Here is a 55,867-nt window from a genome sequence, read left to right as displayed (position 1 = left end):
GCGGCAGATCTCCTCACTCAACCCCTCAAGCACTTCGCGCTGCACATAATCGCGCAACAATGACGTACCGGCTATCAACCGCTCCCGAACTGCCTGCTCATCAGCATTTAATAACAGCAGACTGACACCGGCCAACCACCCCTCGCTGCCCGCCAATAACTGCTTGAATGTGTCATCGGCGAGCTCCATACGGCGTGCCTTGAGCAACAACCGCAGCTCGCCAGGCGCCAGTGCCAGCGCCTCGGCTTCCAGCTCGAACAAGTCACCTTGCAGCAATAGCCTGGGTAGCTTCCAAGCGGGTTGCCGACGACTGCTTACCCACCAACTGACGGATTCGGGTCCCCTTTCGATCAGAAAGTCGAGGCAGGCGTCAAACGGTGCGATGACCTCCCTCGGATAATCGTCCAACATGATCCAGAGCGGCCGCGCAAAATCATTCAGCAGATTGATGAGGTCTTGCTGAACATCCCCGCTTAGCGCAGTTGTACCGTTTAATACTTGGCGCAGCTGCGAATACAGCGATTCAGCAGAGAACGCCCTGCCACCGAGATCAAGCCAGACGAGATGTGTATCGGCTGGCACCATCCGTGCACACTCATTCATGAGTACGCTCTTGCCAAACCCGGCGGGCGCACAGATCAAACGCAGTCGACAACGGGCCTCGAGCAGCGCAACGACGAGTCGTGGCCTTGGTATATGCAATGGTGGAAGACGTGGAATAGTCGCAACTTGAACCTGCGCTGCGGCTTCTGTGCTGAGCGCACCAGGGTTGAAGCGTACGGACATAGCGAGGTTTCTCTTATTCGTATCAGTCCACTGAGGAATGCGATGGGCGCTACCATCCGATCCACTCCGGGGTCGAAATCAAACTATCGCGGCGCCATGCGCCGTAATAACCTGCACGATTGCAGCGCTTTTGTCGAATCGCTGCATTCGTTGCGAGCGCTTCAACGCCTTACGCTTGCAATGGCCAAAAGTATCATTGCCGCTACGCCAGCATCGAGCAGGAGGCGGGATTGCTCCCGCCGTCCTCTCCCACCCCCGTTTGTACGGTTCCGTATACGGTGGTTCCTGCCTACCGACCAACAGCCTCAGCGAGCTTGGTTCCGTTGATGTGTCTCCTGTGGTAGCTAAGCGCCCGGACCGGCTCGCGGGGCTTGCGCCCCAACCCCCTGATGGTCTCGACCGCCGTTCTTCGCAGGGTTTCTGCTTGATTCTCCGACAGCGATCACACCCGACTGTCCGCTCATGGCAGGTTCAGCCCTTCGTCACTCCGCTTTCGAACAACTACTACGGCCTCGGCTGACTGCTGTTCAACCATCCCGTCAGCTCACGGCAGCGCTAGCAGATGGCAGATGGCAGGCTGAACAGATCTCCCCGGGGTAATTCGCGCGCTTCCTGGTTATGCCTGGCGGATCTAGGTCGTAGCGTTCCGTGCAACTATCGGGCTTTGTGATCGTTGCCACCTTACCCCGCTACGCCGCCTCTACCCGCTTCCTGTTCGGCTAGGCAACCCCGTCGAGCCAGCATTATGCCTTCGGCTTGCTGCAGATTCACAGTCACCCGCGACACCCTTGCCGTTCAGCTAGCGCTTCCCCTTGCCGGCTGTGTAGAGCACGTTCACCCGCAGATCACCAGCTTGACCACCACAGCCAAGCCAGTTGCGCCTACGCGCCATGCCTGGCGCACCAACAAATAAGGCGGCCAGTCGGCCGCCTTATTCACCTTGAAATACTAGCTGATCAACGTACACCGGCGTTACGCAGCGCAGCCGGAGTGAAATCCCGGGCCGATGCCTTGTAACCGAACTCGTGCGCTTTCTCTTCGTTGCTCATGCCGATCGCGATGTAACGACCAGAGATCACGTCGTAGAGCGCCTCAAAGGCATAGGCCGGTGCCTGATGCTGGTAATACTGAAGCAGGTGCGCCTCACCGACACGCCAGAGCTGCCCGCGGCCGTCATAAAGCTCGGACTGCACGATCTGCCAGGTATCTTCGTCCACGAAGAAACGGCGCTTGGCATAGATATTGCGCTCCCCATCTTTAAGGTTGGCTTCGATCTCCCAGACGCGGTGCAACTCATAACGTGCCAGGTCCTGGTTAACGTGTCCAGCCTTGATAATGTCGCTGTACTTCACATCGCTGGAGTTGATGTCAAAGCTGTTATAGGGGATATACAGCTCCTTCTTGCCGACCAGCTGCCAGTCATAACGGTCAGGCGCGCCACTGAACATGTCGAAGTTATCGGTGGTACGCATGCCATCTGCGGCAGTACCGGGGCCGTCATAGGCGACCTGCGGGGCACGACGTACGCGACGCTGACCGGCGTTGTAGATCCAGGCCTGGCGCGGCTCTTTCACCTGATCCAGCGAATCGTGCACCAGCAAGACGTTACCGGCGAGACGCGATGGAGCCGTCACCCGCTGCTTGAAGAACAACAGCGCGTTCTTCGCGCGCTCCGGGTCCAGATCCGTCATGTCGCTGGGAAACGCCACTTCGTCTTCGAAGTGCACCAGGGTGTAGCTGCCATTCGTTTGCGGAGTGGCTTGCACGATATCGCGGCGTACGTTGCCACCACGATACCGGGTGATATGGTTCCAAACGACTTCCAGACCGTTCTTCGGGATGGGGAAGGCGTAGTAGCGACTGTCGGAAAAATTGGCGATACCGTTACCGCCATCCACCAACTCGGTATTCAAAGCGCTTTTTTTGGCTGCTTCGTAGATGCGGTCCGGCACTGCTGCAGTGCGATGTGTCGGAAACACGCGAATCTTGTAGGTGTCTGGATAACGCTTGAACATCGCCTGCTGGCCTGCGGTCAGCTTGTCTTTGTACTGGTCGACGTTCTGCGCAGTGATGACGAACTCGGGCTGTTCGTTTTTGAAAGGATTGGTCAGATGCCCGTCATCCAGCGGTGCGGCATCGGTGGACAGACCACCTGTCCAGGCAGGAATAGTTCCTTCGGCATTACCCGCCTTCTCGGCACCGAGTGGGGTCAAGGTATTGTCGAGCTTTGCCGCTTCCTCTGGAGAAACTGCAGCCATCACGCTGCTTGCCAGCACCGAGAAGGCCAAGACACCGAATAATTTTTTTGTTGCTTTCATACGCTTCCAGTTCCTCTTAATTGTTTTGGCCGGAGGCCTTGCATAACGCTAGACGCGTGGCGGAGCACCCCGCAGATCGACAAATAAAGCGGCCTCTTTAGAAGTTCACGCCCACGCTGAATGCGAGGAAGTCACGATCGGTCAGCGTGTTGTAGTCGCCATCGAAGAAATCGGTGTAAGACAGGCTGGCCGTGTAGGTGTTCTGGTACTCGGCGTCGACACCGATGCTGACGGCCTTGGAGTCTTCGACGAACAGGTTGTTCGGGCCGTAGCCGTCGACGTCATGCGAGAACGACAGGTTTGGCGTCAGGTTCACACCGGCAAAGACGTTGCTGTAGTTGGCCAGGGCGCGCAGACGGTAACCCCAGGAGTCGGCAGTGACGAAGCCGTCGTCTCCGTATGCCGCAAGCTGAACAGGGTCGTCGACGCTGCCATAGATCGAATCGCGGCCATAACGCATTTCATCCTTGCTTTCCAACCCGCCCACATGGGCGTAACCGACTTCGCCTATGACAGTCACCCGATCCGCGCCGAGCACCTGATCGAAGAAGTGCGTGAAGGTCGTCTGGATCTGCGTGATTTCCTTGCGGTTGTAACCGCGATTGTCGGCACCGGGCGAGGTCTGCACCGGTGAAGCCACTCCGCCTGCGATGGGATTCAGCATGGCCCGGGTCAGGTCATAGGTGTTGATCTGCACCGGAGCGTTGGGCCGGTAGCTAATCTCCCCTGACCACGCGGTACCCGTGGGCAAGGTGGTCGAGAAGCTTGCGCCATACAGACGGATGTCTTCCGGGTACTCGAGGTAGTAACTGCCGTTGCCCAGGGCGGCGCTTTGCAAGATGCCACCGGCCAGGCTGGTCGGCATCCCTGCACCTGCCAGGACCCCACCGATCGCTGCTGCATCCGCCAGCGAGATGTTGCTGGTGGTGGTACTGACTACCGGCGTGCGGCTGTGGTAGTTCATGAAATAGACGCCATATTCGGCCGCGTCAGCCAGCCAACGAAACGCCACACCGAATTGACCGGAATCCCTGGCATCGCGGTCCCCACTGCGAGGCGTGATCACGCCCTCGGAGGTCACATCGAAACCCACCCCCGCGGCGGCTGCGAACGGCTCCAGCGGAAGGATTGCGGCATTACCAATAGCGTAGTTGTCATCACATCCATCAGCCACGACATCGTTTCCGAAGAACGTGCCGCAGTTGTCGACGATCGTCTGGTCCCATTCCAGCTGGTAGAAGGCTTCCATGCTGAGCTGGTCGGTCAGGCTCTGCGATAGGTAGAGCATATTGACCGGAATCAGGCCTTCCTTGATCTCAGCGCCGGGGCGACGGAACGCGGCCGCATCCAGCGGGTTGATCGAGTTGATCGAGTTACCGATAAAGGTACTTTCACCCCAGCTGACCACCTGCTTGCCAACCCGGACGGTGCCCGGCAGGTCAACCAAGTAGTAGTTGTGGTAGAGGAAAGCATCGAGAATCTGAGCGCCGGACGACTGAGCCGCTTCCTTGCGGTTGCTGTCGCTGATTTCCTTGAATAGACGATGCTCGTCCTTCAGTTCGAAGTCATACCAGTATTTGCCGCGAATAAAGGCACCGCTATCGCCATAGCGCAGTTCCAGGTCGTGAATACCTTTGAAAATCTTGGAGAAGGTCTCGCCCTTCTTGAAGTTCAGCCGATTGTCGTCGCCAGTCTGCGTGTATCCGGTACCGCCATTATTGATACCTACCAAATCCATATCGCGGTCCGTCATCGACCAGCTGGCGCCGATCGACATCGCCGAGTCAAACTGCCCCTCCACTTCCCCAATATTGAAGGTAACGGCATAAGCCGGTGATGCAATGCCCAACGCGACCGCGAGGGCCAGAATCTTGGGCTGGAAGATTCCGTGCCTTGTTGTTTTTGTCATGAGGCGCTCCTGGTTGGTTCGAAGTACGCACACCCTAACCACACGAAGGCAGTGGGTTAAGCGCACTAAGGTTTGATTTGCTTTGTCATACTTAAGTATGAATAGCCTTACCGGTACTGGCTTGCAACCGGATAGGCGCCAGCGTTGCGGAAGACCTTCGACGAAGCTATCGGAGAGCTTAGCCGCCAGTCAAAGAGACGCAACCCGCTGAATAGAGCAGTTGCGATGCTGTTCGCGAAAATTTAGGCGGCGCTGAGCGCAACTGGTCGTCGTTTACTCGAACAATTGAGCCCGGCACAGGCCCAGGCACCCTCCGCCGCGACGGGCAAACACGCAGCGATGCGCAAGAGCGTTACCGAAGCGCAACGCGTGGGGCGAAACGAAACAGCCGGAAGGGAATGGAACGCCAAGGCTGACAGAGACCAGAACCGCTGCCGAGGCGCGCTACGACAGGGCGAGACAGCCTGTCGGGAGGACAGCCTTCAGATCGGGCCGAGAAAGACCACCGTCCATTTATTTATCGCCATCCCGAAGCCGCGATCCGGACGTCTAGAGATACGCGACTTTGGTGCCAGCGGATAACTCGTTACATGCCGTTAACAGCAAAAATGCCAGGCGCGTTCCGCCAGTAACCCTTGTAGTCCATGCCATAGCCGAACACGTAGCGATCGACGCAGCTGAGCCCAACATAATCAGCCTTAAGGTCCGGTCGCGCCTTGCGCTGATGATCCTTATCGACCAGCACCGCAGTGTGCACAGCGGCAGCACCGGCATGCCGGCAAAAATCAATCATTGCGCCGAGCGTGTGCCCTTCGTCGAGGATGTCATCGATAATCAGCACATCACGGTCGATGAACGAGATTTCTGGCTTGGCTTTCCAGAACAGCTCGCCTCCGCTGGTTTCGTTGCGATAACGCGTCGCATGAAGGTAGGACAGCTCCAGCGGGAAATCCAGCTTGGTCACCAGCTTGCCGGAGAAAATCAGCCCCCCGTTCATCACGCAGAACACCACAGGGTTTCGGTCGGCCAGTTCAGCATTGATTTTCACGGCCACCGCGTCGATTGCCGCTTCGACCTCGGCGTCGGAATACAGGCAGTCGGCTTCAGCCATGATCTGGCGGACGTGTGCGAGATCGACGGACATGGCGATGCTCCAAGGCAGTTGAAAGATGAAGCAGCTCGATCGGCCACCTTCAAATCAAGGGGCGCGACGATACCGATGCAGCCAGGCACAGGGCAAGCCCTCTCGGACACATCAATAGCCGCCAACACCCTGATGCATTAATCTACGCCGGTTTATTCGACCGCCGGAGCCACGCATGACCACTCGAGAGATCCGCCACCCGCTTATTCGCCACAAACTTGGGTTGATGCGCCGCGCCGATATCAGTACCAAGAATTTTCGCGAACTGGCGCAGGAGGTTGGCTCGATCCTGACGTACGAAGCGACTCGCGACCTGCCGCTGGAAAACTACAGCATCGACGGCTGGTGCGGCCCGGTCCAGGTTGAAAAGATCTCCGGCAAGAAAATCACCGTTGTGCCGATTCTCCGAGCAGGTATCGGCATGCTCGACGGCGTACTCAGCCTGATACCAGGCGCCAAGGTCAGCGCGGTCGGCATTGCACGCAATGAGGAAACGCTGCAGGCGCACACTTACCTAGAGCGCCTCGTCGATGAGCTCGACCAGCGCCTGGCGATGATCATCGATCCGATGCTGGCAACCGGCGGATCGATGGTTGCAGCAATCGACATGCTGAAAAAGGCCGGGTGCAAGGAAATCCGCGCACTGGTTCTGGTGGCTGCACCGGAAGGCATAGAGGCCGTGGAAAAGGCCCATCCGGACGTCACCATCTACACCGCCTCCATTGATGACCGTCTGGACGAGAACGGCTACATCGTGCCCGGCCTGGGCGATGCCGGAGACAAGATATTCGGCACCAAGCAGAAGGACATCTGAGATGCCGCAACTCATGGAAGAACCGCTCGGACGCCAGGTGCTGGCCGGCGCGCAGATGCTGTTCGTGGCGTTCGGCGCGCTGGTGCTGATGCCGCTGATTACCGGGATGGACCCCAACGTCGCGCTGTTCACCGCCGGTATCGGCACCCTTCTGTTTCAACTGATCACCAAACGCCAGGTACCCGTATTCCTGGCGTCGAGTTTCGCTTTCATCGCGCCAATCATCGCCGCCAAGGGTGACTTCGGCCTGCCAGCGGTGCTTGGCGGCGTGGTCGCGGCCGGCATCGTGTACATGTTTCTCGGCGTTGCGGTGCGCCTGAAAGGCCCTGGATTCATCGACCGGCTACTACCTCCCGTAGTGATCGCACCGGTGATTATCTCCATCGGTCTCGCCCTGTCGCCCGTCGCGGTAAATATGGCCATGGGCAAAGCCGGTGACGGTAGCGCTCAGCTGGTGCCCTACGCCACGGCCATGATGATCTCAATGCCCGCTTTGCTGACCACCCTGCTGGTGGCTGTACTCGGCAAAGGGCTATTCCGGCTGGTGCCAATCCTGGCTGGCGTCGCTGTGGGCTATGGTCTGTCGTTCGCGTTTGGTGTCGTGGATACCAGCGGAATCGCGGCAGCACCTTGGTTGGCGGTGCCGAACTTCGTCACACCGGAATTCCACTGGGGCGCAATTTTGTTCATGGTCCCGGTCGCGCTGGCACCCGCTATCGAGCACATCGGCGGCGTGGTGGCGATTGGTGGCGTGACGGGTAACAACTTCATCAAGAAACCCGGCCTGCACCGCACGCTCCTGGGTGACGGCCTGGCGACTTCGGCAGCGGGTCTGTTCGGCGGCCCGCCTAACACCACGTATGCGGAAGTGACCGGCGCGGTGATGCTCACCAAGAACTACAACCCGAAAGTCATGACCTGGGCGGCGGGCTTCGCCATTGCCCTGGCTTTCATCGGGAAATTTGGAGCTGGGCTGCTGAGCATGCCGGTGCCAGTCATGGGCGGCATCCTCTGCCTGCTGTTCGGCTCGATCGCGGTGGTTGGCCTGAGCACACTGATTCGCCATCAGGTGGACCTGGCCGAAGCGCGCAACCTCATCATCGTCTCAGTGACGCTGGTGTTCGGCATCGGCGGTATGGCGTTCGGCTATGGGGAATTCAGCCTGTCCGGTATCTCGCTATGCGCCATCATCGCGCTGTTACTCAACCTGATGCTACCCGGCGGTGAAGGCTGGAAAAACAAGCAAATCGAAGAAAACAGCTAGCCTGTTGCGCCAGCACGACCGTGCTGGCTTTTACCTTCTCAGCGCCATTAGCGGCATGCAGCTATCCCGACGCAAGACGCGTAGACTGCCGCCATGACTCAATCTGCCATTCCCCACCGCCAGTTGCCCGACGATACGGTCAGTTGCAGCAGCTGCGCCGCGTGCTGTTGTCGCCTCGAAGTACTGCTGCTGACCGACACCGGCGTCCCGGAACGCTTCATCGATGAAGACGACTGGGGCGGCCAAGTGATGCGCCGCCTCGACGACGGGTGGTGCGTAGCGCTCGACCGGGACAGCATGCGCTGTACCATCTACGCACAGCGGCCGCTTATCTGTCGGGAGTACGAGCTGGGCTCGGATGACTGCCTGGACGAGCGCAAGGGCTCGGTAAACGTGTATATCGACGGCTGACGACAGCGCCATCAGCCTCCAAGCTCAGCGATCAGAACGAGACTCGGTAATGCACTGCATAGCTCTCGATACCATCGTTGGGATCCTTGATGCCGGCGTTGGAATAATGGATGGCTCGCACGCCAACCTCCTGTCCGCCGGCAAAGCGCAGGCCGGCCCCCAAGCGGTCCTCGAACTGAAAAGACGAGCCCAGGTCGTTGTTTTCCACTTCGGTATTCTCGAACGCTGCGATGCCGATACCCGCTTCGAGATAAGGCGTCACTGACCCTCCGTTGAATTCATAGACGAAGACCGGTGCGAGCGAAATGCTGTGATTGCTAGAGGTCTCGTCGCCTTCCCAGTAGGTGTAGCCTGCATCCCAGTAGCCCGTTAGCCGACCCACGCTGGTCTGGAACCAACTACGGTTGAAGTCGAATTGCGCGCCCAGCCGATAGGTCGTCGTCGACTCGCCGGTGCGGCCAACTGCAGCAGTCAGATCCAATGCATGGACGGCAGCCACCTGCCCCAGAGAAATAACCGTAACTGCGGCGAGGGAGATCAGTTTTTTCATACAGAATGTCCTTACTGGAACGTTGGTGTCGCTTGTCTTTGCTAAGTATCACATAGTTACAGAGGCCGGCCAGCACGGGGAGTCCCTAAACAGAACAGTATGAAACTGTACCGTTTTCACCCCAAAGTACCGGTAGAACGCGGGCCAATCGCCGGGGATCGCCACTGCTCCAGAAGCGCACGATGGCTTTACCGTCGCTTAGCTGGCCGCTGGCTGCCAGCAAGGTCTCGAGATGCCGCGCGACCGCGGCACCTGTATCGACCAGAGCGATCTCAGGGGGCAGCATCTCGCGCAGCAGCGGCTTTACGAAAGGATAGTGGGTACAGCCGAGAATCAGCGTATCGCAGCCCTGCTCGATCAATGGCTGAACCAGGCTCTCAAGCAGCGCTCGGGTGCCTGCCGTAGCAAGCTCCCCGGCTTCAATACGCTCGACAAGCCCAGGGCATGGCTGCGTGATGACGCGCACGTCGCTGGCGAAACGGTCGAGCAGCGCTGCAAATTTAGCGCTCGTCAAGGTGCCCGTCGTGGCCAGCACGCCCACCACCCCACTGCGGGTTGCCCGGGCGGCCGGTTTGACGGCGGGCTCCATCCCAATCAATGGCAGCTGCGGATACTGCTCACGCAAGTCCGCCACCCCTGCGGCCGTTGCGGTATTGCAGGCCAGCACCAGCGCTTTGGCGCCTTGCTCAAGCAAAAACCCAGCGATGGCCCGGCAGCGCTCGCGGATGAACGCCGGGCTTTTTTCGCCGTAGGGGACGTGACCGCTGTCCGCTACATACAGCAACGACTCATGAGGCAGGCGGGCACGAATCTCCCGGAGCACCGACAGCCCGCCCACACCAGAATCGAAAACGCCTATCGGCCCGTTATCAGACACGGCCGCGTCCGCAGACTGCGCAGGCGGGGTCGCGCTTGACCTTCAGCTCGCGGAAACGACTGGACAGTGCATCCACCAACAGCAGGCGGCCAATCAAAGGCTCACCGAAACCGACCAGCAACTTGATTGCCTCAAGTGCCTGCAGGCTACCTACCATGCCGACGACAGGCCCGAGCACGCCCGCCTCGCTGCACGTCAGCTCAGCCTCAGTGCCATGGCCATAGAGGCAGTGATAGCAGGGGCTGGACTCGACCCGAGGGTCAAACACCGATAGCTGCCCTTCGAGCCGAATGGCCGCGCCGCTCACCAGCGGTTTCACGGCCGCTACACACGCTGCGTTCACAGCCTCACGAACTGCAAAATTGTCCGTGCAATCGAGCACCAGGTCGACTCCTGCCACAGCGGCACCAAGCGTGTCGGCATCCATCGCGGCGCGGTGCGGCACCAGCCTGACCAATGGGTTGAGTGCAGACAGCCGAGCCATTGCCGAGTCCACCTTGTGCACCCCCACCGATGGCGTGTCGTGAGCAATCTGCCGTTGCAGATTGGTCAGATCGAGCCGATCGAAGTCTGCCAGATGCAGTTCGCCAATCCCGGCCGCGGCGAGATACAACGCGACCGGAGAGCCCAGCCCGCCAAGCCCGACGATCAGCACACGGCTCTGCTTAAGCTTGAGCTGGCCTTCGATATCAACCTGTCTCAGCAAGATCTGTCGGCTGTAACGCAGCAGCTCGTCATCGCTCAGCATGCACTACTCCTCATTGGGTTCACCGCAGCCGCCCGAAGCTGACACGCTCGTGGCCACCGAAATCCTTGCGGCTAGCGACATCGACGAAACCGCCATCGGACAACAGGGTCCGCACCGCCATCGCCTGATCGTAACCGTGCTCCAGTATCAACCAGCCGGATAAATGCAGATGAGCAGGCGCCTGCTTGACGATCAGCCGGATGTCATCCAGTCCATCTCCTCCCGCCACCAGCGCACTGCTCGGCTCGAAGCGCACGTCACCCTGCAGTAGATGCGGGTCACTGGCGGGAATGTAGGGTGGATTGGAGACGATCAATCCATAACGCTGGCCCGCGAGCGACGAGAACCAATGGCTCTCGATAAACCCCACATTGCCGAGCCCAAGTCGCTGAGCATTACGGGTGGCCAGCGTAACGGCTTCGCTGATGCGGTCCACGCCGGTAAGCCGCCAGGTCGCGCGCTCACAGGCAAGCGCCAGGGCAATCGCACCGGTCCCCGTGCCCAGATCGAGCACAGTCGTCGGACCAGCTGGCAGCATCTCCAACGCCGATTCAACCAGCAGTTCGGTGTCCGGCCGCGGAATCAAGGTATGGGGCGCCACTTCGAGATCGAGACTCCAGAAACCCTGGTGGCCCAGAATGTAAGCCACCGGCTCGCCAAGCCGACGACGCTCAAGGCAAGCCGCAAAGCGAGCCTCGACCTCGGGTAGCACCTCGCGATCAGGCCAGGTGCGCAGGTAGCTTGTCCCTTCGCCCAGCGCGGCCGCAAGCAGCCACTCGGCATCGAGCTTGGCGCTCGGCGAGTCGGGCAGCTGGGCGGCACGCAGCAGGTAATCGATTGTCGCCATGTTCGGGTTTCCAGAACTCAGTGGTACGCCGCCGCCATCGGCAATCGGGAGGATTCGCCGATGAGCGAGCGGTCAGTCGCCCAGCGCAGCAAGCTGATCGGCTTGATATTCCTGCAGCAGCGGTTCGATCACCTGCTCGACTGCGCCGCTGACCACTTCGTTGAGCGAATACAGCGTCAGGTTGATGCGGTGATCCGTAACGCGCCCCTGTGGGAAGTTGTAAGTCCGAATACGCTCGGAACGATCACCTGAGCCCACCAGCAACTTGCGCGTCTCGGAAATTTCCTTGTGCGCCGCACTGTCTTGCACATCCTGCAGCTTGGCGGCCAACCAGGCCATGGCCCGAGCACGATTCTTGTGCTGCGAGCGCTCTTCCTGGCATTCCACGACGATGCCGCTGGGCAAGTGGGTAATACGCACCGCCGAATCGGTCTTGTTGATGTGCTGACCACCGGCACCGGAGGCGCGGTAGGTGTCGACGCGCAGGTCAGCCGGGTTGATCTCGATGGCGATTTGCTCGTCCGGCTCCGGCAGGACCGCAACGGTGCAGGCCGAGGTATGGATACGTCCCTGGGATTCGGTTTCGGGGACGCGCTGAACCCGGTGTGCACCCGACTCGAACTTGAGCTTGGCGAATACATTATCGCCCTCGACCCGCGAGATCACTTCTTTATAGCCGCCGTGTTCGCCCGGGCTTTCGGACAGGATCTCGATGCGCCAGCCTTGCCGCTCGGCGTAGCGGGAATACATGCGAAACAGATCGCCAGCGAAGATCGCGGCCTCGTCGCCACCGGTGCCGGCTCGAATCTCGAGGAAGACGTTACGCCCATCCTTGGGATCCTTCGGCAGCAGCATGCGCTGCAGCCGAGCCTCGATCGCTTCGAGCGTTCCGCGTGCTTCGGCGACTTCTTCCTCCGCCATCTCGCGAACATCCGGATCGTTGTCCTTGAGCAACGCCTGAGCACCTTCGAGGTCGGACTGTATCTTGAGGAATTCGCGATAGGTGGAAATGACCGGTTCGACTTCGGCATACTCGCGCGAATAGGCGCGAAAACGGGTCTGATCGCTGATCACCTCAGCGTCACCCAGTAACGCTGTCAGCTCTTCGAAGCGGTCCTGCAGAGTATCGAGTTTGTTGAGCAGCGACGCTTTCATGGTTTGTCCGTGCTGTCTTGCAGGGCGAAGAGGTCCTGGACGATGCTCAGTGCCTCCACACGCCCTTCGGCAGAAAGTTTTTTCAACTGAACACTGGGCGCGTGCAGCAATTTGTTGGTCAGTCCCCGCGCCAGCTGCGCCAGCGCATCCTCGGGCGTGCCGCCATTGGCCAACAACCGCTGGGCTCGCAGCAGTTCCTCATCACGAAGGCGCTCGGCGTGCTGCCGATAAGCCTTGAGCACATCCACAGCCGCCAGCTCACGGAGCCGCGCCATGAAATCGTCAGCCCCGGCGTCAACCAGCTCTTCGGCGGCCTGGGCTGCGCCCTGGCGGCTCTTGAGATTCTCTGCCACCACTTCATGAAGATCATCAACGGTGTAGAGATAGACATCATCCAGATCGGCAACCTGCGCTTCTATATCGCGGGGCACGGCAATGTCCACCATGAACATCGGTTTGTGCTTGCGTTTCTTCAGCGCCTGCTCGACCGCCCCCTTGCCGAGAATCGGCAGCTGGCTGGCGGTCGAGCTGATGACGATATCGCTGTTGTAGAGCTCCTGCGGAATGTCAGCAAGCAAGATGGCGTGAGCACCGAACTGCTCGGCCAGCGCGCTTGCGCGTTCGAGGGTACGGTTGGCCACCACGATGCGCTTGACGCCCTGCTCATGCAGGTGCCGAGCGACCAGGGTGATGGTCTCGCCCGCGCCGATCAGCAACGCCTGGCTGCGATCGAGGTTGGCGAAGATCTGCTTGGCCAGGCTGACCGCAGCAAACGCGACCGAAACCGGGTTTTCCCCGATGGCGGTGTCGGTACGTACGGTCTTGGCGGTGCTGAAGGTGGCCTGAAACAGACGCCCCAGCAGCGGGCCGACGCTACCGGCCTCACGCGCAACGGCGTAGGCGGACTTCATCTGCCCGAGAATCTGCGGCTCGCCAAGCACCATGGAATCCAGCCCCGACGCGACGCGCATCATGTGCCGCACCGCCTGGTCGTCGGTATGAACATAGGCACACGCCTTGAGATCATCGAGACTCAGTCGGTGATAGTTTGCCAGCCAGGCCAGCACCGCATCGGCTTCGATCTGGTCCTGTTCGAGGTACAGTTCGCTGCGATTGCAGGTCGACAGGATCGCCGCCTCACGCGTCGGTGTGACACGGCACAGCTGCTGAAGCGCCTCGACCGTCTGTTCGGGCGTGAACGCCACACGCTCGCGCACATCCACCGATGCGGTCTTGTGATTGATGCCAAGCGCGATGAAGGCCATGCAGGTCGCTGATTCGAAAAACGGAGCGCGCGATTCTCCTACTTCGCCTGTCCTAGAACAACCGTTGCCTGTCATTGTCTGTACCTATCGAGCCGTCCACTCGCCTCGCAGGCCAGCCCGTGTGCTTGCCTGGCTGCTTGTGTCATCATGCCGCGACCGCAGACCAGCCCGATGTTCCCTATGAAAAAACTCCTCGCCCTCAGCGCCGTCCTGTTTCTCGGTGGCTGCCAAAGCTTCATGCAGAGCACTTCCGACAGCGGCCCGCCGATCGAGGAGGTCACGGCGGAGCCTGCGGCAAAAAGCCCAAACGAGTATGGCTCGTTCAGCGGCGATACCCTGTATGCATTGCTGGTGGCAGAACTGGCTGGCCAGCGTAATCGCTTCGATATCGCCTTGGGCACCTATGTCCAACAGGCCAACGCGACGCAGGATGCCGGCGTCGCGGAGCGCGGTTTCCGCATCGCCGAATACCTCGGCGCCGACCAAGCGGCGCTGGATACGGCCATCATCTGGGCGAACAATGCACCGAACAATCTCGACGCCCAGCGCGCTGCAGCCGTTCAGCTGGCGCGCGCGGGGCGTTACGAAGAGTCCCTCTTGTTCATGGAGAAGGTGCTCCAGGGTCAGGGCGACACGCATTTTGACTTCCTCGCGCTGTCCGCCGCTGAAACCGATCCGGATACGCGCACCGGGCTACTCAAGAGCTTCGACCAATTACTGGCCAAACACCCTGATAATCCCCAGCTGAAATTCGGCAAGGCCGTGCTGCTGCAACAGGACGGCCGTCCTGAAGAAGCACTCGCGCTGCTCGAGGAGCAACCAGCCAGCGAGCAGCAGATCCCGTCGATTCTGCTCCAGGCTCGTCTGCTGCAGGTTTTGAAGCGCAGCAACGAAGCCATACCGCTATTGCAAAAAAGCCTTCGCCAGCACCCCGAAGACAAGCGCTTGCGGTTGACCTACGCCCGCTTGCTGGTGGAACAGGATCGGCTCGACGAAGCCATGGGTGAATTCGCCACGCTGGTCCAGCAATACCCAAGCGACGATGACTTGCGCTTCTCGATGGCCCTGGTATGCCTCGAAGCGCAAGCCTGGCGCGAGGCGATCGTTTACCTGGAAGATCTGATCGAGCGCGGCAGCCACCTCGACGCCGCTCATTTCAATCTGGGCCGAGCCTACCGTGAGCTGGGCAAGCACGAGCAGGCACTGGCCGCGTTCGCCAAGGTCGGCCCCGGTAACGAATATTTGCCGGCGAAACTGATGCAGGCGGAGCTGCTGTTCGCTCTCGACCGCAACCAGGAAGCGTCCCAGCTGCTGGCAAGCGCTCGGGACGAGCAGCCCGATTACGCCATACAGCTGTACCTCATCGAATTGGAAGCGCTTTCCGGCCAGCAACAGATCGAAGCAGCATGGAAGCTGGCGGAACGGGCGCTGGTCGAGTTTCCGGACGACCTGAACCTGCTCTATACCCGAGCGATGATTGCCGAAAAGCGCGGCGACCTGGCTCAGCTGGAACGAGACCTTCGCTACATCATCGAGCGCGAGCCAGACAATGCCATGGCCATCAACGCTCTCGGCTATACGCTTGCTGACCGCACCGACCGATACGATGAAGCCCGAACCCTCATCGAGCAGGCCTACCGACTGAACCCTGATGACGCCGCCATCCTCGACAGCCTCGGCTGGGTCAATTACCGCCTGGGCAACCTCGAAGAAGCCGAAACACAGCTGCGCAAAGCCTATGAACGCTTTGCCGACCATGAAGTTGCCGCTCATCTCGGCGAGGTGCTCTGGGCTTCGGGTGATCAGCGAGAGGCGCGGGCCATCTGGGCGAAAGCCTTGAAGGCGCAGCCCGATAGCCAAGTCCTGCGTGACACCATCAAACGACTGACAGGCTCGGAGAAACCCTGACCCATGAAGCTGATGCGTAACCTGCTGCCCCCCACCCTCGCCTTGCTGCTGGCTGGCTGCGCCGGCCTCGGTCCGCAGGAGTCAGTTGAAGGCCCCGGCAATGCCGAAGGCTGGAAGACCCATAAAGCTCACATCAGTACGATCGATGGCTGGCAGATCAGCGGCAAGATAGGTATCCAGGCACCGCAGGATTCGGGCAGCGGCACCCTGTTCTGGCTGCAGCGCCAGGATTATTTCGACATTCGTCTCTCCGGCCCCCTGGGTCGGGGCGCTACGCGCCTGACAGGACGCCCCGATGCGGTGGCGCTGGAAGTCGCCGGCCAGGGACGCTTCGAGGCCGATTCGCCGGAAGCACTGGTTGAAAGCCAGCTGGGCTGGCAGCTACCCGTCTCCAACCTGCTCTGGTGGGTACGCGGCCTGCCGGCTCCGGACAGCCGCAGCCGCATCGCCCTCAACGCCAACGGGCGACTAGCCAGTCTGAAGCAAGATGGCTGGGATATTCAGTACCTGGGCTATACCGAGGCGGACGGTTATTCGCTGCCAAATCGCATCAAACTGGCCGGTCGTGACCTGAAAATCACACTAGTGGTCAAGGACTGGCAACCGCGCCAGCTCGGGCACTGATGCTCGCACTGACACTCCCTGCGCCAGCCAAGCTCAATCTCATGCTGCATATCCTCGGCCGTCGCGCCGACGGATACCACGCGCTTCAAACGCTGTTCCAGTTTCTCGACTATGGCGACGAGCTGACTTTCAGACCTCGAACCGATGGACAGATCCGATTACATACGGACCTCCCGGGCGTCGACCATGACAGCAACCTGATCGTGCGCGCTGCACGCCGGCTGCAAAGGCGCAGCGACTGCGCTCAAGGCGCTGACATCGAATTGAGCAAGCGCTTACCCATGGGCGGCGGTATCGGCGGTGGAAGCTCCGATGCGGCCACCACCCTGCTTGGCCTCGATCACCTCTGGCAGACCCACCTGGGCGAAGACACGCTGGCGGAGATCGGCTTGGCATTGGGCGCTGATGTTCCGGTATTCGTCAGAGGCCGCGCCGCCTTTGCCGAAGGGGTTGGTGAACGCCTGCAACCGGTCGAATTGAACGAACCCTGGTACCTCGTAATCGCCCCGCAAGTCTCTGTTAGTACAGCGGAAATATTTTCCGACCCGGAGTTGACACGCAATACCCCGGCCATTACAGTTCGCAGCCTTCTTGCAGGGGGCGGTCATAACGACTGTCAGCCGGTAGTCGAGAGGCGTTACCCAGAGGTTCGTAACGCTTTGAGCTTGTTGAACAAATTTGTTCCAGCAAGAATGACCGGCACTGGAGCTTGTGTATTTGGGAGCTTCCCAAACAAGGGCGAGGCTGATAGAGTTTGCCGCCAACTTCCAGCCGATTTACCAGCATTCGTCGCTCAAGGCCGCAATATTTCGATGTTGCACCGAAAGCTTGCGCAGCTGGCACAGGAAGCAAGTGGTTAGAGGTTGTAGGTTACAGGGGCGTCGCCAAGCGGTAAGGCACCAGGTTTTGATCCTGGCATGCGTTGGTTCGAATCCAGCCGCCCCTGCCATAACCTTTCGAGGTTAATACAGCCGGACAAGCACTTTCAGGGTTACATCTACAGGGGCGTCGCCAAGCGGTAAGGCACCAGGTTTTGATCCTGGCATGCGTTGGTTCGAATCCAGCCGCCCCTGCCAAACATCATGAGAGCTGTTCAAAACGCCTGGCCTTTTGAACCGCTTTTTGTTTCATCGGATCCACCCTCAGGCAGGTACTGCGCGTGTCCAAGATGATGGTCTTCACGGGGAACGCCAACCCCGACCTGGCCCGGCGTGTTGTACGTCAGCTGCATATCCCTCTCGGTGACGCCTACGTCGGGAAGTTCTCCGATGGCGAAATCAGTGTCGAGATCAACGAAAACGTTCGTGGCAAGGACGTCTTTCTGATTCAACCGACCTGCGCCCCCACCAATGACAATCTGATGGAACTGGTGGTGATGGCAGACGCCTTCCGCCGGTCCTCCGCCACTCGCATCACAGCCGTCATTCCCTACTTTGGCTATGCCCGCCAGGATCGCCGCCCGCGCTCCGCACGGGTGCCGATCAGCGCCAAAGTCGTGGCCGACATGCTCGATGTGGTTGGCGTCAACCGTGTCCTCACGGTTGACCTGCACGCCGACCAGATCCAGGGCTTCTTCGACATGCCGGTAGACAACATCTACGGTTCGCCGGTCCTGGTCGACGATATACAGGCTCAGCGCTTCGAGAACCTGATGATCGTCTCCCCCGATATCGGTGGAGTGGTACGCGCTCGTGCTGTCGCCAAATCGCTGGGTGTGGATCTGGCGATCATCGACAAGCGTCGTCCGAAGGCCAACCAGTCCGAAGTGATGCACATCATCGGTGATATCGAAGGCCGTACCTGCATCCTCGTCGATGACATGGTCGATACCGCCGGCACCCTGTGCCACGCCGCAACTGCTCTGAAAGAGCATGGCGCGGCCAAGGTCTTTGCGTATTGCACTCACCCGATTCTGTCCGGTCGCGCCATCGAGAACATCGACGGTTCGGTGCTCGACGAGCTGGTCGTGACCAATACCATCCCGCTGTCCGCAGCGGCGCAAGCCTGTACCCGTATTCGCCAGTTGGACATCGCGCCAATGGTGGCTGAAGCGGTTCGCCGCATCAGCAATGCTGAATCGATCAGCGCGATGTTCCGCTAAGCCAAACGCTTAGCCCTTTGCGCAGAACGAAAATGTGCCCCGTCTCGTGCGGGGCTTTTTGCCCAACCGCCCGGTAGCGCTGGTCGCGAGCGTTTCGGGTGCGTTGTTATCCTGGAGAAACACAAATGACTGATTTCACGCTGAATGCCCAAGTGCGTTCCGACCTGGGGAAAGGTGCGAGCCGCCGCCTGCGTCGTAACGCCAACCTCGTTCCAGCCGTAATCTACGGTGGTGACAAGGCTCCGCAATCCATCAGCCTGCTGCTGAAAGACGTAACCAAGCTGCTGGAAACCGAAGCCTCTTTCAGCCACGTGCTGACCCTGAACGTCGACGGCCAGAACGAATCCGTGCTGATCAAGGCGCTGCAGCGTCACCCGGCCAAAGGCTTCGTTCTGCACGCTGACTTCGTCCGCGTTGTTGCCGGTCACACGCTGACCGCTACCGTTCCGCTGCACTTCCTCAACCAGGAAACTTCGGTTGGCGTGAAGCAGCAGGGTGGCGAGATCCTGCACAACATCAACGAAGTGGAAGTCTCCTGCCTGCCGCAGGATCTGCCTGAGTTCATCGAGGTCGACATGGCCGACATCGAAGTCGGTCAGGTACTGCACATGACCGACCTCAAACTGCCGAAAGGCGTTGAGCTGGTCGCCCTGGCACACGGCAGCGATCTGCCGGTTGCCAACGTTCACGCGCCGCGCGTGAACAAGGAAGACACTCCGAAAGAAGAAGACGCTGCCGAGTAATCACTCGCAAGCATCCGAGGAAGGGCCTCTGTCGTGACTGCCGTCAAACTGATCGTCGGCCTGGGTAATCCAGGCCCTGAATACGACCAGACCCGGCATAACGCAGGGGCCCTTTTCGTTGAGCGTCTGGCTGCCCACAAGGGCGTCAACCTCAGCGTCGATCGTAAATATTTCGGCCTGGTCGGCAAGTTTCGCCACCAGGACGGAGACGTCCGCCTGTTGATCCCCACCACCTTCATGAACCGCAGCGGTCAGGCGGTGGCGGCGCTGGCCGGATTTTTCCGCATTCCCCCCGAGGCCATCCTGGTTGCCCATGATGAACTCGACATGCCTCCCGGCGTCGCCAAGCTCAAACAAGGCGGCGGCCATGGCGGGCACAACGGGCTTCGCGACATCATCGCCAAACTCGGCAATCAGAATAATTTCTACCGCCTGCGTCTGGGTATCGGTCACCCTGGTCACAGCAGCCTGGTGACCGACTATGTACTGGGCCGAGCGCCCCAGGCCGAGCGCGAGAAGCTCGACGCCAGCATCGACTTCACCTTCGACGTGCTACCCGAAATACTCGCCGGTGACTGGACGCGAGCGATGCAGCGTCTGCACAGCCAGAAGGCCTGATCGAACTCGGCGCAGGAACGCAAGACAAGGCAACGGCTGAGCGGAAGGCCTGCATTACAGCGCATCACGAAGCCGTTTAACGCAGTTTGGCAACGCCGGTAGCGCAGAGCTGCCAGCCAACACCGAGGCAAGACACCATGGGATTCAATTGCGGCATCGTCGGCCTGCCCAACGTCGGCAAGTCCACTCTGTTCAACGCGCTGACCAAATCCGGAATCGCTGCGGAAAACTTCCCCTTCTGCACCATCGAGCCGAACAGCGGCATCGTGCCGATGCCCGATCCTCGCCTGCAGGCGCTGGCTGACATCGTCAAGCCCGAGCGCATCCTGCCGACCACCATGGAGTTCGTCGACATCGCCGGCCTGGTCGAAGGCGCCTCCAAGGGTGAAGGCTTGGGCAACAAGTTCCTGGCCAACATCCGCGAGACCGATGCCATCGCCCACGTGGTGCGCTGCTTCGAAGACGAAAACGTCATTCATGTCTCCAACTCGGTCGATCCCAAGCGCGACATCGAGATCATCGAACTGGAACTGATCTTCGCCGACCTCGACAGCTGCGAGAAGCAACTGCAGCGCGTCACCCGCAACGCCAAGGGCGGCGACAAGGAAGCCGTGGCGCAGAAAGCGCTGCTGGAAAAACTGATCCCACACTTCACCGAAGCCAAACCGGCCCGCACCCTGCTGAAAAAGCTCGGCGATGACGAAATTCAACTGGCCAAGGGCTTCCACCTGCTGACCAGCAAGCCGGTGATGTACATCGCCAACGTCGCTGAAGACGGCTTCGAGAACAACCCGCACCTGGATGTGGTCAAGGCCATCGCCGCCGAAGAAGGCGCCCTCGTGGTACCGGTGTGCAACAAGATCGAAGCGGAAATCGCCGAGCTCGACGATGGCGAGGAAAAGGACATGTTCCTTGAATCCCTCGGCCTCGAAGAGCCCGGCTTGAATCGCGTCATCCGCGCCGGTTACGAGCTGCTCAACCTGCAAACCTACTTCACGGCAGGCGTGAAGGAAGTCCGCGCCTGGACCGTGAAAGTCGGCGCTACTGCCCCTCAAGGCGCAGGCGTAATCCACACCGATTTCGAGAAAGGCTTCATCCGCGCTGAAGTGGTCGCCTATAACGACTTCATTCAGTACAAAGGCGAAGCTGGCGCCAAGGAAGCCGGTAAATGGCGTCTGGAGGGCAAGGAATACATCATCAAGGATGGCGATGTGATGCACTTCCGCTTCAACGTCTAAGCTAGCATTTGGATTTTCTCGGATCTTGACGAAAACCAAACCCCTAGAAGAGAGCCGCTTCTAGGGGTTTTTAGTTTCCACCAACGTTCAATGGGTGACTTTGCGATCCACGCCTTTACCGGACACGCTTCGGGATACAGCGCTATCGTACCCGACCACGAAACCGGATATAGCCAGCAAGGCGCACCCATGCCTCTCACCGATACCCAATGCCCACACCGCGAAATCCAGGGAAAGTCCTATGAACTCACGGATGGAAACGGCCTTTACCTAGAGGTGAAGCCTAATGGCGTGAAAGCATGGCGGTTTCGGTTCGAGCTGGGCGGCGGCACAGCACGGAAGGAGAGCGTTTTCGCTATTGGGGAGTACGTGGTCGCCCCAGGTACCTTTGATAGGACTGGAAATGAATCGCGTCCCGAATGAAAACCAGCGCCGCCAACAAATCGACAAAAGGCCCCTCGAATGTCCGCCCATGCGGGTGGGGCCTCTCCGACTTCATGGTGCGCCTGGTGGAGTCCTGCCTCTGCCCGGACCTCAGCATCGATCGGGAGTCCAATATCGAGGAAGTGAAGAGGCCTGCCTGGCGATCAAGATCTTGCTGGGGGCTGGCCCTGACTTTTGGCGGCATCTTTACATGTTAGAGCGGTGCTGCGCCCCATCCACGGGAATGCAGGCACCGGTGACCCAACTGGCTGCGTCCGAGGCCAGAAACACGGCCACATTCGCCACCTCTTCCGGCTCGCCAAAACGGCCCCAGGGTATCCGCTGCAGGGTGCTGTGATAACGGGGTGAATTGGCCTTCTCCGCCTTGTCCCATACCCCACCAGGGAACTTGATGGAGCCCGGCGCGATGCTGTTGACCCGGATGCCATCGGGGCCATGATCCACCGCCAGCGACTTGGCATAACTGATTAGGGCCGCCTTGGTAGCCGCATAGGGCTGGGTGGTGCCCACTTCGATGCCTGAAATAGATGACAGAATAATAATATTGCCGTGGCCGGCATCCTTCATCCAGGGCAGCACCTTGTCCACGGCCCGTACGGTGGCCATCAGGTCCAGGGTGACATTGGCGTCCCAGGCTTTCAGATCGTTGCCCGCCCCCAGCGCGGAGACATTGCAGACCAGAATATCTACGCTACCCAGTTCTTGACGGGCGTTGTCCAGGAAGCCGTCGAGACTATCCTTGTCGCCCACATCACAGGCCTCGCGATAGCCTTTCACACCCAGTCCTTGGATCTCCCCGAAGGTCGTGTTCAGTGGCCCCTCACTTCGGGCGCAAATGGCCACGTTGGCGCCCTCGGCCGCCAGCGCCAGGGCGATAGAACGACCGATACCCCTGCTGCCGCCTGTGACTACCGCGTTCTTGCCTTGCAAACCCAGTTGCATGGGAGATCCTCCAAATCAAAAATAAGAGCCTGTTGGCGTTTCCGCGCGGACCGCGTTGCTGCGCCAAATGGCGCCAGGCAACGCGCGGGATGCAGGGAAGGGGGTTCCCTTGTCAAATCCCGCAACGCCGTATGGGCCATTTGCCGCGCAACCCGCAGGGCCGGGCCGGTTTTTGCACGGTGACGGCGTTATTCGTCGTTCATTTGAAACAATCACAAAAACGCCAGGAGCGGTTTTTGCGGGTCAGCCCCGAAGGGGTGAAGTACAAGGATATAAATAAACTACTCTCCTCATGCCTTGCCCCGCACAAAAAACGGGCTCCAGCGCGGCCGTGCAGGAAACGCCAACAGACCCCTAATGTCTTGCACCGCCCGAGTGAGTTCAAAGCCAGTTCAACCTTGGTTTTTCCATAGTCCACAAGCGATAGTAAGCGCAATTGTCACTACTCACCTGCCGATTGCAGGAATACATAACAGGTAGCTGAATGTCTGAACAGCAGGCCAACAACCTTAACGTCCTGTCGCAGGATGTCCTCACCACGCCCGATGCGCTCAAGCAGGATATCCCGCTGTCCGAAGCCCCCGAGAAAATGGTGATCAAAGGCCGCCATGCTATACAACAAATTCTTAATTAACCCAGGGAAATCCCCCGGCTCTGCCGGGGAGGCAGTAGAAGTTTGACCTTTCCGGGAGTCGCCCACGCGTGACACTCCCCTCCGTGAGCCGCCAAGCACACTGAAGGGAGTAATCACGATGGACGACTTCGAGAGTCCAAGTCACAGCCGCTGGGAGTGTAAATATCATGTGGTGTTCATACCGAAGTGCCGCAGGAAGACGCTGTACGTGCAACTGAGGAGCCACCTTGGCGAGGTGTTCCGGCGCCTCGCGCAGCAGAAGGAGAGCCGCGTTGCAGAAGGGCGTATCTAATGCCTGACCATGTGCATATGCTGCTGTCAATACCGCCGAAATACGCGGTGTCACAGGTAGTGGGCTTCATGAAAGGCAAGAGTGCCATTCACTTGGCGCGGGTCTACGGAGAGCGGAAGCAAAACTTCGTCGGCCAGCACTTCTGGGCCAGAGGCTACTTCGTATCGACGGTCGCTCGAGACGAGCAAGTGATTCGAGAGTACATCCGGAACCAGGAGCAAGAAGATGCACGACTGGATCAGCTTCGCCTCTGGTCATAGGCGCTTGCCACCTCATGGTGGCGCATTGGTCGGGGCGCGTTAGCGCCACCGTTAAGCCGCTTAGAGCGGCTCACACTATGAAAGCCCCCGGCTTTGCCGGGGGATCGTTGCTGGGGAAGATCCGTGGCTGCTGGTGGTCATTGGTCCTCGCTCGATCCACGACATCGCCACTGCGCGCGCAACGCCTGCGGCGCTTGGCCGCCGAGGTCAAGGGCGGTCTTTATCGTCATGCGTTTATATTTCGAGGAACCGCGCACCACCGTCGGCTGGAAGGGCACACGGTCACCCTGGGGATAGTCGGCCGCTCTGTACATGGCGTTGTTGCCGTTCATGGTCTTGGTATAGATGGCATGGACCGACAGCGCCTGAGTCCGAGAATGGAAGAGACCGATACTGACCTGGTCGACATCATTGTCGCTGCCGTTCTCGGTTTCGTTGGCATGCATCCACAGCAACCCCGCCGTGGTGCGCGGCGCGACACGGTAGGTCGCGAAGGCGTCGAAGCCGGCATCATCGCCGGGGTCGGCCTCTCCATCGCCCTGTATCTCTAGCGCGCCAGCCGGCCGCATAACGCCGTGGTCGTCTCCCGAAGATATTCGAGTGTCCTTTGGCTTATCGAGCGACGCCAGCGCCTACGGGCATACCGGTCCTGACGCAATAACGAGGCGGATGGATGGGCTGCAGTCTCTTGCATACCTATCGGAGGGGCGGAGGACGCCGCACGGAGGCTTATTATCCTCCGTGCCGCGCCTCAGAAGCGGGATCCATCGCGATGAGTGAGCCACTCAGTCGCGCGGCGAACTCTCGGCCAGCGTGAGCCTGTCCTCGGGCCGAGGCAACCGCCCCGACACCAGCTCCGCCGCCGCCATATGGTCCCCAAGCAGACGCGTCACCCTGACCTGGCCCACCACGGGGCCCGGATCCCAGCCGACCACCTGACCGTTGGGCGAAGAGATGGTTTGCCCACCCTCGTGAATATCCAGCCTGGCCCCGACATCGAGACCCGAACTGCGACCGGCACTGAGATAGACCATGTTCTGCTCGTCATCGACCGTAAAAGCATGCGTGAACCAGGGCGCTACAGCGGCGAGATGATCGGCCGTCGCCGTCAGCACCCGATTGCGCCATGCCACCAGGTAGGGACTCTGCTGCAGGAGATGGCCTTGCTGAACGCGCAGGCTCGTTCTTTGCCCCTGGTAGCCGATACCAAAGTCGGTGTCGATCAGACGAGTCGTCAAACCGACTATGTTGCTATCGGCAGCCAGACTCTCCGGCTCGACAATGAGCAGCCCGCGAATGCCCGGATGTATCGCCAGCACCCGGCCGCAGGACTGCGGCTGACTGATAGAACAATCGGAGCGGGCGATCTCTTCATTCAATACGTCGGGATTTACCATGACCAGACCATAATGATTGGCATTATCGCTCAGGGCCTTGACCAATTCGGTGGCAATGGCCGAGTTCCCGGGGTTATCGGCCTGGTCAACGAAAATACCCACCTTGTAGCGCAGTTTCTCGGGCACCTCTGCTGCCTGTGCTGCCTGCGCCGACCTGGCCTGATTGGCCCAGCGCTCCCAGAACGGCTGTTCCCAATTTGAGCTTTCATAGTCCAGGGCGCTCGCTGAATCAGCCAGAGGACGCTCCTCCTGTTGTGCCGGCTGACTCCAGCTACCGGCACATCCCGTCAGCGTCATCGCGCCCAGCACGCCCAGCACGCCAGCGAACCATCCCTTCATGAATCTATTCATGCCAATTTCTCCCAGAGTCGGTAACAAGGCCGACCCAAAAGTGTTGTTAGAAGCTGGCGCCGATATTGGGACTGCCGGCGATGACATCATCATCCTCAAAGAGGCCACCGCTGGGGGTAGCCCCGACCACCGAATTGCCGCTCAGGCGACCCGCATCGTTCTTCTCCAGCATGCCCAAGGTGACCCAGGTACGCAGGGTCTTGTTGATCTGGTAGCGAGCCTGTAAATCGTAGACCATGCTTGTGTCACTGCCTGCATTGGGGCTGTCGATATTCAACGAGCCGACGGCACCGAACAACTGAAGCTTGGGGGTCACCTCATAGCCTAGTCTGGCAATGAACAGGTTTTCATCGAAGTCATCGCGCCCGAGGCTGTTGCCCATGGTATACAAACTGGTGGGCTCGTTGGTCGACTCAGGGCTCGAGTTGATCATGCTTGAATAGGTATCGAAGCCGGACGAGATCAGACCGCCCTTCTGGCTGCCCACATATTGCAGGTTCACCTGGAGCGGCCCGAAGGCTTTGCCTATGCGCACATATTCCGACCAAGCATCATCCTTGAAATAGTTGCCCTCCTCGGCCCCCTCGACCTTGCCATTGGCGACCCAGTTAGCGCCGACCTCGAGATCGAACAGCCCGGCGACGGGGCCTTTGGCGTACGGCGAGAGTATATCCACGTCCTGAAGTGCATAGGCAGTACGAAAGCCGCCTGGTTCGTCTTGGTCCAGCACGATGCTGCCCGAATGGTTATCGAACCAGTGCACATACAGCAGACCTGCCTCCCAATTACCCGGCCGGACGACCCCCCCAGCGCCACCATATCGCCATTGTCTTCGTTGAGAAAGCTATCCGTATCGGCACGCCGGTCGTAGAGTGCCAGCGCGCTGACCGGCCCGAAGGTGTGCAGCGCCAGGATACGATCACGTCGGTCGTCACAGACGAGGAAACAGTTGTTCCAGCTGGCTTCCTGGCGGCCCACTCTGAACAGAGTTCCGCCTATGGGGAACTGGAGAAACCCCACGTCCAGGCGGACGTTATCGCCCGAGTTGGAGCTGTCGAAAGCTCGGTTGTCCGCTGTTCCCCGGCTGTCACCGGTCCAGCGATCACCGGCCAGGCGCAAGCGGGTATGCAACTCGACCCCCGTCTCTTCATCACGGAAGTTGGTGGTCACGCGCAGGTACTGCACAACTCCGTTGTCGTTATCATCGCTGTAGCCCCCCGTTTCGAAGGAATCCGACTGGACAGCAAATGCCGTGGCCCGGTAATCCACACTAAAATCCATTTCCAGGGCGTTAGCCGAGGTTGCAAAACCTCCCGTGGCCATGGCTGCCGTCGCTATAGCGATGGCCATGACGTTCCGCGGAGGATGGCCAGCATGACTCGAGCCCTTGCGCGGCATCTGGTTCTGGGTAGCACGGTTGATCTGAGAAACATGATGCATGGTTCTATCCCTCTTTTTTGTTTTTGTTTTGTTGCTGACGCACTTGTTATTCATCTCATTTTTCACGGCTGACCGAGGCCCATGCGAGTCAAACATCGCAGGGTTGCCCTCACATCACCTCGTTCAAAAAGATGAATGCTATTTCCTTCCACAATGGAAAATAGAATTTCAAGTTAACGAAAAGTAAAGTACTGCTTGGTGAGGCGTCAAGCAATAACCCCGCCGTCAAGTCCAAAGATATAGCCGGATCCGCAGCGCCGGGAGTCGCTTGTCGGACCACTGCTGGCCCAGGTCTGGCGCCGGTCCGCGAATACCACGGCTTCGTCATTGGGATATTCCCGTTGAGCTTTATAGAGAAACTGGGTCAAGTACATGGGCGATCTCTCTTGCTGTTGTTGTGAAGATTTTGAACTGAATCAGGCCGACTTCCACTTATCGGGCCCCAGATAACCGAACAGGAAACCGGCGGCTTTGCGCATCTGGATTTCCTCGGAGCCCTCGGTGATCCGGTACCGGCGGTGATGACGATAAATATGTTCGAAGGGCTTGTGGCGGGAGTAGCCAATACCACCGTGCACCTGCATGGCCCGGTCTGCCGCCTCGCAACACAGCCGGTTCGCCCAGTAATTGCACATGGCCACCTTGTCAGACAGCTGGTTAGCCACCTCGGGCTTGGACATCTGATCCATCTGCCAGGCGGTCTTGCGGATCAGTAAACGGAGCATTTCCACTTGGGTGGCCAGCTCCACCAAGGGGAACTGGATGCCCTGATTGCGGGCCAGCTCCTGACCGAAGGGCTTACGCTGACGAGCGTATTTCACGCTTTCCTGGATACAGTAGTGGGCGGCTCCGAGACTGGACGATGCCTGACGGATGCGGTTTTCATGAACGAAGTGCTGGGCGATGGCCAGGCCACCGTCCATGGGACCAAACACGGCGCTGTCCGGCACCCAGGCATTAGTGAAGCTGACCCGGGGGTGATCCGTGGGCATGTTGAAAGTCCACAGATATTCCTCGACCTTTACCCCAGGTGTCTCGGACGGGACGATCAGGGCAGTAATGCCCTTCGCATCCCCATCGTTGCCGCTGGTTCGTACGAACGTCACGCAGTGGCTGGCGGTGTGCATGCCCGTGGTCCACATCTTCTCACCGTTGATCAGCCAGCCGTTGACACCATCCCGCTGCTCCGGCACCGCGCGGGTCTCCATATGGGTGGCGTCGGATCCGTGATCCGGCTCGGTCAGGCCGAAGGCCAGCTGGAACTCTTCATTGAGCATCCGATCGACGAACTCCTCGTACTGATCCCGGGTACCAAAGTCCCGGAACAGCAAGACAAAAGGATTATTGGCCACAATGGAGTGCTCGTTCTGCAAATCATTGTGCAGGCCTAGCCCCCGGGCGGCCAGGTGTTCCCGAATGACGGTCATTGCAAGGTTGGAGCCATCTTTGCCGCCAAACTCCGACGGCAGGGAAAAACGCAGATGACCGGCCCGATCGGCAATTCCCCGCACCTCTTTCAGCAGCGCTTCCCACTCCTTCCGGGGCAGACCGTCGTTCTCGAAGTCGGTCCGGGCCCATTCCCGGCGGTGGTCGAAGAACCGGATGTTATCGTCCCGCTGCTCCAGGGGCCGGATCTCCCTCTCGATAAAAGCGTCCAGCTCGGCCAGATAGCCGGTCAGTTCCTGTGGCAGGTTGAAATCCATGGTCTATCTCCAGGTGTCGGATCAGAAGCGGTTTATCAACGGGCGTGTCCGGAGCGGGACCGGTCACTGAACGCAGCCCATTCCTCCCTCGCCCGTACGTATCCGGAATACGTCGGTTGATCCACTGCCATCTTGGCCAGGGTGGTCAGCCACAGGTAGTCCCGTAACCGGGGATCGTCCGGCGTAAGGGCACCGGTAGAAATGAGACGGCACAGTTCGGTGGTCAGACCGGCCAGGGTGCCTTTCTTGCCGGTAAGCTGATGCAGCAGTTCCCGCTCCTCCTGGGCGCCGTCCCGTGCCGAGGCTTCCAGGTGCCGCCGTACCATGCCCAGGACGTTGGCGGAAACACGGGCACGAAAGGCCCCGGCCGGAGGTAGCTGAGGCATGACTTCGTCCTTCAGAAAGGCTTCCACCGACTCGAGCAACGCCTGGTTATCCGGCAGGTTCTGCATGATCGTGTCTCCGTTATTACGCCATGAGGGGAACCAGTTCTCGCAGCAGGTCCACTTCCGTTTCCGAGGCCCGGCGACCGATGGCGCCCCGTTCAGGCGAGGTGTCGTGTCCAGCCACAAAGGAGGCCGCCATGTTCTGGCATATGGTGCCCCAACGCAGGGTGCCGAAAATCTCCCAGAAGCGGACCCGGTCCGGGTCCGGGCGGTAGCCACTGGCGGCCTCATAGCCATCAAACAGCCGTTCCCGGCTGCCAACGCCGCCCACCGGTTTGTCAATCCTGCCGTACCGCCACGAGTTCACGCACAGCCACCCCAGGTCGGCCATAGGGTCGCCGACCGAGGCAAGTTCCCAGTCCAGCACCGAGACCAGGCCCCTGTCATCCACCATCAGGTTGCCATGGCGGAAATCGCCATGGACCAGTGACAGGGACGTCGGCGCATCCGGCAGGTTATCCCGCAGCCAACGGAAGGCCAGTTCGAACATCGGCCGCGCTTCGCCATAACGCTGATACTCCTGATACAACTGCTCCAGGGCCTGGGCCGGAGTTGCCTGTGTGAGAAAATCCAGGTCTGCCACATCAAGCTGGTGAATGCGGGCGAGCACCGCGCCGCACTGTCCGGCCATCACATCCCGGGCATGGGCGTAGTGATCGTCTTTGAGAATCTTCGGTGGCAGGGTTTCTCCCTCCACCCGGGCCATCAGGTAGCCGGTGCCCAAACCGTCGTCGGGTTGCAGAATGTCGTGCACTTGTGGCACCGGCACGCCCCCTTCAGCGGCCCGGATCACCAGCCGCGCTTCATCATCCAGTTGCATGGCGTCATTGGCGGACGGATTCCAGGTGCTGGCCTGACGCAGGATAAGCGGAAGCGTTCTGCCATCCGCAACCGCATCCAGTGACCACATCTGCTGGTTGGCTCCACCGGTGAGGCGCTTGAGCCCAACCACGGCAGCGCCGGGCAGGATGCGCTGCACTACCTCTGTGAGCTTCGTCTGCATATCCGCCTCTGGAAAAGAGCCATTGTTCTGTCTGATCGAATCGTCCATAGCGCTGTCTTGTTCTGATGAGTGGTTCAGTCGGTGAGGCGACGACGCATCGGTTTATTTTGCGCGGCTCTTGAAACGAGCGATGGCCTCCCGAGACTCATCACTGTTCAGGCACTGCTTCTGGACAACGGCCTCCGCTTCGAAAATCTGGGCGTAGCTGGCGGTGGCGGCCTGCCGTAACAGGCGCTTGGCCTCAGCGGTGGCCAGTGCCGACCGGTCGCATAAGGTGGCGGCGATATCGGCGGCGGTGGTTTCCAGCTGGCCCTGGGGTACTACAGTACGGGCCAGCCCGAGCTCAAGACATTCACCAGCGCTGAGACTGCCGCCCTCGGTGATCAGGGCAAAAGCGCGGTGATAGCCCAGGGTCTGGAACAGCAGCCAGGTGGCGCCGCCATCGGGCACCAGGCCGATGTGACTGAAGGCCATGTAGATGCGCGCCTCCTCCGCCATGACGACCTGGTCGCAGCTCATCAGCACCGAAGCTCCGACGCCGGCCGCCACCCCTGGTGCCAGTCCGATCACCGGCTTGGGCATGGTCTGAATAGCGTCCAGAATGGGCTTGTAGGACTCCAGCAACTGCTGGGTGACATCGGACTTGTCCGGTGAGTTGTCCTCCATCAGGTCTGCGCCGGCGCTGAAAGCACGACCATTGGCGGCCAGCAGCACCACTTTGATGGCAGCGTCCCCGGCGGCCTGGCTCAGCGCCGCGGTCAGATCACGCCGCAGGTCGTTGTTGAAGGCGTTGAGGGAATCCGGGCGGTTCATGCGGATCCAGGCCACGGCACCCTGGATTTGGTACTGAACGGCGGTGTATTCGGTCATTTGGCATGCTCCTTGTTTTTTCCCATCCTCGGCCTGAAGCGCTGCGGGGGCATCGTCTGAACCGACGAATCCGGGCATACCGGTATTTTCGTCGCAACGGACGATGCCCCGCAGGCTTCACTGGGTCAGGATGTCAAGATCAGAATAACCACAAGAGGACTGGCATGATGAATAACTCCCCGACACGTAACGTGCAGCAACTGTTCGACCTGAAAGACCGCACGGCTCTGGTCACCGGCGGCTCCCGCGGACTTGGCCTGCAAATGGCCCATGCCCTGGGTGAAGCCGGCGCGCGTCTGGTGATCAGCTCCCGCACGGAAGCCGATCTCAACAAAGCCGCGGAAGAGCTCCGCGCTGCCGGCCACGACGTCACCCCTATCGCTGCCAACCTGGCCAGTGAGGATGACGTCACTGCCCTGGCCGACAAAGCCATCGCCACCCTGGGCCATGTGGATATCCTGGTAAACAATGCCGGCGCCACCTGGGGTGCGCCTGCGGAAGACTACCCCATGGACGGCTGGGACAAGGTCATGACCCTCAACGTGCGCAACCTGTTCCTGCTGACCCGGGAAGTGGCGAAGAAAAGCATGATCCCCCGCCAGCATGGCCGGGTGATCAACATCGCCTCCAACGCTGCCATCGGCGGCAACCGGGATTTGATGACCGCCATCGGCTACAACACCAGCAAAGGCGCCGTGGTCACCTTTACCCGGGCACTGGCCGCGGAATGGGGCGTTCATGGCATTACCGTGAACGCCATCGGCCCCGGCTACTTCCCCAGCAAGATGTCAAAGGGTCTGCGGGACAAGCATGGCGAAGAAGGCCTGGTGCGCAATGTTCCCCTGCGCCAGACCGGTGACGACGAGGCTCTCAAGGGCGCCACCGTCATGTTCGCCTCCGACGCCAGCAAACACACCACCGGCCAGGTTCTCTACATCGATGGCGGCTGCTCCGCCATGATCTGTGGGTAAGGAGATTCCATGATCCAGTTTGAAACCATTAATCTCGACGTCGAGGACGGTATTGCCACCATCACCCTCAACCGGCCGGAGCGGATGAACGCTTTCACCCTGACGATGATGGAAGAGCTGATCGCCGCCTTCGATCACACCGATACTGATGACAATGTGCGGGCGGTTATCGTTACCGGAGCCGGCAAGGCTTTCTGTGCCGGCGCGGACCTGTCCAGCGGCAGCGACACCTTTGATTACGAAGCGCACCAATCAGAGCCCAGCGACAGAATGCCCGACGGGGTCAACCGGGATAGCGGCGGCATGGTGTCGCTGCGCATCTTCCGCAGCCTGAAGCCAGTGATCGGCGCCATCAACGGCGCGGCGGTTGGAGTGGGGGCGACGATGTCCCTGGCCATGGACATCCGCCTGGCCTCGGAGAAGGCCCGCTACGGCTTCGTCTTCGCCCGCCGGGGCATCGTGCCGGAAGCTGCGTCCTCCTGGTTTATCTCCCGGGCTGTCGGGCTTTCCACCGCATTGAACTGGTGCATGAGTGGGCGACTGATCAACGCCGATGAGCTGGAAAAACGCGGCCTGGTGGAATCGGTTCATGCCCCGGAAGACCTCTACCCTGCTGCCAGAGCCATCGCTCGGGAAATCGCCGACAACACCGCCCCGGTGTCCGTCGCCATGACCCGCCAGATGCTCTGGCGCATGGCCGGCGCCAGCCATCCCATGGAAGCCCACCAGCTGGAAAGCCGGGCGATTCAGGCCCGGGGTGCCTCGGCGGACGCGAAGGAAGGCGTCACGTCGTTTCTGGAAAAACGCCCGGCCAGTTATCCCAACCGGGTGTCCGAGGATATGCCCGACTTCTTCGACTGGCAGGGGGAGCCCGAATTCCGCTAGGGCCCGTCATTGAAAGCCGGTATCCGGTCGGGCATCAGCCCTGGGGTACCGGCTCAGGATCCGGCCCCGAGGGCGGCTGTGATCCGCGGCTGCGCCGCAACGCCCAGATCCGAAGCTGCCCTACCACCCCTGCGGGAAAGAAGTACACGCTCAGCACGAACAGCACGCCGAACCAGAGCAACCAGTGGTTCGGCCCCAGCAGGTTCTCCACTACCGGAATGCCGGCGGTGTATTGCCCTGCCCACTTGAGCAGGTCCTGCAGGTAGTTCTGCGCCAGGATGAACAGGGCGCTACCAACGATGGCACCGTAGATGGTGCCCATGCCGCCAATCACGCACATCAGGAGGATAAATACCATCAGCTCGAAGTTGAGGGTATTCTCCGGATTGACGTACCGGTTGATCAGCGCGAAGCCAGCCCCCGCCAGGGTGGCCACCAGGGCCGCCAGGATCACCACCGCAGTCCTGTAGACGACGGTGCGGTAGCCCAGGGCCTCGGCCCGGAACTCGTTTTCCCGGATGGCCTGCAGCACCCGTCCAAACGGTGAGTTCACCAGCCGGAGCAGAAACAGGAATGTCCCGGCGGCCATCGCCACCAGCACGTAATACATGACGTTACGGCCGCTGAACCGCAGCTCGAACCGGGACTCCTGCCACACCTGGCCCAGATTCCAGGGCTGGGTCAGTAGACCCTTGAGCAGGGTTGGCACATCGATACCCGGCAGAGGCTCCTCGAATGGGCGGAAGGCCGGCCCCAGCTCTCTGGGCACCCGTACCCGCATGCCATCCTCGCCCCCGGTGACGTTGTAGAGCTGGGTAACCAGGCTCAGGAACGCGAAGGCCACCGCCAGGGTCACCAGGGCGAAAAAGATGGTTTTCACCCGCAGCGACAGCAGACCCAGCAGCAGCGACAGCACGAAACTGACCGCCAGGGCGGCCACCAGGCCCACCAGCACGGGGCCAAAACTGTTGCCCATGCCGTCGGTGGCCATGGCAATGCCATAGGCGCCGATCCCGAAGAACATGGTGTGGGCAAAGGAAACTATGTGGGTGTAGCCCAGCATCAGGTCATAGGCCGCCACCACCATGATGAAGATGCAGATCATCCCCAGGGTGGTGAAGGCACGGATGCCATCGAACAGGAAGGGGCCCAGCACGAGGCAGGTGACGATGACCAGCAGGAGCGCGGTCAGGGTCCTGCTGCGGGGGTAATCGCCGGACAATACTCGGTTCAACATGGTCAGCACTCCTTATACCTTGATGACCGGAATCAGCCCCTGGGGCCGCCACATAAGAACCCCCACCATTAACCCGACGGTCGCCACCGCTGCCAGCCGGGGTTCCACGAAACCGATATAGAGGTTGATCAGCCCTACCAGCAGGGCCCCGTAGAAACAGCCGCGAATGGAGCCAAGCCCACCGAGGATGATCACCACGATGACTGAAATCATCATCTCGTCGCCCATATGGGGCGTCAGCAGCTCCTTGTACATGCCCCACATGACACCCCCGAGGCCCGCCAGCGCCGACCCGGCTATGAATACGCCGAGGAACAGCAGGCTGATCCGGTAACCCTGGATTTCCACCATTTCCCGGCTTTCCACGCCGGCACGGATGAGGATGCCGATTCGGGTCCGATCGATCACCCAGAGCATGGCGGCGTATATCGCCAGCCCCAGTACCACCGCAAGCAGGCGATACTTCTCCAGCACGATGCCACCGATCAGCGGCAGCATCTCGGGCACCATCACGGCTCCGCTCAAGGCTTCAGGACGGGGAACCGGAATCTCGTTGGGTCCCCAAATCACCTCAATCAGCTGCATCAGGATGATGGAACCGCCGACGGTGACCAGGATCTGCTTGAGGTGATCGCCGTAGACGGGTTTGATCACCAGTTTCTCGAACACCATCCCCACAACGCCGGCAACGACCGCGGCAAAGAGTAACGCCGGGATTATCGCCACCAGGTTACTGAGCAACGACGATGATGCGGCGAACCCGTTCAGCCAGAAGGCCAGAACGGTGCCGCCGGCAAAGGCACCCAGGGAGATAAAAGCGCCGTGGGCCAGGTTGAGAACGCTCATCAGACCGAAGGTCAGGGTCATGCCCGACGCCATCAGGAACAGCATGGTACCCATGGCCACTCCGCTGATGGTAAGCACCAGCCAGGTACCAAAATCAATCACCGCAAAGGAGACCAGTAACATGGCCCCCAACAGGAACAGGTGTGCGCGGTTGTCCCGCATATCCGCCAGCCACTGCAGCGGGCTACGGCGCTGTCTCACGGATTCTCTGCCGGCCTGCGACACTGGCATCGCTGTGGTCTCCTTAATCATTGGTGTGCTCCCAGGCCCAGGCCAAGCAGCTCCTGCTGCAGCGCCTCATTACCGGCGAGTTCGGCCATGGAGCCGGAATGCACGATCCGGCCATCGTTCATCACCGCGACCGACTGGCCGAGCCGGCGGCAAAAATTGAAGTTCTGCTCCACCAGCAGAATGCTCACCTGCTGCACCTTGAGCTGTTCGAAGGCGTCGGCCAGATCATTGATGATGGCTGGCGCCAGGCCCTTGGTGGGCTCATCCACCAGCAGCAGGTCCCGTGGCTCGATCACCGCCCGGGCAATGGCCAGCATCTGCTTCTGCCCCCCCCGACAGAGTGCCGGCGGGTTTGTCCCAGAAATTCTTCAAAGGCGGGAAAAGATCGAAAATCCACTGCAGCCGGGCCTCATCCATTGGTCCGCTGACCGCTGCCAGGACCAGATTCTCCCGGACTGTCAGCAGGCCAAAAATGCCCATGTTTTCCGGTACGAAGGCGATGCCGGCACGGGCAATACGGGGCGTGGGCCAGCGGCTGATGTCCTGCCCCTGGTAGGTGACGGTGCCGGCGGTCAGGGTGGTCAGGCCCATGACGGTCCGCAAGGTGGTGCTCTTGCCGGCACCGTTACGGCCCAGCAGGACGGTAAGCTCCCCTTTCGGTACCACCAGATCCACGCCGTGAAGGATGTGGTACTGGTCAATATCGGCCTTGACGCCGGCCAGGCTCAGGATGGGGTCAGCCATGGTCCACCTCCGCTTCGGCTTCCGGCGAGACCCCCAGGTAGGCTTCCTGGACCACTGGCGAGGCAATCACCTCCGCGGGTTCGCCATCGGCCACCAGTTCGCCGTTGTGCAACACCACAATCCGGTCGGAGAGGGAGCGCACCACGTCCATCTTGTGCTCCACCAGCAGTACCACCTTGTCCTGCTGTTTCTTGATATCGGCAATCAGGTCCAGAATCACGGGCACCTCATCCACACTCATGCCGGCGGTGGGCTCGTCGAACATGAACACCTCCGGTTGCAGCGCCAGCATCAGCGCCACCTCCAGCTTGCGCTGGTCGCCATGGGGCAGACTGCTCACCAGATAGCCAGCGCGGCTGGCGAGGTTGACCTGGGTCAGATAATCCATGGCCTGGTCCGTCAGGTCACGGCGCCGGCTGGCCATCTGCCAGAACACGTGCCCTATGTGGTGGCTGGAGGCCACCGCTAGACGCACGTTCTCCAGGGCGGTCAGGCCGGGAAACAGATTGGTAAGCTGGAAAGCCCGCCCCAGCCCGCGGTCAGCCCGTCGCGCCGCTGTTAGACCGGTAATGTCCTCGCCGTTAAGGAGGACCTGGCCGGCGGTGGCTTTCAACTGACCGGAAATCAGATTGAACCAGGTGGTCTTGCCGGCTCCGTTGGGGCCCACGATGGAGGTCAGGGTGCCCTTGTGAAACTGGCAGGAGACCCGGTTGACCGCCACGTGACCACCGAAGTTGATGGTCAGGTCACGGGTTTCCAGAACCGCTTGCTCGGATGTCATGAACAACTCCGGCTGTTTTGAGGGGTTGCTTGGCCGTGAAGGCCGGTGGAAGGAAGGGCCCGCGCCAACGGGCGCAGGCCCCGGGGCGACCGGTCAGTTGCGGACCGGAATATCCATCTCGCTACGGTCAATGACCCGGATCAGCTTGGGTACGCCGACTTCCACGGTACGGCCAGCGAACCAGTCGTCACGCTCTTCAACCTCAATTTCGAAGTGATACATGTCCTGCATCGCCTGATGATCCTCGGCACGGATTTCCATCTCACCCTTGGGGGTGTCGAAGGTCAGGCCCTCCAAGGCTTTGATCAGGTCTTCGGTGTCAGTGGAACCGCCGGCCTTGCGGATCGCCGCGGTAATGGCCACGGCCTGGGCGAAACCCTGAGCGGTGAAGAAGTCCGGCGCAGCGTTATACCGTTCGAAGTGCTGTTCCACAAACCAGTCATTGACCTCGTTGTCCGGTGACTCGAAGTAGTAGAAGCCGGCACCCTGCATCCCCGGGAAATCGGAGTAGCCCACCAGGGCAGCCAGAATGTTGCCGCCGGTGGCCAGTTTGATCCCGAAACGCCCCGGGTTCAGGTCCTGGATCCGCCCCAGCGGGTTGGAGGAACCGGCCCAGATGGCGAAGATGAACTTGCCATTTTCACAGTCGTCCCGGTCCTTCAGGGAATTGAATAGCCGTTGCGCGGCGGCAGTGAAGTCGGTGGCATCGGTCGGCAGGTATTCCTCATGGACGACCTTGCCACCCTCGGCCTCCATGGCCTCCTTATAGGCGGAGACACCGTCCCGACCAAAGGCGTAGTCCTGGGCGATGGTCGAAACACAAACCCCCGGCTTGCCCAGGGCCACTGCATTGGAGACCGCATCCTGGGAAGAATTACGGCCAACCCGGAACACGTAGCGGTTCCACTCCGCGCCGGTGATCGCATCCGCTACCCCTTCCGGCATGATGATGCGTTCGTAATCCTGGGCCAGGGGAAGGGTGGCAAGGGCAACCCCGGAAGACACCAGCCCCACCACAATATGGGCGTCATCCTCTCCATAGGCCTCTTCCACCAGCGCACGGGCCCGTGCGGGGTCCAACTGGGTGTCCTTGCGGGCGACCTGGATCGGACGGCCTTCGATTTCCATCGTGCCGTCGGTGGCGTACTCGAAGCCCATGTTCAGACCAATGTCCAGCTGCTCGGCATAGGGCGCCAGCGGCCCGGTAAAGCCGGTGATATGGGCGATGCGGATAGAGTCTTCCGCCTGGGCGGAAAAGGCACCAACGGACATGGCGGCGGCAAGCATTAAGCGCTTCATACAACGATCCCCTTTTATTGTTGTCGGGCTGTTTTGCTGTTTTTGTTGCCTGCCATAAAATATGACGACTGATTCAGGCTTTATCAAGAAACAATTTGCCCTTTTTGACTATCAAATAACCGAAAATCAATAGGGTTTCTTTACGTTGTCTCCGTACCCCGCTTCCCCTGGCCATCCTGGCTGTTCGATACACCGGTCCGACCTTTCCAGTTTACTTGACGGTAGATTCATATTTCGAAATGATAGGAGCCTGCCAGTGTCAGAACCCGTCTTCAAGGGCAGCGGGAAGCGCTCCGCCCCGAGACCGACAAGAAAGGACAAGGCTGATGACCACAATCACACAGGCCCCGCAGTCTCCGGGCGCTCCGAAAACGGCACGAGGGGCCCGCACCCGGGCCAGAATCCTGAAAGCCGCCGAGGATACGTTCGGCAACCTTGGCTATCACCGGGCAGGCGTTACCGACATCACCCGCAAGGCCGGCGTCGCCCAGGGCACCTTCTACACCTATTTCAGTAGCAAGGAAGAGATTCTGCGGGAACTGGTGATGGACCTGGGCCATAAGCTGCGGGCTCACCTGGCTGCCGAGGTGCTCACCACCAGCGACCGGCTGGAGGCCGAGGAGCAGGGTCTGCGGGCGTTTCTGCAGTATCTGGCGGACCACCCTTCCCTGTACCGGGTACTGCAGGAAGCCCAGTTCGTGGATGAAACCATTTACCAGAAGTATTACGAAACCTTCGCCCGGGGCTACGCCGACATGCTGGACGCCGCCGCCCGCAAGGGCGAGATACGGGCCGGCAACAATCAGCACCGGGCCTGGGCGCTGATGGGACTTTCCCACTTCCTGGGCATGAAGTACGCCCTGTGGGACCAGCGCGCGAAGCAGGGTGACGATGCCTTCGACCCCATCGTGGACACCATCTCGGACCTGCTCCGTAACGGCCTGGCCCTGAACGGGAGGGATAAGGGATGAGGGCCAACCTACCACCATGTTATCTATCGGGCCGAGAACGGGATCGGGCGACTGACCCTCAATCGACCTGAACGGCATAATGCCCTGGTACCGGAGCTGCTCGAAGACCTGGGCCGCGCCCTCGACCAGTGTCGGCAGGACTTGCCGCCGTACTGGTTATCGACGCTGCCGGCACATCTTTTTTCACCGGTGGTGACGTGGCCGGTTTGTACGATACTCCGAGAGCAGACCGGCACACCTATGCCAGCACCGTGGCAGGCACCCTCAACAAGGTGATTGGTCAACTACTGGAATTGCCAGTCCCTACTATCACAGCAGTGCACGGCATGGTCACCGGCGGCTCCATCGGACTGGTGCTGGCCAGCGACATCGTGGTCGCCGGGCCCAAAGCCAGCTTCGCGCCCTGGGCCACAGCCGGGCAGAGTTCTTCGTGACGCTCTTCGGTTGCGCCAAGGCCGGCCCTGTCCTGGTACCCTTGAACTGGCGCCCGGCCCAGCCAGCGCTGGAGCAGTTGATGGAGGACTGCACCCTGAAGGCACTGATCTTTGGCGAGGAGTTCACCGACAGCGCCCGGAAGCTGAAGGCGTCCGGTCACACCCGGGCACTGATCGACCTCGACGGCAAGGCGGATGACTGCCGCCACTACGACACGGACCCGGCGAACACCAGACCGGCTCTCCGGCCACACCCCGACCGGGACCCGGACACCCCCTGGTACCTGCGGTACACCTCCGGAACCGCTGGCCGTCCCAAGGGGGGTGATCCAGACTTTCCGCATGATGATGAGCAACTACCTGAACATTGGCCTGGCGGTGGACCTGACGGGGCAGGATACGCTGCTCAACGTGCTGCCCCTGTTCCACACCGCCGGCCTCAACCTTTACTCGTCCGCCGTGTTCCTTGCCGGTGGCACTGTGCTGGCGGCCCGGACCTTCGAGCCCGACCAGGCCATGGACGTGCTGGAAAACCGCCCCACCATCTTCTTCGGGGTGCCGGCGGTGTACCAGGCCATCCTGGACCATCCGTCATTCAGCGGTGACCGGTTTGCGCAATGTCCGCTCCTGGGGCTGTGGCGGCGCACCCTTGGCGCTACCGGTGGCTCGCCGGTTTATCGAACAGGGTATCCGCGTGCGTACCGGCATGAGGATGACCGAAACCGGCCCCACCGTCTTCCTGCTGGACGAGGCCGACGTGCTGGACAAGCGGCGGGACAAGGCGCTGGTAAACCTGACAACCGCCTGTACCGGCCGTGATGGCCGCCTGATCTGTGACGGCGAAGCGCTGACCCTGTTCCAGCACTGACCCCGCCCGCACCGGAGCAACCCGATGACCCGCGTACATCCCAACCTGCGCGCCTGGCTTGACCAGCTCAACCCGATGATCGCCGAACAGAAGGCCCACGGCGTGGAAGCCACCCCCCAGATGGTCCGGGACAGCCTGGCTGGCCTGACGACCACCTTCGTAGCAGAGGCACCTGAGCTGCAGCGTTCTATGAGAGCCTTTAGAAAAATCTCAACCACCTCAAAAGCCTTTAACCGAACGAAGCGCCCAGCTCTCTCAAAAAAACACATCCGCTGGGACGCCAAAGCGATCCGAGAGAGCACGAATGTGCCTTATATTTAGCTGACGTTTGCCTGCCAACATCTCGGAAATAACTGACTGGGTACCGACCTCAGGCAAGTCGCCCTGGCTCAGGCCATGCTCCTGCATGAGGTAACGCAGTACCTCCACACCGCCCACTTTTGGGTAATGGCCGATGAAGCTCATCGTAAGCTTCGATCATGTCACCCAGCTGAGAAGCCAGGCTGGCCAGCGGATGATCTTCATCATCGCCCACCATGGTCAGCAGCTCATCCAACGCCTCAACCAGAGCATCATAGTCATCTTCGCTCGTCGGTTTGGTAAGCAACGGTGCAACGTAACGCCAGTGCTCACAAGCCTGCTTGATCAATGCGGACATGATTACTCCCTCCACTTGCCTTTGTCGTATTCAGCATGATCCAGCACATGCTGAATAAACACCTTCTGCGACCTGTACTGAACAATGGCAATCAGCCGCAGCTTGTTGCCACCGATGTCGAACACATGCTGAGGCCCTACCTTGTCAGCAGCCGGAAAGAGCCGCCTCTTCATCTCGGCAAAATCCCGAGGCGCACTCGCCTACACCAGACGATACCAAGCCCCAAGCGCTGTCGCCGAGCGGGGCCATTTGGCCTGAGCCTCCCAGATTCGCTTCTGTGTAATGATGTGCATAGCCCCTCTATCGCATCTTGCGATAGCTGCATGGTAACGCGCTCACCCGAGCATCGCAAGATGCGATATCTTAATCCATCGACATCAGCTACCAGAAACCCACTTTCTAGAAAGTGAACCAAATCCTTCAGGCATAAAAAAATCCAGTCACCGCTAAGCGACTGGATTTTCTAGGGTTTTTTGGTCGGGACGGAGTGATTCGAACACTCGACCCCTTGCACCCCATGCAAGTGCGCTACCAGGCTGCGCTACGCCCCGAAGATGCATTCAGCTCGGCTGAAAGCGGATCAAACTATACATTAAGCGACTGAATAGGTGAAGGTTTTTTATGCCGAGAGGCTAGTTCTTGAGCACTTGAAGCACGTCTTCAAGCTCAGTGACCATTTGACGGATCAGTCGCTTGTATTGCGTAGTGTCCTCACGAGCCTCGTCGCCGGACATCCGCTGCCGAGCGCCACCGATAGTGAAGCCCTGCTCGTACAGCAGCGACCTAATCTGTCGGATCATCAGCACATCCTGCCGCTGGTAGTAGCGGCGATTGCCGCGACGCTTCACCGGGTTCAGTTGCGGGAATTCCTGCTCCCAATAGCGCAGTACGTGCGGTTTCACCGCACATAGCTCACTCACTTCACCAATGGTGAAGTAGCGTTTGCCAGGTATCGTTGGCCAATCGTCGTTATGACTTGGTTCCAGCATACGCTTCGACTCTGGCTTTTAGTTTTTGGCCTGGCCGGAATGTCACGACACGACGCGCTGTGATTGGGATTTCTTCACCGGTTTTCGGGTTGCGTCCCGGGCGCTGTCGCTTGTCGCGCAAGCCGAAATTGCCGAAGCCGGACAACTTCACCTGCTCGTTATGCTCGAGCGCCTGGCGAATCTCCTCGAAAAACAGCTCGACCAGTTCCTTGGCCTCGCGCTTATTCAAGCCCAGCTCTTCATATAGACGTTCCGCCATTTCAGCTTTCGTCAGAGCCCCCATACACTATTTCCTTAACGTGGCGTTGAACCTTTCTTCCAGGGATGAGAGGATTTGCTGCATCGCACCACTCACCTCGTCATCGTTTAGAGTGCGCGAAGGGTGTTGCCAGGTCAAGCCGACTGCCACACTTTTGCTAAGAGGATCAATACCTTTACCCTGATAGACATCAAATAGCTTGAGGTCCGTCAGGTTCTCGCCCGCGGCCTCACGAATGCATAGCAACACATCGTCAGCCGGAACCTCACGCGTCACCAGAATCGCCAGGTCGCGACGCACTTCAGGGAAACGGGACAGCTCACTGAAACGCGGCAGTCGGCCTTCGCTGATTTCGGCGACCAACAGCTCGAACAGATAGACGGACTGATCGATACCCAGCCTGTTGGCCAGCTCCGGATGAAGGCTACCTATGTAGCCGACCAGGCGACCTTCCCGCTCGATTCGAGCCGTTTGTCCTGGATGCAGTGCCGGGTGCTCGGCGGCAACGAAACTATACGCAGCTGCGTCACCGGCATATCCGAGCAATGCCTCGACGTCGGCTTTCGCATCATAGAAGTCAGCCGAGGCTCTTTCGTTGCCCCAACCTTCCGGTAAACGACTACCAGTGATGACGCCCGCCAGCATCGGCTCCTGCTTCAGCTCAGCGAGCTGGCCGACGAAACGCAGACCGCTTTCAAACAGGCGTATGCGTGTCTGCTGACGATTGAGGTTGTACTGCAACGCCTTGATCAGTCCAGGCCAGAGCGTTGCACGCATGACAGCCATGTCCGACGAGATCGGATTGGCTAACTGCAGCGGCTCGACACCAGGGCTGAACAGCTCGAACAGCTTGGGATCGATGAAACTGTAGGTGATCGCCTCCTGGTAACCACGAGCGACCAGCAACCGACGCAAAGCCGGCAACTCGGCGCGGGCCTCAGGATTAGCCTCCGGCGCCAGGCGCGCCTGTGGATAACGCACTGGTAAGCGATCGTAGCCATACAGCCGGCCTAACTCTTCAATGAGGTCGACCTCCAGACTGATATCGAATCGATGACTGGGAATACTGACTTCCCAGACTCCATCGCCCTGCTCGACCACACCAAGACCCAGGGCAGAAAGCAGCGAGACAACCTGATCGCCAGCCATGCTCAATCCCAGCATTTGCTCGATGCGGTCCTTGCGCAGCAAGACTGGCGCAACGGCGGGAAGATCGGCTTCGCTGGCAGCTTCGATTACGGGACCGGCGCTGCCTCCGACAATTTCAAGTAGCAGCGCAGTGGCGCGCTCCAACGCTCGACGGGCCAGCTGAGAATCTACCCCGCGCTCGTAGCGATGCGATGCATCGGTATGCAGGCCGTAGGAGCGCGCTTTTCCAGCAAGGGCAATGGTGTCGAAAAAGGCGCCTTCCAGGAACAGGTCCTGAGTCGAGGCACTGACACCGCTATGCTCACCCCCCATCACACCTGCAATCGCGAGGGCACGCTGGTGGTCGGCGATGACCAAGGTATCGCTGCGCAGAGTCACTTCCTGCCCATCAAGCAGAACGAGTTTCTCCTGATCCTCAGCCATCCGAACCCTGATGCCTCCCTGGATCTCGGCCAGGTCGAACGCATGCAGCGGCTGCCCAAGTTCGAGCATCACGTAGTTGGTGACATCTACCACCGCATCAATACTGCGGATATCGGAACGACGCAGCCGCTCGACCATCCACAGCGGAGTGGGTCGCGACAGGTCTACATTACGAATCACACGCCCGAGGTAGCGCGGACAAGCTGCGGGCGCCAACACCTCGACGGGACGCACCTCATCGTGGCTCGCAGCCACCGGAACGATATCGACTGGAGCCACCGTCGCGCCGTAGATCGCGCCTATCTCACGCGCAAGCCCCGCTATTGAGAGACAATCACCACGATTCGGCGTCAGGCCTATCTCGATGCTCGCATCATCCAGGCCGAGATACACTCGAAGATCGCTACCAACGGGAGCATCGTCAGCCAGCTCCATCAGTCCGCTGTCGTCTGTACCAACCTGCAACTCGGTTTCCGAGCAGAGCATGCCGTTGGACTCGATGCCGCGAAGCTTCGCTTTCTTGATTTTGAAGTCGTCCGGCAGCTGCGCGCCGATCTGCGCAAAAGGAATCTTCAGGCCCGGGCGCACATTGGGCGCACCACAGACCACCTGAAACACCTCACTGCCACTGCTGACCTGACACACCCGCAACTTGTCTGCATCCGGATGCTGCTCGGTGCTCAGCACCTCGCCCACAACCACGCCGTTGAACTCGCCGGCGACCGGGGCCACCGCGTCTACTTCGAGGCCCACCATCGACAGCCTCGCCACCAGCTCCTCGCGGGAAACTTGCGGATTGACCCAGGTGCGCAACCACTGTTCGCTGAATTTCATCCTGCTCTCCCAAGAATTCTTTGACTGGACATGCCCTAGCGAAACTGCGCCAGGAACCTCAGGTCGTTATCGAAGAACAGGCGTAAGTCGTTGACGCCATAACGCAACATGGCGAGCCGCTCAGCCCCCATACCGAAAGCGAAGCCTTGATATTTTTCCGGATCGATACCAGACATGCGCAGTACATTCGGATGCACCATGCCGCAGCCCATCACCTCGAGCCAGCCGGTCTGCTTGCAGACGCGACAACCCTTCCCGCTGCACATGACGCATTGCATGTCCACTTCAGCCGATGGCTCGGTGAATGGGAAGAACGACGGGCGGAACCGAACACCCAGCGGTTTTTCGAAAAACACGCGCAAGAACTGCTCGATGGTGCCCTTCAGGTCGGCGAAGCTGATGCCCTCGTCGATCAGCAGACCTTCGACCTGATGAAACATTGGCGAATGGGTGATATCCGAATCACAGCGGTAAACCCGGCCGGGGCAGACGATCCGGATTGGCGGCTGCTGCGACTCCATGGTGCGCACCTGAACTGGCGACGTATGGGTGCGCAACAGCATATTGGCGTTGAAATAGAAGGTGTCGTGCATCGCCCGAGCGGGATGATGGCCAGGGATATTGAGCGCTTCGAAGTTATGGTAGTCGTCTTCGACCTCCGGACCCTCGGCAACGCTGTAACCGATATGACTGAAGAACCGTTCGATCCGCTCTAGTGTTCGCGTCACCGGATGCAGCCCACCGGAGGCCTCTCCCCGGCCTGGCAATGTCACATCGATCCGCTCGGCAGCGAGCCTGGCGCTCAGCGTAGCTTGCTCAAGATCCGCCTTCTTGGCATTCCACTCATCCTGAACCCGGCTCTTCGCTGCATTGATCAGCGCACCCGCCTTGGGACGCTCCTCAGCGGATAACTTGCCCAATGTCTGCATGACCTGGGTCAGCTCGCCTTTCTTACCAAGGTACTGGACCCGGATCTGCTCCAGGGCGGTGATGTCTTGACTATGTTGCACCGCCTCAAGCGCTTGGGAGACCAGTGCATCCAGGTTTTCCATGTACAACCTCCAGAGGTTCTTGCAGAACCGCACCAGGCGATCAGCGCATTGGCTTTTAGCCAGGTGCATTTTTGCAAATGCCCCTTCAGATACGAAATAGGGGAAGAGCACAAGGCTCTTCCCCTATCGGTGACGCTACGAATCCGAAGATCCGATTGTCGATGGGCTTAGGCCAGAGAAGCTTTGGCTTTTTCGACAATCGCAGCGAAAGCTGCTTTTTCGTTTACTGCCAACTCGGCCAGAACCTTACGGTCGATCTCGATGGCTGCTTTTTTCAGGCCCGCGATGAAACGGCTGTAGGACAGGCCGTTTACACGAGCACCGGCGTTGATACGAGCGATCCAAAGAGCGCGGAACTGACGCTTGCGCTGACGACGGTCACGGTAGGCATACTGGCCCGCCTTGATCACCGCCTGCTTGGCAACACGGAACACGCGCGAACGAGCGCCGTAATAGCCTTTGGCGAGTTTCAGAATTTTCTTGTGACGGCGACGAGCGACGACGCCACGCTTAACACGAGCCATGAGTTATTCCTCTGAGTCTTGACCGAATTAACGAACGCGCAGCATGCGCTCTACTTTTGCGTTATCAGACGGGTGCATCAGAGATGTACCACGTAGCTGACGCTTACGCTTGGTAGACATTTTGGTCAGGATGTGGCTCTTGAAAGCGTGCTTGTGCTTGTAGCCATTCGCCGTCTTCTTGAAGCGCTTCGCAGCGCCACTTTTAGTCTTCATCTTTGGCATGTTCGGTACTCCACAGTGTGGGTGATTTCAAATAACCGCAAGGCCTGCCAGTGCCCTGGTGGTTACTTTTTCTTCTTGGGAGCGATGACCATGATCAGCTGGCGTCCTTCCATCTTTGGATGCTGTTCGACCGAACCGTATTCAGCCAGATCACCTTCGACCCGCTTCAACAGTTCCATCCCCAGCTCCTGATGGGCCATCTCACGACCGCGGAATCTCAACGATACCTTGGCCCTGTCCCCTTCACTCAGGAAACGCACCAGGTTGCGGAGCTTGACCTGGTAGTCCCCTTCTTCCGTCCCTGGACGAAACTTTATTTCTTTAACCTGAATCTGCTTCTGGTTCTTCTTCGCTGCAGCGACCTGCTTCTTCTTTTCGAACAGGTGTTTGCCGTAATCCATGATCCGGCATACGGGAGGAACCGCATCGGCGGAAATTTCCACCAGATCCAACTTGGCTTCTTCAGCTATACGAAGCGCTTCATCAATCGAGACGATGCCAACCTGCTCGCCATCAGCACCAATCAAACGGACCTCACGAGCCGAGATATTCTCGTTGATCGGGGCCTTGGGTGCAGCTCGTTTATCCTGTCTCATTTCACGCTTAATAGTCATTACTCCAATTCTTGGCGACCACGCCGGGAAACCGCTTGTGTCAGCAACTGCGCGAAGTCGTCCAAGGGCATGGAGCCCAGATCGACGCCTTCACGGGTGCGCACAGCAACGGCTCGTGTCTCTACTTCCCTGTCTCCGATAACCAAGAGATAGGGAACCTTGAGCAAGGTGTGCTCGCGGATTTTAAAGCCGATCTTTTCGTTTCTCAAGTCGGACTTGGCACGGAAGCCGCTTTGGTTGAGTGTTTTCTCCACTTCCAGGGCGAAATCAGCCTGCTTGTCGGTGATATTCATCACCACGGCCTGAGTCGGCGCCAGCCAGGCCGGGAATGCGCCTTCGTAGTGTTCGATCAGAATCCCGATGAAACGCTCGAACGAACCAAGGATGGCGCGGTGCAACATGACCGGATGCTGGCGATCGTTGTTCTCGCTGACGTACTCCGCCCCCAGGCGAATCGGCAGATTGAAGTCGAGCTGAAGCGTGCCGCACTGCCACACACGGCCCAGGCAGTCCTTCAGCGAGAACTCGATCTTCGGACCGTAGAAGGCGCCTTCGCCAGGCTGCAAATCGTAAGGTAATCCTGCGCTATCCAGCGCGGCAGCAAGGGCTGCTTCGGCACGATCCCACAGTTCATCGGAACCGACTCTCTTCTCAGGTCGAGTCGACAGCTTCAGCTCAATATTATCGAAACCAAAATCTGCATATACCGCCTGGGTCAGCTTGATGAACGCAGCCGACTCGGACTGCATCTGCTCTTCTGTACAGAAGATGTGCGCATCGTCCTGTGTGAAGCCGCGTACTCGCATGATGCCGTGCAACGCACCCGACGGCTCGTTGCGATGGCAGGCGCCGAACTCGGCGAGACGCAACGGCAGTTCGCGGTAGCTCTTCAAGCCCTGGTTGTACACCTGCACATGGCAAGGGCAGTTCATCGGCTTGATCGCGTAGTCGCGACTTTCCGATTCGGTCGTGAACATGTTTTCAGCGTAGTTCGCCCAGTGACCGGACTTCTCCCACAAACTGCGATCGACAACCTGAGGTGTCCGGATTTCCTGATAGCCATTTTCACGCTGCACGACACGCATATATTGCTCGAGCACCTGATACAGGGTCCAGCCATTCGGATGCCAGAACACCATGCCAGGCGCTTCTTCCTGGGTATGGAACAGGTCCAGGCGCTTACCGATCTTGCGGTGATCACGCTTTTCAGCTTCTTCGATGCGCTGAATGTAGGCCGCGAGCTGCTTTTTGTCCGCCCAAGCAGTGCCGTAGATGCGCTGTAGCTGCTCGTTCTTCGCATCGCCGCGCCAGTAAGCACCGGACAACTTGGTCAGCTTGAAAGACTTGAGAAAGCGTGTATTGGGCACATGCGGACCACGGCACATGTCGACGTATTCTTCGTGGTAATACAACCCCATCGCCTGCTCGTCAGGCATATCCTCGACCAGACGCAGCTTGTAATCCTCACCACGCGACTGGAACAGCTCGATGACTTCAGCGCGCGGCGTGACTTTCTTGATTACATCGTACTCAGTATCGATCAGCTGCTTCATACGCTGCTCGATTGCAGCCATATCGTCCGGCGTGAACGGCCGCTCGAAGGCGATATCGTAGTAGAAGCCCTCGGCGATCACCGGACCGATGACCATCTTCGCGGATGGGTAGAGCTGCTTGACCGCATGCCCAACCAGGTGCGCACAGGAGTGACGAATGATCTCCAGCCCCTCTTCATCCTTCGGCGTGATGATCTGCAGGCTCGCGTCGCTTTCGATCAGATCGCAGGCATCGAACAGCCGCCCGTTTACCTTACCGGCAAGGGTGGCCTTGGCCAGACCAGCGCCAATTGACTGAGCGACCTCAGCGACGGAAACGGGATGATCGAACGAACGCTGACTGCCGTCAGGAAGAGTAATGATGGGCATGGCGCCTCCTCTCCTAGTGGTGACCCGTACCAAAGGCCACATGGGTTGGGATGAGCCAGGAAAGCGATCCATCGAATGACCTGCCGCACAGTGGCAGGAGCCCGAGGGCTGATCGAGGCGGACCGAAGTCACTGGAAACATGGAGCACGGATGCTTTCAGAAAGCCGCCGCACCGATAAGCAAGGCATAAAAAAAGGGTCGCTAGCGCGACCCTTTTCGGAATTGGTAGGCACAATTGGATTCGAACCAACGACCCCCACCATGTCAAGGTGGTGCTCTAACCAACTGAGCTATGTGCCTCCGATGGACGCGCATTGTAGAGATATGCCTGAGAGAGTCAAGCGCTTTTTTAGCTAAGCCACTGATATTCGTAATTTTTGGATGACGGAACGCCCAACGCCCTTGGCGTCGCGATAGCATCGCAGGGGCTTGTCGAGATTGTCAAATATTCAGAACAGGGCAATTCAGAATGTCGCTCACCCCTTTCAGCGCGCCACTGGGCGCCCTCGGCGCGCTCTACTACAGCATGCCCGGCAGGATCGGCTTTGATGGCTCACCTAGCCGGGCACGCAGGAGGTGCTTCGCACACGCCGACGGCGACGCGGCCCGAGGGCAGCGGCGTCTGGAATCGCTTGTCGTCAGGGGCTAACTGAAGCGCACAGGCGTGCGCCGCGGATGATTGGACATGGCATCCCTGCTCGGCCAATACCTGAGACAGATTGAACCAGCCTGGCGCGAACGAGCCATCGCGCTGAACACTCGTTCGCAGGGCTTGCTGCGCGGCATGCTTGTCGCCCTGTGCGTACCGCGCATTGGCAAGCGCGAACCAGGACAAGCCGCTGGCCCAGTGCTTCGCAGCCGTCTCATAGGCCTGCAAAGCCGCATCCTGGCGGCCGGTTTGTTCCAGATCACTCGCTGCCTTCAGCCATACCGTTTCCTGGACGGTACGTGGCAACTGATCGGGCGCAACCGTCACCACGGCCCAACGATCCCCCTTGACCCAGCTTCGCTCGAACTGGCGGAAACTGCCCGTCCAGCGGCGAGTGGTGCCGGACCGCAGCACAAGGGTCTGATCTGCCAGGTCGTACCCCACCACAACCGCAAAATGCCATTGAGGCCAGCGATCGAAGGCAAGATTCTGCAGTACCAGAACGGGATTCCCTGCCGCCACTTCGGCGAGCACCGATTCCAGCCGAGGCTCCAATGGATAGACCAACAGATCATGCGCACGGGCGGCAGCGACCATTTCAACCTGCAAACTGCCCTTTCGCTTCGGAAGATAAACCCGCTCGACGAGCGGTTCCGGTCCGGTGTCGATGCCACGCTGGACAAGCATCGTGGCAAGCGCTGCCGGCCCGCACTGATAGTCGTCCTGCGGAAAGAACGGGACCTCTACCAGCTCAACCCGCTCGGGAAGCCCGGCAGACCCAACCGGAACGATCGGAGTCCGCGCGCACGCCCCGAGGAGGATTACCGCGAACAGCAGGGCCAATCGCCGAATCAACGGTTGATACAGTTGACGAAGTTGAAGATGTTAGTGGCGCACAACAGGTCGGTGATGATGAAGATCACCAGAAACAGAACGATGATGCCGACCACGCCCGCACCAGCCGGTGCCTGATCCAGCTGCTGATTGAATTGCGCGAGCTCCGCCGGCGTCAGGCTGTTGATTCGCTGCTCGACCTGATCTCGCTCGACCCCCATCGACACCAGCTTCTTCTGAACGTCTTCGTCTTCAAGCATCGTCAGCAACTGCTGGCGATCCACTTGCTGTTGTTGTTCGGCAATGACTTCAGGGGTGCCAATCATTGCCGCCTGGGCCAGTGGAATCTGGGCGAACAGCATGAAATGCATCGCTGCTAACAGGGTGGCAACACGCTTCATCACGGACGAGTTAAACATGGCGGAATTCCTTGATTTTGTTTGCGGCCCAGTGCGGAGCGCAATGTGCCTTCAACAGTAAGACGGGGCGGCCGGTCCGCCAGTTCCCTTGCCCAGTATCGTTCGCCTCATCGGGTCGACTGGACGCGCAGACTGGTGACTGTCATCAACGTCAAATCCGAAGGAGAACGATATGAACACTGTCCCCATAGCGATGCTCTGATGGCATGCAGCGCCATCCTGACTGGCTGTCAGTCGCCATTCGGCATCGTGCAGCCAACAGAGAAGCAGCACCGCATGCGACGCTTCTCCTATCCAGACGCTTATCGGTGAGCAGGCGAGCCCGGCGCTTTTTGATCAGGCACGACGAAAAAGCAAGGCTGCCATTGCTCGCATCGTTCGACGGGGACGGAGAGCAGCCTGGACGCAGCAATTCGGTAATCTATCGGAACGCTATTCCACTCCTTGCGTGAAGGACATTTTGCTGTAAGCACATCTGCAACTACTAATGCTCTGGCTCTTGTGTCAGTTAGCTGATAGTCCGTAGCAAAACAATTTAAGCTACCTAGGCAGGTCAGCGTAATAACTGCAAATTTCCTATACATTCAATCCCCTTGTGCTTATGAACCAACCCATCGCTACGGCTGCAAGCAATGAGATCAATGTAGCCTTGGGCATTGACGTGACGACTATCTATTTCACGCAGATGCATCTGGTCGATGCCAAGGCATGCCTGTAACGGAAAAGAAAGAGGGGCGGCTGTCCACAAAAAAATCAACCAGCCGCTATCTAAACATCTGCGGATTTTTTTCGATCTCGTTAAACAGCTCTATGATCAGAGACTCTGTCGCACGGCGTGCTGCTAACGAGAAGTCCCCTTTAAACTCCTTAAATTCGGCTTTTCCTGTCGAACGCAGCTCCTTTTCCCACACGACATTTCCTTCACCGTCAACCGCCTTACACGAGAGGTCTATTTTGAATTCAGTCGGTGGCCAGGTAAATGCACTGCCAGAAGACGAGGTTGTTGTCATTTCAGGGATAAATATAAGGTGAATATTTTTCTCTTTGATTTTGCTGTCAGTCAAGCAGTCTACGGGATGTACTTGCGCGTATACTTTCGACAAAACGGATATTAATCCGCCTTCGAAATCAGAGTAAGGTTTATAAGCTACCTTATCCCCGCCGCCCCCAGGCGTGACCACTTTCTTGCCCCTGTTTTCACTGGAAATGTAATATCCAACATTTTTATCAATCAGCACAGTGGATTCAAGCTGCCTCAGCGCTGTTAAATTTGGCGTCATTTGAATATCGTGCGTGCATCCTGACGTTATAGCTACCGCGACGCAGATAAAGACTTTCCAGCTACGCAATAAAGCACACATCGAAGATGTTCTCATTAAGTTTCAGATGACTATTGCCGACCAACGCTACCGGGTGGATACCATGCTTTCAAAATCAGGATGCCGAATAATTTTGCTAATTAGCTCTTGAACCGTTGGCATTAGCGATTTTGGCATATCATTGCCACACGCTATTCCACCAACGAAACTTGCACTATATTCTCTTTTATGCTCAATCTCCAAAACTCTATTATTACTTGATACTGTAATATCAAATGTCCAGTGCGCATCGGTAAATCCGGAGCTTACGTCCGTGTCGTTCAGGTACCCATTGATAGTGATATCTGCGTTTTTGGAATACATTCCAGCCATTGTTAGCTCTTCTACTAGTGCGTCTTCAATGTATTTTTCAAAGGATTTTCTGTCAGGTAGATCCACATTGTTTGCTAAGCGGCACATTACTTTATAATCTGTTTTTTTAGCCTTAAAACTTCCAACATTCATTTTCACATCTAGATTTTTCAAAACTTGCTGATTCACTGCTGTAGGTTGATAGCGATCTGCGGTTATTGCGCACCCTGTGCTCAAGGCGATTGCGGACACTAAAAATAATGGAAGAACGATTCTCATTAAACTACCTCGTTGTGATTTTGTTATTGCTTCTGAAGGGCGCAACGGTATTCGGAAGGAACGTGATCATCGAAGAGTGACGGAATGATATTAATGCCGTCGCGGTAGAATGTGAAGGCAAAACGCCACTAACGCATGCCAAGGGCATGCTGGAATAGCCATCTATATTCAGCTGGCTATAGGTTCCGCCGTTTTAACGTAGTGCTTGGTCAATAAATGACCAATCAATTACCCGATGGTGTATTTCAACCGCTGCTAGGTAAGCGGTAACTCCCCGGCGTCCTTGCCTACGCAGTAGCCCTGTGCAAGTCCGAGCGCAGGGGGTTGCTGGCGAAGTGCTGCTTCCACAGTCGCGGCGTGAGTTCGGCGACGCGGGCGGCCGGGTGCTGGCCGACACGCTGGAGTACGTCGACGAGATAGGTATACGGATCGATGCCGTGCAACCGGCAGGTGACGATCAGGCTTTGCATGAGGCCAACGTGCTGGGCGCCGACTTCGGTCCAGCAGAACAGCCAGGCCTTGCGTCCCATGGGAATCGCGCGCAAGGCGCGTTCCAGGTGGTTGGTGTCGATCGGCACGTCGGGATCGGTCAGGAAGACTTCCAGGCCCGCGCGGCGCTCGCGGGCGTAGGCCAGCGCCTTGGTCATCGGGTTGCTGGGCAGCAGGCCGTGGCGCTCGAACTGCTCGTCGATCCAGGCGAACAATGCTTCGACGAGCGGCTTGCTGTGGGTGAGCCGATACAGGCGCTTGGCTTCGCCCTTGAGTTGCTGTTGGCGGATCGCCTCTTCAACGGCATACAGCGCTGTGATGCGCTGGAGCGCCTGTTCGGCGATCTGCGGCTCGCTGTTCTTGGCCTCGAACAGCTCGCGCCGCGCATGCGCCCAGCAGCTGGCCTGGGTGATGCCGGTCTTTCGGGCGTAGGCCCGATAGGCGCCATAGCCGTCGGTGAGCAGCACCGCGCCCTGGGCCGGGGTCAGGCCCAGGGCCTGCTGCACATGCTCGGCGCGTCGGGAGGCGAAGAACGGGAAGCACACCTCGTCGCGCTCACCGTACACCGGCCAGAAGTAGGCGGCCTTCATCTTGCCGGGGCCGTCGCGGCCGGCCTTGATCGGGGTTTCGTCCATCGCCTTGACCCGGCTCATCCGGATCGAGGCGAACTGCGCCTGGTAGATCGGTTCCAGCAATGCTGCACCCTGCTGCACCCGCTGGGTCAGCCAGGGCCGCGAGACCTTGATCCCGGCGTCGGTCATGCGCTGGTGCTGGCGGTACAGCGGCAGGTGATAGGCGAACTTGTCGACCAGCAGGCCGGCGATCAGGCTGACATCGGCGCGCGAGCCCTCGATCACGCCTGCCGGCGCCGGGGCGCAGTGCAGCGTGTCGGTGTCGCGGCGCTTGATCAGCGGGCGCACGTACTTGAGCACCACGTAGCTGCCGGGACGCTGCGCCAGGCGGTAGCTGACCTTCTCGCCGATCACTTCGTACTGCTCCGGCAGCAGTGCCTCGGCTTCGGGACTGGGCAGAGTGATGGTCTCGACCGGCACCTTGGTCTCGTCGAAGAACGGCAGGCCCGCTTCGCCCTGCGCCAGGTCGGTCTGAGCCACGCGCCGCGTATGCGCCGGCACGCGCTGGCGTTGTTCCGGAGTCGCATCAGGAATCGGCAGCGCCTCGCCCAGGTGCAGCTGCTGAGGATTCACTTCCGGCACGAAGCGCTCGGACTTGGCCCCGAACAGCTGGCGCTTGAACCAGTCGAGCTGGTGTTTGAGGGCGGCAATCTGCTCGCGCTGCTGCGCAATCACGGTGCTCAAGGCCTGGATCCGATCGTCGGTGGCAGCAGGGGTCGAGGTGGGCGATATCATGCCCTGATTTTACCTTATCGACGCGCGCATGTGCTTGTTTTGGCGGAATTACTTGGCATTTCGTAGCGCTTTCTGCGACGCCCCGGCTCGATGCCCTCCAGCAGCAGTTTCAGCTCGGTCCAGTCCATCTGACGGTCGCGCATCGAGCGCCAGTCCGACACCAGCCGCCCCTGTTCCAAACGCTTGGCCCACACGCAGAAGCCGGTGCGGTCCCAGTACAGCACCTTGGTCTGCGTCCCGCGCCGGTTGATGAACACGAACAGCGCGCCCGACAGCGGGTCCTGAGCGAGCGCGTTGCGCACCAGCGCATACAAGCCGTCGAACGACTTGCGCATGTCCGTGGGCTGGCCGTACACGAATACCCGCACACCCCCTTCGGGAAAGAACATCAGCCCCGCCGCACCCGCAGGACCAGGCCACCGCCCAGATCGAGCTCGATCGTCAGCGCACCGCCACCGCCCAGCGCGCCCAGCTCGACAAAGCCCGGCGCCGCTGCGCGCGGCGCGTCATCGCGATCATTCAACGCCTGCCAGCGTCGCAGCGTGCCCACGCTGATCGACTCCGACCGGCAGAACGCCGCCACGCCCACCTCACCGGCCGCAACCGCGCCAGCACCGCACCCCGCTCCGCCGCACTGTGCCGTCGCCGCCGTCCATCCACTTGCATCACCATCTGCAGGCTCCCGTCCTGTCCAATCACAGGAGCCATTCTCCGCAAGGCGCAGCGCAAGAGAAGGACGTCGGGGAGTTACCGCTTACGTTGCTAGCACGCCGCAACAGTTATTTTCTGCGTCACAGACGCACCTCTCCAGCGCACCTTGACGTAGCCAACCTGACTCAATGTCGGCAAAAGTTATCTGCGTCATCAAGAACCTCGGCGGGTGGACCGGGCTAACTGCAAAAATAAGGAAGTCTTCTTCAGAGTTTCCCTAAGGCCAACGCGCTGCGGTCTGCCTGCTCTCAGCCCCGCGCACCCCTCGCATCCAGCACGCTGCTGGCAGGACGCTAGGATCTTGTCGCCCGATTCGGTTGGCAGCGCCGTAGTCGCTTTCAGCCTGGTTTCGAGATCTGTAAGCACGTGCCAAGCCGGGTTTGTGACATGCAAAAGCGGGTCAACCCGTTAATTCGGCGCGTGCTGCCTACTAG

Annotated in this window: 56 protein-coding genes, 4 tRNA genes and 6 pseudogenes (1 of these 66 cut by a window edge); 24 read left to right on the top strand and 42 right to left on the bottom strand. The window is 59.5% G+C overall.

The features are described from left to right. The 4 genes from NA637_RS08090 to NA637_RS08075 all read right to left on the bottom strand — a co-directional run. Positions 1-786, bottom strand: partial view of a LuxR C-terminal-related transcriptional regulator gene (locus tag NA637_RS08090; protein WP_256071787.1) — the 5' end (the start) only. It extends 1,836 nt beyond the left edge of the window; the window shows 786 of its 2,622 coding nt (coding positions 1-786); the start codon lies at positions 784-786; its stop codon lies beyond the left edge, outside the window. Positions 787-1,742: 956 nt separating this feature from the next. After that, entirely contained in the window at positions 1,743-3,104 is a 1,362-nt protein-coding gene (locus NA637_RS08085; RefSeq protein WP_256071786.1) for a DUF1329 domain-containing protein, read from the bottom strand. A gap of 97 nt (positions 3,105-3,201) precedes the next feature. Beyond that, the gene (locus NA637_RS08080; RefSeq protein ID WP_256071785.1) at positions 3,202-5,013 is read right to left on the bottom strand and encodes a DUF1302 domain-containing protein; all 1,812 of its coding nucleotides are present in this window, start codon (positions 5,011-5,013) and stop codon (positions 3,202-3,204) included. A gap of 586 nt (positions 5,014-5,599) precedes the next feature. Further along, positions 5,600-6,157, bottom strand: coding sequence for a hypoxanthine-guanine phosphoribosyltransferase (locus NA637_RS08075; protein ID WP_256071784.1), 558 nt, complete (start codon positions 6,155-6,157; stop codon positions 5,600-5,602). Positions 6,158-6,332: 175 nt separating this feature from the next. Here NA637_RS08075 and upp point away from each other — a divergent pair, with 175 nt between their 5' ends. From upp to NA637_RS08060, 3 genes are all read left to right on the top strand, one after another. Continuing rightward, positions 6,333-6,971 (top strand): uracil phosphoribosyltransferase, encoded by a 639-nt coding sequence (upp, locus tag NA637_RS08070; RefSeq protein WP_256071783.1) that lies wholly within the window; start codon positions 6,333-6,335, stop codon positions 6,969-6,971. A 1-nt stretch (position 6,972) separates the two neighbouring features. After that, positions 6,973-8,235, top strand: a complete 1,263-nt coding sequence (locus NA637_RS08065; RefSeq protein ID WP_256071782.1) for a uracil-xanthine permease family protein — start codon at positions 6,973-6,975, stop codon at positions 8,233-8,235. Positions 8,236-8,328: 93 nt separating this feature from the next. Further along, entirely contained in the window at positions 8,329-8,646 is a 318-nt protein-coding gene (locus tag NA637_RS08060; RefSeq protein ID WP_256071781.1) for a YkgJ family cysteine cluster protein, read from the top strand. A 31-nt stretch (positions 8,647-8,677) separates the two neighbouring features. Here the strand turns inward: NA637_RS08060 and NA637_RS08055 are convergent, their stop codons facing one another. From NA637_RS08055 to hemA, 6 genes are all read right to left on the bottom strand, one after another. Next, the gene (locus NA637_RS08055; protein WP_256071780.1) at positions 8,678-9,196 is read right to left on the bottom strand and encodes an acyloxyacyl hydrolase; all 519 of its coding nucleotides are present in this window, start codon (positions 9,194-9,196) and stop codon (positions 8,678-8,680) included. Positions 9,197-9,281: 85 nt separating this feature from the next. Beyond that, positions 9,282-10,073, bottom strand: a complete 792-nt coding sequence (murI, locus tag NA637_RS08050; protein ID WP_256071779.1) for a glutamate racemase — start codon at positions 10,071-10,073, stop codon at positions 9,282-9,284. Continuing rightward, positions 10,066-10,821 carry a molybdopterin-synthase adenylyltransferase MoeB gene (locus tag NA637_RS08045; protein ID WP_256071778.1) on the bottom strand — a complete coding sequence of 252 codons (756 nt, stop codon included), beginning with the start codon at positions 10,819-10,821 and terminating at the stop codon, positions 10,066-10,068. Before NA637_RS08045 ends, murI begins: the two co-directional genes overlap by 8 nt. Positions 10,822-10,840: 19 nt before the next feature. Continuing rightward, positions 10,841-11,668: a peptide chain release factor N(5)-glutamine methyltransferase gene (prmC, locus tag NA637_RS08040; protein ID WP_256071777.1), complete on the bottom strand. Its 828-nt coding sequence runs from the start codon at positions 11,666-11,668 to the stop codon at positions 10,841-10,843. Between the two features lie 72 nt (positions 11,669-11,740). Continuing rightward, positions 11,741-12,823 carry a peptide chain release factor 1 gene (gene prfA, locus NA637_RS08035; protein WP_256071776.1) on the bottom strand — a complete coding sequence of 361 codons (1,083 nt, stop codon included), beginning with the start codon at positions 12,821-12,823 and terminating at the stop codon, positions 11,741-11,743. Beyond that, positions 12,820-14,088, bottom strand: a complete 1,269-nt coding sequence (hemA, locus tag NA637_RS08030; RefSeq protein WP_256071775.1) for a glutamyl-tRNA reductase — start codon at positions 14,086-14,088, stop codon at positions 12,820-12,822. Before hemA ends, prfA begins: the two co-directional genes overlap by 4 nt. 180 nt (positions 14,089-14,268) lie before the next feature. Between hemA and NA637_RS08025 the strand changes: the two genes are divergently transcribed. From NA637_RS08025 to NA637_RS07980, 10 genes and pseudogenes are all read left to right on the top strand, one after another. Then, positions 14,269-15,996: a tetratricopeptide repeat protein gene (locus NA637_RS08025; RefSeq protein WP_256071774.1), complete on the top strand. Its 1,728-nt coding sequence runs from the start codon at positions 14,269-14,271 to the stop codon at positions 15,994-15,996. 3 nt (positions 15,997-15,999) lie between these two features. Beyond that, positions 16,000-16,620 carry a lipoprotein insertase outer membrane protein LolB gene (gene lolB, locus NA637_RS08020; protein WP_256071773.1) on the top strand — a complete coding sequence of 207 codons (621 nt, stop codon included), beginning with the start codon at positions 16,000-16,002 and terminating at the stop codon, positions 16,618-16,620. After that, a complete protein-coding gene (gene ispE / locus NA637_RS08015; RefSeq protein WP_256071772.1) occupies positions 16,620-17,480 on the top strand; it encodes a 4-(cytidine 5'-diphospho)-2-C-methyl-D-erythritol kinase in 861 nt (286 codons plus the stop codon). The genes lolB and ispE overlap by 1 nt, the downstream gene beginning before the upstream one ends. Before the next feature lie 14 nt (positions 17,481-17,494). Continuing rightward, positions 17,495-17,569: transfer RNA gene (locus tag NA637_RS08010), tRNA-Gln, on the top strand. A gap of 52 nt (positions 17,570-17,621) precedes the next feature. Then, a tRNA-Gln gene (locus NA637_RS08005) sits at positions 17,622-17,696 on the top strand. Positions 17,697-17,779: 83 nt separating this feature from the next. Beyond that, complete coding sequence (locus tag NA637_RS08000) at positions 17,780-18,721, top strand: ribose-phosphate pyrophosphokinase (RefSeq protein ID WP_256071771.1); 942 nt, start codon at positions 17,780-17,782, stop codon at positions 18,719-18,721. A gap of 125 nt (positions 18,722-18,846) precedes the next feature. Next, positions 18,847-19,464, top strand: a complete 618-nt coding sequence (locus NA637_RS07995; RefSeq protein WP_256071770.1) for a 50S ribosomal protein L25/general stress protein Ctc — start codon at positions 18,847-18,849, stop codon at positions 19,462-19,464. Between the two features lie 33 nt (positions 19,465-19,497). Beyond that, positions 19,498-20,082, top strand: a complete 585-nt coding sequence (gene pth, locus NA637_RS07990) for an aminoacyl-tRNA hydrolase (protein WP_256071769.1) — start codon at positions 19,498-19,500, stop codon at positions 20,080-20,082. A gap of 137 nt (positions 20,083-20,219) precedes the next feature. Then, positions 20,220-21,320 (top strand): redox-regulated ATPase YchF, encoded by a 1,101-nt coding sequence (ychF, locus tag NA637_RS07985; RefSeq protein ID WP_256071768.1) that lies wholly within the window; start codon positions 20,220-20,222, stop codon positions 21,318-21,320. 189 nt (positions 21,321-21,509) lie between these two features. Beyond that, positions 21,510-21,701: pseudogene (locus NA637_RS07980) on the top strand (Arm DNA-binding domain-containing protein); the annotation flags it as partial. Between the two features lie 249 nt (positions 21,702-21,950). Here NA637_RS07980 and NA637_RS07975 read toward each other — a convergent pair. Further along, entirely contained in the window at positions 21,951-22,706 is a 756-nt protein-coding gene (locus NA637_RS07975; protein ID WP_256071767.1) for an SDR family NAD(P)-dependent oxidoreductase, read from the bottom strand. Positions 22,707-23,190: 484 nt separating this feature from the next. On the opposite strand from NA637_RS07975, the gene NA637_RS07970 reads away from it, so the two are divergent. The 3 genes and pseudogenes from NA637_RS07970 to NA637_RS07960 all read left to right on the top strand — a co-directional run. Further along, complete coding sequence (locus tag NA637_RS07970; protein WP_256071766.1) at positions 23,191-23,340, top strand: hypothetical protein; 150 nt, start codon at positions 23,191-23,193, stop codon at positions 23,338-23,340. Positions 23,341-23,458: 118 nt separating this feature from the next. Beyond that, a pseudogene (gene tnpA, locus NA637_RS07965) lies at positions 23,459-23,892 on the top strand (IS200/IS605 family transposase). A gap of 97 nt (positions 23,893-23,989) precedes the next feature. Continuing rightward, positions 23,990-24,168: pseudogene (locus tag NA637_RS07960) on the top strand (3-deoxy-7-phosphoheptulonate synthase); the annotation flags it as partial. 509 nt (positions 24,169-24,677) lie between these two features. Here the strand turns inward: NA637_RS07960 and NA637_RS07955 are convergent. The 6 genes from NA637_RS07955 to NA637_RS07930 all read right to left on the bottom strand — a co-directional run bounded on the left by NA637_RS07955 (position 24,678) and on the right by NA637_RS07930 (position 31,102). Then, positions 24,678-25,640 (bottom strand): hypothetical protein, encoded by a 963-nt coding sequence (locus NA637_RS07955; RefSeq protein ID WP_256071765.1) that lies wholly within the window; start codon positions 25,638-25,640, stop codon positions 24,678-24,680. A 46-nt stretch (positions 25,641-25,686) separates the two neighbouring features. Then, on the bottom strand, positions 25,687-26,403 hold the full coding sequence (locus NA637_RS07950; protein ID WP_256071764.1) for a hypothetical protein: 717 nt from the start codon (positions 26,401-26,403) through the stop codon (positions 25,687-25,689). Positions 26,404-27,496: 1,093 nt separating this feature from the next. Continuing rightward, positions 27,497-28,783 (bottom strand): acyl-CoA dehydrogenase family protein, encoded by a 1,287-nt coding sequence (locus NA637_RS07945; RefSeq protein WP_256071763.1) that lies wholly within the window; start codon positions 28,781-28,783, stop codon positions 27,497-27,499. A gap of 35 nt (positions 28,784-28,818) precedes the next feature. After that, positions 28,819-29,235, bottom strand: coding sequence for a DUF6285 domain-containing protein (locus NA637_RS07940; protein WP_256071762.1), 417 nt, complete (start codon positions 29,233-29,235; stop codon positions 28,819-28,821). A 16-nt stretch (positions 29,236-29,251) separates the two neighbouring features. Continuing rightward, on the bottom strand, positions 29,252-30,280 hold the full coding sequence (locus NA637_RS07935; protein ID WP_256071761.1) for a phosphotransferase family protein: 1,029 nt from the start codon (positions 30,278-30,280) through the stop codon (positions 29,252-29,254). Between the two features lie 54 nt (positions 30,281-30,334). Further along, positions 30,335-31,102, bottom strand: a complete 768-nt coding sequence (locus NA637_RS07930; RefSeq protein WP_256071760.1) for an enoyl-CoA hydratase/isomerase family protein — start codon at positions 31,100-31,102, stop codon at positions 30,335-30,337. 164 nt (positions 31,103-31,266) lie between these two features. Here NA637_RS07930 and NA637_RS07925 point away from each other — a divergent pair, with 164 nt between their 5' ends. Together NA637_RS07925 and NA637_RS07920 are read left to right on the top strand one after the other, a co-directional pair. Further along, complete coding sequence (locus NA637_RS07925) at positions 31,267-32,073, top strand: SDR family oxidoreductase (protein ID WP_256071759.1); 807 nt, start codon at positions 31,267-31,269, stop codon at positions 32,071-32,073. 9 nt (positions 32,074-32,082) lie between these two features. Next, the gene (locus tag NA637_RS07920; RefSeq protein ID WP_256071758.1) at positions 32,083-32,958 is read left to right on the top strand and encodes a crotonase/enoyl-CoA hydratase family protein; all 876 of its coding nucleotides are present in this window, start codon (positions 32,083-32,085) and stop codon (positions 32,956-32,958) included. 34 nt (positions 32,959-32,992) lie between these two features. Here the strand turns inward: NA637_RS07920 and NA637_RS07915 are convergent, their stop codons facing one another. The 6 genes from NA637_RS07915 to NA637_RS07890 all read right to left on the bottom strand — a co-directional run bounded on the left by NA637_RS07915 (position 32,993) and on the right by NA637_RS07890 (position 38,096). Continuing rightward, positions 32,993-34,195, bottom strand: a complete 1,203-nt coding sequence (locus NA637_RS07915) for a branched-chain amino acid ABC transporter permease (protein ID WP_256071757.1) — start codon at positions 34,193-34,195, stop codon at positions 32,993-32,995. Between the two features lie 12 nt (positions 34,196-34,207). Continuing rightward, the gene (locus NA637_RS07910; protein ID WP_256071756.1) at positions 34,208-35,242 is read right to left on the bottom strand and encodes a branched-chain amino acid ABC transporter permease; all 1,035 of its coding nucleotides are present in this window, start codon (positions 35,240-35,242) and stop codon (positions 34,208-34,210) included. A gap of 47 nt (positions 35,243-35,289) precedes the next feature. Then, a complete protein-coding gene (locus tag NA637_RS07905) occupies positions 35,290-35,589 on the bottom strand; it encodes a hypothetical protein (RefSeq protein WP_256071755.1) in 300 nt (99 codons plus the stop codon). After that, positions 35,534-36,016, bottom strand: a complete 483-nt coding sequence (locus NA637_RS07900; RefSeq protein ID WP_256071754.1) for an ABC transporter ATP-binding protein — start codon at positions 36,014-36,016, stop codon at positions 35,534-35,536. Before NA637_RS07900 ends, NA637_RS07905 begins: the two co-directional genes overlap by 56 nt. Further along, entirely contained in the window at positions 36,009-36,797 is a 789-nt protein-coding gene (locus tag NA637_RS07895) for an ABC transporter ATP-binding protein (protein ID WP_256071753.1), read from the bottom strand. The genes NA637_RS07900 and NA637_RS07895 overlap by 8 nt, the downstream gene beginning before the upstream one ends. Before the next feature lie 93 nt (positions 36,798-36,890). After that, positions 36,891-38,096, bottom strand: a complete 1,206-nt coding sequence (locus tag NA637_RS07890; RefSeq protein ID WP_256071752.1) for a substrate-binding domain-containing protein — start codon at positions 38,094-38,096, stop codon at positions 36,891-36,893. A gap of 326 nt (positions 38,097-38,422) precedes the next feature. On the opposite strand from NA637_RS07890, the gene NA637_RS07885 reads away from it, so the two are divergent. From NA637_RS07885 to NA637_RS07870, 6 genes and pseudogenes are all read left to right on the top strand, one after another. Then, the gene (locus tag NA637_RS07885) at positions 38,423-39,067 is read left to right on the top strand and encodes a TetR/AcrR family transcriptional regulator (protein WP_256071751.1); all 645 of its coding nucleotides are present in this window, start codon (positions 38,423-38,425) and stop codon (positions 39,065-39,067) included. A gap of 21 nt (positions 39,068-39,088) precedes the next feature. Beyond that, positions 39,089-39,343, top strand: coding sequence for an enoyl-CoA hydratase/isomerase family protein (locus NA637_RS25670; protein ID WP_423836709.1), 255 nt, complete (start codon positions 39,089-39,091; stop codon positions 39,341-39,343). After that, on the top strand, positions 39,226-39,501 hold the full coding sequence (locus NA637_RS07880; protein ID WP_423836708.1) for an enoyl-CoA hydratase-related protein: 276 nt from the start codon (positions 39,226-39,228) through the stop codon (positions 39,499-39,501). The genes NA637_RS25670 and NA637_RS07880 overlap by 118 nt, the downstream gene beginning before the upstream one ends. Continuing rightward, positions 39,444-39,764, top strand: a pseudogene (locus tag NA637_RS25665) (AMP-binding protein); the annotation flags it as partial. The gene NA637_RS07880 and the pseudogene NA637_RS25665, both read left to right, overlap by 58 nt. Further along, positions 39,697-40,320, top strand: coding sequence for an AMP-binding protein (locus NA637_RS25660; RefSeq protein ID WP_423836707.1), 624 nt, complete (start codon positions 39,697-39,699; stop codon positions 40,318-40,320). The pseudogene NA637_RS25665 and the gene NA637_RS25660, both read left to right, overlap by 68 nt. A 73-nt stretch (positions 40,321-40,393) precedes the next feature. Next, complete coding sequence (locus tag NA637_RS07870; protein WP_256071795.1) at positions 40,394-40,690, top strand: hypothetical protein; 297 nt, start codon at positions 40,394-40,396, stop codon at positions 40,688-40,690. Here NA637_RS07870 and NA637_RS07865 read toward each other — a convergent pair. The 19 genes and pseudogenes from NA637_RS07865 to NA637_RS07775 form a co-directional block, all read right to left on the bottom strand. Next, positions 40,625-41,027: pseudogene (locus NA637_RS07865) on the bottom strand (helix-turn-helix domain-containing protein). The gene NA637_RS07870 and the pseudogene NA637_RS07865 sit on opposite strands and share 66 nt — an antisense overlap. Before the next feature lie 2 nt (positions 41,028-41,029). After that, positions 41,030-41,320: pseudogene (locus NA637_RS07860) on the bottom strand (type II toxin-antitoxin system HigB family toxin). Positions 41,321-41,501: 181 nt separating this feature from the next. Beyond that, positions 41,502-41,578, bottom strand: a tRNA-Pro gene (locus NA637_RS07855). Between the two features lie 81 nt (positions 41,579-41,659). Beyond that, on the bottom strand, positions 41,660-42,016 hold the full coding sequence (locus tag NA637_RS07850; protein WP_256071749.1) for a MerR family transcriptional regulator: 357 nt from the start codon (positions 42,014-42,016) through the stop codon (positions 41,660-41,662). Then, positions 41,997-42,299: an integration host factor subunit alpha gene (ihfA, locus tag NA637_RS07845; protein ID WP_256071748.1), complete on the bottom strand. Its 303-nt coding sequence runs from the start codon at positions 42,297-42,299 to the stop codon at positions 41,997-41,999. Before ihfA ends, NA637_RS07850 begins: the two co-directional genes overlap by 20 nt. A gap of 3 nt (positions 42,300-42,302) precedes the next feature. Further along, entirely contained in the window at positions 42,303-44,681 is a 2,379-nt protein-coding gene (gene pheT, locus NA637_RS07840; RefSeq protein WP_256071747.1) for a phenylalanine--tRNA ligase subunit beta, read from the bottom strand. A 35-nt stretch (positions 44,682-44,716) separates the two neighbouring features. Beyond that, a complete protein-coding gene (gene pheS / locus NA637_RS07835) occupies positions 44,717-45,733 on the bottom strand; it encodes a phenylalanine--tRNA ligase subunit alpha (protein WP_256071746.1) in 1,017 nt (338 codons plus the stop codon). A 167-nt stretch (positions 45,734-45,900) separates the two neighbouring features. Further along, complete coding sequence (rplT, locus tag NA637_RS07830) at positions 45,901-46,257, bottom strand: 50S ribosomal protein L20 (protein ID WP_019339387.1); 357 nt, start codon at positions 46,255-46,257, stop codon at positions 45,901-45,903. Positions 46,258-46,284: 27 nt separating this feature from the next. Continuing rightward, positions 46,285-46,479 carry a 50S ribosomal protein L35 gene (rpmI, locus tag NA637_RS07825; RefSeq protein WP_019339386.1) on the bottom strand — a complete coding sequence of 65 codons (195 nt, stop codon included), beginning with the start codon at positions 46,477-46,479 and terminating at the stop codon, positions 46,285-46,287. Positions 46,480-46,541: 62 nt separating this feature from the next. Further along, complete coding sequence (gene infC, locus NA637_RS07820) at positions 46,542-47,093, bottom strand: translation initiation factor IF-3 (RefSeq protein ID WP_256071745.1); 552 nt, start codon at positions 47,091-47,093, stop codon at positions 46,542-46,544. Then, positions 47,093-49,015, bottom strand: a complete 1,923-nt coding sequence (thrS, locus tag NA637_RS07815; protein ID WP_256071744.1) for a threonine--tRNA ligase — start codon at positions 49,013-49,015, stop codon at positions 47,093-47,095. Before thrS ends, infC begins: the two co-directional genes overlap by 1 nt. A gap of 223 nt (positions 49,016-49,238) precedes the next feature. Next, a tRNA-Val gene (locus NA637_RS07810) sits at positions 49,239-49,315 on the bottom strand. A 253-nt stretch (positions 49,316-49,568) separates the two neighbouring features. Next, positions 49,569-50,519, bottom strand: a complete 951-nt coding sequence (locus NA637_RS07805) for a PA2778 family cysteine peptidase (protein ID WP_256071743.1) — start codon at positions 50,517-50,519, stop codon at positions 49,569-49,571. Beyond that, positions 50,516-50,917 carry a PA2779 family protein gene (locus tag NA637_RS07800; RefSeq protein ID WP_256071742.1) on the bottom strand — a complete coding sequence of 134 codons (402 nt, stop codon included), beginning with the start codon at positions 50,915-50,917 and terminating at the stop codon, positions 50,516-50,518. The genes NA637_RS07805 and NA637_RS07800 overlap by 4 nt, the downstream gene beginning before the upstream one ends. Positions 50,918-51,681: 764 nt before the next feature. Beyond that, a complete protein-coding gene (locus NA637_RS07795) occupies positions 51,682-52,197 on the bottom strand; it encodes a hypothetical protein (protein ID WP_256071741.1) in 516 nt (171 codons plus the stop codon). Between the two features lie 126 nt (positions 52,198-52,323). Continuing rightward, positions 52,324-52,866 (bottom strand): hypothetical protein, encoded by a 543-nt coding sequence (locus NA637_RS07790; protein WP_256071740.1) that lies wholly within the window; start codon positions 52,864-52,866, stop codon positions 52,324-52,326. Positions 52,867-53,153: 287 nt separating this feature from the next. After that, complete coding sequence (gene tnpC / locus NA637_RS07785; RefSeq protein WP_336605494.1) at positions 53,154-54,722, bottom strand: IS66 family transposase; 1,569 nt, start codon at positions 54,720-54,722, stop codon at positions 53,154-53,156. Positions 54,723-54,736: 14 nt separating this feature from the next. After that, positions 54,737-55,111, bottom strand: coding sequence for an IS66 family insertion sequence element accessory protein TnpB (gene tnpB, locus NA637_RS07780; protein ID WP_256071739.1), 375 nt, complete (start codon positions 55,109-55,111; stop codon positions 54,737-54,739). Continuing rightward, positions 55,111-55,305: a hypothetical protein gene (locus tag NA637_RS07775; RefSeq protein WP_256071738.1), complete on the bottom strand. Its 195-nt coding sequence runs from the start codon at positions 55,303-55,305 to the stop codon at positions 55,111-55,113. The genes tnpB and NA637_RS07775 overlap by 1 nt, the downstream gene beginning before the upstream one ends. Positions 55,306-55,867 lie beyond the last annotated feature (562 nt).

The sequence above is a fragment of the Stutzerimonas stutzeri genome, assembly GCF_024448935.1.
In the GTDB taxonomy this organism is placed as follows: domain Bacteria; phylum Pseudomonadota; class Gammaproteobacteria; order Pseudomonadales; family Pseudomonadaceae; genus Stutzerimonas; species Stutzerimonas stutzeri_AO.
Note: the sequence above shows the minus strand (reverse complement) of the source record. Positions and strands in the feature narration are given on the sequence as shown.

What these genes read in the sequence shown, in the direction of transcription:
- NA637_RS07800 (WP_256071742.1), bottom strand. Translation starts at nt 50,917, where the DNA reads ATGTTTAACTCGTCCGTGATGAAGCGTGTTGCCACCCTGTTAGCAGCG.
- NA637_RS07975 (WP_256071767.1), bottom strand. Translation starts at nt 22,706, where the DNA reads ATGCAACTGGGTTTGCAAGGCAAGAACGCGGTAGTCACAGGCGGCAGC.
- pheS (WP_256071746.1), bottom strand. Translation starts at nt 45,733, where the DNA reads ATGGAAAACCTGGATGCACTGGTCTCCCAAGCGCTTGAGGCGGTGCAA.
- upp (WP_256071783.1), top strand. Translation starts at nt 6,333, where the DNA reads ATGACCACTCGAGAGATCCGCCACCCGCTTATTCGCCACAAACTTGGG.
- NA637_RS07970 (WP_256071766.1), top strand. Translation starts at nt 23,191, where the DNA reads ATGTCTGAACAGCAGGCCAACAACCTTAACGTCCTGTCGCAGGATGTC.
- NA637_RS08060 (WP_256071781.1), top strand. Translation starts at nt 8,329, where the DNA reads ATGACTCAATCTGCCATTCCCCACCGCCAGTTGCCCGACGATACGGTC.
- ispE (WP_256071772.1), top strand. Translation starts at nt 16,620, where the DNA reads ATGCTCGCACTGACACTCCCTGCGCCAGCCAAGCTCAATCTCATGCTG.
- NA637_RS07915 (WP_256071757.1), bottom strand. Translation starts at nt 34,195, where the DNA reads ATGTTGAACCGAGTATTGTCCGGCGATTACCCCCGCAGCAGGACCCTG.
- infC (WP_256071745.1), bottom strand. Translation starts at nt 47,093, where the DNA reads ATGACTATTAAGCGTGAAATGAGACAGGATAAACGAGCTGCACCCAAG.
- NA637_RS07940 (WP_256071762.1), bottom strand. Translation starts at nt 29,235, where the DNA reads ATGCAGAACCTGCCGGATAACCAGGCGTTGCTCGAGTCGGTGGAAGCC.
- NA637_RS07920 (WP_256071758.1), top strand. Translation starts at nt 32,083, where the DNA reads ATGATCCAGTTTGAAACCATTAATCTCGACGTCGAGGACGGTATTGCC.
- NA637_RS07930 (WP_256071760.1), bottom strand. Translation starts at nt 31,102, where the DNA reads ATGACCGAATACACCGCCGTTCAGTACCAAATCCAGGGTGCCGTGGCC.
- NA637_RS07850 (WP_256071749.1), bottom strand. Translation starts at nt 42,016, where the DNA reads ATGCTGGAACCAAGTCATAACGACGATTGGCCAACGATACCTGGCAAA.
- NA637_RS08055 (WP_256071780.1), bottom strand. Translation starts at nt 9,196, where the DNA reads ATGAAAAAACTGATCTCCCTCGCCGCAGTTACGGTTATTTCTCTGGGG.
- prmC (WP_256071777.1), bottom strand. Translation starts at nt 11,668, where the DNA reads ATGGCGACAATCGATTACCTGCTGCGTGCCGCCCAGCTGCCCGACTCG.
- NA637_RS08085 (WP_256071786.1), bottom strand. Translation starts at nt 3,104, where the DNA reads ATGAAAGCAACAAAAAAATTATTCGGTGTCTTGGCCTTCTCGGTGCTG.
- pheT (WP_256071747.1), bottom strand. Translation starts at nt 44,681, where the DNA reads ATGAAATTCAGCGAACAGTGGTTGCGCACCTGGGTCAATCCGCAAGTT.
- NA637_RS07895 (WP_256071753.1), bottom strand. Translation starts at nt 36,797, where the DNA reads ATGACATCCGAGCAAGCGGTTCTGGAAACCCGTGACCTGACCATCAAC.
- NA637_RS07795 (WP_256071741.1), bottom strand. Translation starts at nt 52,197, where the DNA reads ATGACGCCAAATTTAACAGCGCTGAGGCAGCTTGAATCCACTGTGCTG.
- NA637_RS07935 (WP_256071761.1), bottom strand. Translation starts at nt 30,280, where the DNA reads ATGGACGATTCGATCAGACAGAACAATGGCTCTTTTCCAGAGGCGGAT.
- thrS (WP_256071744.1), bottom strand. Translation starts at nt 49,015, where the DNA reads ATGCCCATCATTACTCTTCCTGACGGCAGTCAGCGTTCGTTCGATCAT.
- NA637_RS25660 (WP_423836707.1), top strand. Translation starts at nt 39,697, where the DNA reads ATGACTGCCGCCACTACGACACGGACCCGGCGAACACCAGACCGGCTC.
- lolB (WP_256071773.1), top strand. Translation starts at nt 16,000, where the DNA reads ATGAAGCTGATGCGTAACCTGCTGCCCCCCACCCTCGCCTTGCTGCTG.
- NA637_RS08065 (WP_256071782.1), top strand. Translation starts at nt 6,973, where the DNA reads ATGCCGCAACTCATGGAAGAACCGCTCGGACGCCAGGTGCTGGCCGGC.
- ychF (WP_256071768.1), top strand. Translation starts at nt 20,220, where the DNA reads ATGGGATTCAATTGCGGCATCGTCGGCCTGCCCAACGTCGGCAAGTCC.
- NA637_RS07870 (WP_256071795.1), top strand. Translation starts at nt 40,394, where the DNA reads ATGACCCGCGTACATCCCAACCTGCGCGCCTGGCTTGACCAGCTCAAC.
- NA637_RS07945 (WP_256071763.1), bottom strand. Translation starts at nt 28,783, where the DNA reads ATGGATTTCAACCTGCCACAGGAACTGACCGGCTATCTGGCCGAGCTG.
- NA637_RS08080 (WP_256071785.1), bottom strand. Translation starts at nt 5,013, where the DNA reads ATGACAAAAACAACAAGGCACGGAATCTTCCAGCCCAAGATTCTGGCC.
- hemA (WP_256071775.1), bottom strand. Translation starts at nt 14,088, where the DNA reads ATGGCCTTCATCGCGCTTGGCATCAATCACAAGACCGCATCGGTGGAT.
- NA637_RS07925 (WP_256071759.1), top strand. Translation starts at nt 31,267, where the DNA reads ATGATGAATAACTCCCCGACACGTAACGTGCAGCAACTGTTCGACCTG.
- NA637_RS07790 (WP_256071740.1), bottom strand. Translation starts at nt 52,866, where the DNA reads ATGAGAATCGTTCTTCCATTATTTTTAGTGTCCGCAATCGCCTTGAGC.
- NA637_RS07995 (WP_256071770.1), top strand. Translation starts at nt 18,847, where the DNA reads ATGACTGATTTCACGCTGAATGCCCAAGTGCGTTCCGACCTGGGGAAA.
- NA637_RS07905 (WP_256071755.1), bottom strand. Translation starts at nt 35,589, where the DNA reads ATGCTGGCCATTGCCCGGGCGGTGATCGAGCCACGGGACCTGCTGCTG.
- prfA (WP_256071776.1), bottom strand. Translation starts at nt 12,823, where the DNA reads ATGAAAGCGTCGCTGCTCAACAAACTCGATACTCTGCAGGACCGCTTC.
- NA637_RS08025 (WP_256071774.1), top strand. Translation starts at nt 14,269, where the DNA reads ATGAAAAAACTCCTCGCCCTCAGCGCCGTCCTGTTTCTCGGTGGCTGC.
- NA637_RS08045 (WP_256071778.1), bottom strand. Translation starts at nt 10,821, where the DNA reads ATGCTGAGCGATGACGAGCTGCTGCGTTACAGCCGACAGATCTTGCTG.
- NA637_RS07900 (WP_256071754.1), bottom strand. Translation starts at nt 36,016, where the DNA reads ATGGCTGACCCCATCCTGAGCCTGGCCGGCGTCAAGGCCGATATTGAC.
- NA637_RS07885 (WP_256071751.1), top strand. Translation starts at nt 38,423, where the DNA reads ATGACCACAATCACACAGGCCCCGCAGTCTCCGGGCGCTCCGAAAACG.
- rpmI (WP_019339386.1), bottom strand. Translation starts at nt 46,479, where the DNA reads ATGCCAAAGATGAAGACTAAAAGTGGCGCTGCGAAGCGCTTCAAGAAG.
- tnpB (WP_256071739.1), bottom strand. Translation starts at nt 55,111, where the DNA reads ATGTTCTTTCCCGAAGGGGGTGTGCGGGTATTCGTGTACGGCCAGCCC.
- rplT (WP_019339387.1), bottom strand. Translation starts at nt 46,257, where the DNA reads ATGGCTCGTGTTAAGCGTGGCGTCGTCGCTCGTCGCCGTCACAAGAAA.
- ihfA (WP_256071748.1), bottom strand. Translation starts at nt 42,299, where the DNA reads ATGGGGGCTCTGACGAAAGCTGAAATGGCGGAACGTCTATATGAAGAG.
- NA637_RS07890 (WP_256071752.1), bottom strand. Translation starts at nt 38,096, where the DNA reads ATGAAGCGCTTAATGCTTGCCGCCGCCATGTCCGTTGGTGCCTTTTCC.
- NA637_RS08075 (WP_256071784.1), bottom strand. Translation starts at nt 6,157, where the DNA reads ATGTCCGTCGATCTCGCACACGTCCGCCAGATCATGGCTGAAGCCGAC.
- tnpC (WP_336605494.1), bottom strand. Translation starts at nt 54,722, where the DNA reads ATGATATCGCCCACCTCGACCCCTGCTGCCACCGACGATCGGATCCAG.
- NA637_RS07955 (WP_256071765.1), bottom strand. Translation starts at nt 25,640, where the DNA reads ATGAATAGATTCATGAAGGGATGGTTCGCTGGCGTGCTGGGCGTGCTG.